The following is a 55,856-nucleotide window of genomic DNA, read 5'->3' as shown; positions in this document are numbered from 1 at the left end:
CAGCACTGGTATCGGCGCGCGGGAAAACCGTTTCCGGCCTAGATGCTTGATCGGGCACCAAGCCCGCTCCGCACGCCCTTCCTCGGGAGGCTTTGCCATTTCCCATGCCATGTCAGCCTCATTTATGAGTTCAGACCCTAAGCGGAGGAAGCGAGATGATCGAGGTCATGAAGGAGAGTGAGGGCGCTTTGCTTGGGGTGCATGTTTCGGGTCTCTTGCACGAGGCGGACTACCGGATGTTCTTGCCCACCCTCGAAGAGCGGTTTCGCGACTACGGGAAACTGCGCGTGCTGTTTTATGCCGACGAGAGCTTCGAAGGCTGGGACCTGCGCGCCGCGTGGGAGGACATGTCGCTTGGCTTGAAGCATGCGTCGGACTTCGAGCGGATGGCGGTCGTTGGGGCGCCCGAATGGGTGAACTGGTGCATGAAGCTCAGCGCCTTTCTGATGAAAGGCGAAATCAAGATCTTTGCACGAGACGAACTCGACGACGCCTGGGCCTGGGTCAAGGGTTAGAGCCGCCCGGTTCCTTCGCTTGGGATACGGCTTGCGCCCGGAGGCTTTCCTTGGGGCGCGCGTGATTGAGGCGGTTTTCCGCCCTGCGTCCTCACCCGGAACCCGTCACCCGCGCATTGGCACTCTGCATGGGTTTGAAAAGCGCATCCTTCGCTGGCATTCTAGGCGCATGTCCGAAAACAGCATTCCAGCTTTCCCCTTGCGCAAGGCGCGGGTCCATGAAGTCTGCGGTCCGGCGGCCCTGACTTTCGCCGCGATTGCCGCCGCCTCGGCAGGAGACCAGGCCTTGTGGGTGCGCAGGGCCAGGCTCGGGGGAACGGTATACCCCCTTGGTCTTGCGTCTTTTCTCGACCCCTCGCACCTTCTTCTTGCCCGGGCGGATACGCAAGCGGACGGCCTCGCCGTTGCCGAAGAGGCGCTCAGGAGCGGCGCGCTGTCCTTTGTGGTGATTGACATCACCCAACCACTGGACCTGCGCGAAGGGCGGCGGTTGCAACTGGCGGCCAAGACGGGGCAGACGACGGGGCTTTGCATCATTCCCGAAGGCATGGGGTCGAACGCGGCGGAGACGCGCTGGCACGCCGCCCCGGTTCTGGATCTGGAACGAGAGGACTCGACTCTTATGCGCTGGGAAATTATCAAGAACAAAACAGGAACATTTGGAGCCTGGGATGTTCGATGGGATCCGGAAACGCGTTGTCTCCATGTGGTTCCCCCGGTTGGCAAGCGACCGGGCTCTGAGGGTGCGCCCGGTTGACGGCCCTTTTGCACTCACGCTCAACACCAACAATGCGAACCGCATCTATTGCCTGAACGCGAAAGCCGAACGCCAGGGGCTTTCCTGCGGCATGCCCTATTCCGATGCCCGCATCTTTTGTCCCGAGCTGCAAAGCGCCCCCGCCGATCCAGCGCTCGATGCACGCTTCCTCCATGCCCTGCGCCGATGGGCCTTGCGCTACTGCCCTTGGGTCGGGATCGAGGGGCGGGACGGTCTGGTGCTCGATATCACTGGCTCTGCGCATCTCTTCTCCGGCGAGGAGCCGATGCTCGCCGACATGCGTCAGCGGCTCAGACGGGCGGGGCTGTCCGTTCGCCTCGGACTGGCCGATACCCGGGCGGCGGCCTGGGCGCTCGCCCATCACGGCGAGGGGAGCGCTGTCAGCGAGCCGGGCAATCCGCTTGCCGTGCTTGGCAGCTTGCCAGTCGCCGCCTTGCGATTGGACACGGGGACGGAGACCGCGCTCCAGCGTCTCGGTTTGCGCACCATCGAAATGCTTGAGGCCGCAAATCGCGCCTCACTCGCACGCCGCTTCGGTCCTGCTCTCTTGCGCCGCCTCGATCAGGCCATGGGGCGGCAACCAGAGCAGATTTCTGCCTTGATCGAGCCTCCCCACTATGGGCTGCGCATGACGTTCCCCGAGCCGATCGGTCTGGTTGCCGACGTCATGGAAGCGACCGCCCGGCTGCTCGACCGGCTTTGCTCCAGACTGGCCGAGAACGCAGCGGGGGCACGCATCCTCTCACTGACCCTTTATCGTGTCGACCGGGCGGCGCAGACGGTCGAACTGCGCCTGGCCCGTCCTTTGCGCGACGCCCCGCGCATTCTCCCCTTGTTCGAACGCGAGGTCGGGGATGTCGATGCCGGTTTCGGCATTGATCTGATCCGACTTGAGGCGGTCGAGGTTGCCGCCCTGCCTTCCGAACAGATCAGTGCCATTGCCACTGAGCGAACGACGCGGCTCGATGACCTCATCAACCGCATCGGCACCAGGATCGGGATCGAGAACGTTCAGCGCTTTCTTCCCGCCGACAGCCATATCCCGGAACGGGCCTTCTCCCTCTCGCCGGCGTTTGCCAATGACCCGAAAGGCGGGTGGGCCAGTCCGCGTCCGCGCCCGATTCACCTGTTCGCTCCCGAGCCGATCACTGGTTCGGGCAGTTATCCCCCGGACCGTTTCCGCTGGCGGCGCATGTCCTTCACCACCGCCCATGCCACCGGACCGGAACGGATCGCGCCGGAATGGTGGCTTGAGGACGACAACTGGCGCACCGGTCTGCGCGACTACTGGAAGGTCAGCACGCGGCAGGGCCGCCGGCTCTGGCTCTTTCATACACCGCAGCATCCCGGCTGGTTCGTGCAGGGAGAATTCCCGTGACCCTGCATTTTTGTCCGGATGCCGAAGGTTCGCCAATCGGCCCGCGTTGTTATGCCGAGCTGTGCGTGACCTCGAACTTCACCTTTCTCGCTGGTGCGTCCCATCCGGAGGAATTGGTGCTACGCGCCGCGGAGCTCGGGCTTGAGGCGATTGCCATTACCGACCGCAACACACTGGCAGGCGTGGTCAGAGCCTACTCCGCCTTGAAAACGCTGCGTGAAGAGGTGAGCGCTGCCCTGCACATCCGCTCCCAGGATCAGGTGGACCATAGCTCGCGCCAAAGCAGCAACCCAAGGCGCGAATTGCCCCGCCCGGCAATCGTCAAGCTTCCGAAGCTTATCGTTGGCGCCCGCCTCGTGCTGCGCGATTGCCCGATCGACTGGCTCGCCCTGCCGACCGATCGTCCGGCCTATCACCGTCTCGCCCGCCTTCTCACCGTTGGCAAGCAACGCACGGAGAAGGGAGATTGTCATCTCTGCCTGGCCGATCTGGAGGAGGGCTGCCAGGGGATGATCCTCATCGCGCTGCCGCCGCGCGGGTCCCTCTGCCCGCAGGCGCCCATACAAACGCTGTCGCGGCGCTTTCCCGGGAATGTCTTCCTCGGTGCGGCGCCCCGTTATGACGGTTCGGATCAGCCATGGTTCAACGTCTGTGCGGCTCTTGCATTGCGAACATCGGCGCCCATGGTGGCGGTGGGGGATGTGCTCATGCATCATGGAGGGCGGCGGCAACTCGCCGATGTGCTGACATGCATGCGGGAGAATGTCACCATCGACCGGATCGGCACCCGTGCGTTGCCCAATGCGGAGCGCCGCCTCAAGGGCGCCTCCGACATGGCGCGGCTTTATCGCAACCACCCGGCAGCCTTGCGCCGCACGCTTGAGATCGCCGTGCGCTGCAGTTTCGATCTCTCCGAGCTCAGCTACGAATATCCCGATGAAGTATCGCAAGGTGAAGCGCCTCAGGCCCGGCTCGACCGGCTTGCGCGCGCTGGGGTCGAGCGCCGGTATCCCAATGGCGCCCCGGAGCGGGTTCACACGCTGCTGGAAAAGGAGCTTCGCCTCGTCGAGGAGCTTGGTTACGCAGCTTATTTCCTGACCGTGCGCGACATCGTACAGGAGGCGCGATCCCGAGGCATTCTTTGCCAGGGGCGTGGGTCTGCCGCCAATTCCATCCTGTGTTACCTGCTTGAGATCACCGACGTATCACCGGATATGATCGGTATGGTTGTCGAGCGTTTCATCTCCCGCCATCGCAAGGAGCCGCCCGATATCGACGTGGATTTCGAGCATGAGCGCCGCGAGGAAGTGATTCAATGGATCTATGAGAAATACGGCCGCGATCGCGCGGGGCTGTGCGCCACTGTGATCCATTTCCGGACCCGTGCCGCGATCCGCGAGGTGGGGAAGGTGATGGGCCTCAGTCAAGACGTGACCGCCAACCTCTCGGGTCAGATCTGGGGGCTTTCGAACAAGGGCGCCGATCTGGATCATGCGCGCCAGCTGGGCCTCGATCTGCAAAACCGGCGCCTTGCCCAGACCTTGCGTCTTATCAGCGAGATCATCGGCTTTCCCCGTCACCTCAGCCAGCATGTGGGCGGGTTCGTCATCACCCGCGGCCGGCTCGATGAACTCTGCCCCATCGAGAACGCGGCGATGGAAGGGCGCACGGTCATCGAATGGGACAAGGACGACATCGATACGCTCGGCATTCTGAAGGTCGATATCCTGTCGCTGGGAATGCTCACCTGTTTGCGCAAGAGCTTCGAGCTTCTGGCGCAGCATGAGAAGAAACAGCTCACGCTGGCCACAGTCCCGCAGGAGGACAAGCCGACATATGACATGCTGTGCCGCGCCGATGCCGTGGGCGTGTTTCAGGTCGAAAGCCGGGCGCAGATGAACTTCCTCCCCCGGATGAAGCCGAGGACCTTCTATGATCTGGTCATTGAGGTCGCCATCGTTCGTCCCGGTCCCATCCAGGGCGGCATGGTCAAACCCTATATCCGGCGACGGCAGGGGCTGGAAAAACCGGAACCTTTCGGCCCCGCACTGGCCGAAGTCACCTACAAGACGCTCGGCGTGCCGCTGTTCCAGGAGCAGGCGATGCAGATCGCCGTGGTCGGGGCGGGCTATTCTCCCGAGGAGGCCGACCAGCTCCGCCGTTCGCTCGCCTCCTTCCGCCGTATGGGTACGATCGAGCGACACCATGTGCGCTTTGTGAACGGGATGATGAAAAATGGCTATTCGCGCGAAACGGCGGAGGCCTGCTTCTCCCAGATCGAGGGCTTTGCCGATTACGGCTTTCCCGAAAGCCACGCAGCGGCTTTCGCCATGCTCACCTATGTGTCCTCATGGCTCAAGTGCCACTACCCCGCGATCTTCGCCTGCGCGCTTTTGAACTCCCAGCCGATGGGCTTTTATGCGCCCGCGCAGATCGTGCGCGATGTGCGCGATCACGGGGTGGAGGTGCGGCCCATTTGCGTGAATGGCAGCGCCTGGGATAACACGCTCGAACGCCGGGCAGATGGAACCTGGGCCCTGCGTCTTGGCTTTCGCCAGATCAAGGGCTTCCGCAAGGAGGACGCAGACTGGATCGTGGCGGCACGCGGCAATGGGTATCCCGACCCTGAAAGCGTCTGGCTCAGGGCAGGCATCCTTCCGTCCGTGCTGGAACGGCTCGCAGAGGCGGATGCCTTTATCGGAATGGGCCTCACCCGCCGCGATGCGCTTTGGCAGGTGCGCGCCATCCGCGCGCCGAAACCCCTGCCGCTCTTCTCCGATCCCCTTGATGGCGAAGGCATCCGGGAGCCGGAGATATGCCTGCCGCCCATGCATCTCGGCGAGGAAGTGGTCGAGGATTATGTTGCCATGCGGCTGACGCTGCGCACGCATCCGATGGAGCTGCTGCGTCCTTCGATTCCGGGCCTGACGCCCCATGGCCAGTTGATTGAGGCGCCCCTCAGACGCACCAGCGTTTGCGGCCTGGTCATTACCCGCCAGCGCCCCGGAACGGCTTCCGGCGTCATCTTCCTGACGCTTGAGGACGAAACCGGGGTTGCCAATATCGTCGTCTGGCCGAAGGTCTATGAACGCTTTCGCCGCGCCGTCATGGGAGGCCGCCTCTTGCGGGTCACCGGACGGCTCGAACGTGAGGGTATCGTCGTGCACCTCATCGCCGATCATATCGAGGACCTGTCCCACCGCCTTGCGGATCTGGGCCATCCTCTCGACGATGCCATCGGGATCACCCAGCCGCAGGCCGATGAGGCCCCCCGCCCGCGACGGCATCGCCCAACCGCCCGCCACCCGCGCGAACAGGCCAAGAGGCTCTTCCCGAGCCGTGACTTCCATTGACGGAGGCGGCCGAGAGCACGCGCCAGCAGCTTGTCGGCCTACTCCGCAGCGATGGGTGGGGCATGTGGCACGGCGGGGGCGATGCGCAGTCCGAGCCGGGTCAGCAGGTTGGCGTCGCGGTTCGGCGCCGGGTTGTCGGTGGTCAGGAGCTGGTCGCCGACGAAGATCGAATTTGCCCCGGCAAGAAAGCAGAGCGCCTGTAGTTCGTCGCTCATTTCAAGCCGTCCGGCCGAGAGGCGCACCACGGAAGCCGGCATCAGGATACGGGCCAAGGCAATGGCTCGGACCAGCGAAAAGGGCTCCACGGGACGCGCCCGGGACTGGACGGGGACGCCGTCGATCTCGGTCCACAGGTTCACCGGAACGCTCTGGGGGTGGGTGGGCAGGGTGGCCAGCGTCACCAGCAGGGCGATGCGGTCGTCCTCCGCTTCCCCCATGCCGAGGATGCCGCCGCAACAGACCTTGATGCCTCCCGCGCGCGCATGCTCCAGCGTGTCGAGCCGGTCTTCCATGGTCCGGGTGCTGGCGATTTCGGAATAATAGGCAGGAGAGGTGTCAATGTTGTGATTGTAGAAGTCGAGGCCGGCGGCCTTGAGCCGCGCGACCTGGTCCGGGGTCAGCATCCCCAGCGTCATGCAGGTCTCCAGCCCCAGGTCGGCGACGCCCTTCACCATGTCGCAGAGCGCGTCCATGTCCCGGTCCTTGGGGCTGCGCCAGGCAGCACCCATGCAAAAGCGCTGGGCGCCCGCCGCCTTTGCCCGTTTCGCGGCGGCAAGGACGGTGTCGGCATCCAGCAATTTGGTTGCCTTGACGCCGGTCGCGTGATGGGCGGATTGCGAGCAATAGCCGCAATCCTCCGGGCAGCCGCCGGTCTTGATGCTGAGCAGACTGGCCGTCTCGATCGCGGTCGGATCGAAATGGGCGCGGTGGACGGCCTGGGCACGGGCCATCAGGGTGGGGAGCGGCAGGGCGTGTATTGCCCGCGCCTCCTCAAGGGTCCAGTCGGTCCGGATGACGGCCTCGGTCATTGCGCGACCCCCGTCCACCGGCGGGCGCCCGAAAGCAGCAGGCAGGCCAGCGCGATCTTGACGAGGTCGCCGAGAACGAAGGGAGTGAAGCCGGCAGCAAGAAGATCGCGGGCGGGAACGAAGTTGGCCAGCCAGGCAAGACCGGCGGCATAGACAACGGCAAGGCCCGCCAGCATGGCCAATGTCTGGCCGACCCACTTGCGCCTGTGGGCAAGGGCGCCGATCAGACCCGCGGCAAGCCAATACCCCAGTAGGTAGCCACCGGTCGGGCCAACCATGTAGGCCAATCCGATGCCGCGCTCCGGGGAGCCGGAGAAGACCGGCAGGCCCAGGGCGCCGGCCCCGAGATAGGCAGTCATGGCGGCGAGGCCGAGGCGTGGGCCCAGGGCGGCTGCTGTGAGAAAAACGGCCAATGTGTGCAGGGTCATGGGTACGGGCCAGAACGGAATCTGGATCTTGGCACCCAGCGTGATCAGGGCTGCGCCGCAGAGCGTGAGTGCCAGTCCGCGCCAGAGCGGGGTGGCAGTGACGGCGGCACCGTGAGCCAGTGAAGGCATGGCGTTTCCTTTCGCTGATAGAGAGCTTCCCTCCATGATTGCGAAACGGAAATCCGACCATCAAGGCAGATTATAGATAATTATCCAAAAAACTCATAAGTCTCTCGTTCTTCAGCATTTCTTTTTGCGGGTTTGCGTTTCCCGAGCCAGCTCACGTGGCGGGCGAGTGTTGCGCAGGCCAGGTCGGTCTGTCCTCGTCGCAGGGCCTGAAGGATGGCGCGATGGTCGTGGTCGGTGCGCGTTTCCCAGTCCTGTTGCCAGGCGGCGAACAGAAAGCGGGCGCTCGCCGTCTGCAGGTCGTCAATGGTCTTCAGCAGGCGCGGCATCTGGCAGGGGGTGAGGATCAGCCTGTGAAAGCGGCGGTTGGCGTCTTCCCAGTCCTGCACGGTGTCGGCGCGATCGCCGCGGCGTGTAACCTCTTCGGCTTCCTGCAGGATTGCGCGCGTCATATTGGGGGCGGCGTGGCGCAGGGCCAGTGCTTCCAGGCTTGCGCGCATTTCCGCGACCTCCCGCAGTTCGGCCACGTCGAATTCGGTGACCCGGACGCCGCGCCGGGGCAGGCATTCCGCCAGCCCCTGGGCTTCAAGCTGCCGGAAGGCTTCGCGCACCGGGACGTGGCTTGCGCCGAATTCGGTGGCGATGTGGTCCTGCCGAAGGCGGGCGCCAGGGGGGATGGAGCCGGAAATGATCCGCTCGCCAAGAATGCGCGCAATGCGTGCAGCCTGGGTTTCTTCTGTGCAAGATTTCATGAATTATAGATAATTTCTTGGTGCGCTTCTGTCGACCGTTGCCTTTGGGGCTGTGGATGGTCGTGGAGGCGGTTCAGGCCCGTAGGGGATGGCTGGAGCGGCGTTGCGGGGACGATGCCGAGTCCGGAACGGGCGGCCGAGGGCAAGCTTGCGACGACGCTCAGTTAATCAGTCGCCCAAATCGTTTTTTTCAAACGCGCAGCTCGCCATGTATAAGGCCGGTTGCGTCCGTCGTCCGACGAGCTGCGGCCAACAGGGGAATTTCGAGACTTGACCACACTCTATGTCGATGCCGATGCCTGTCCGGTGAAAGCCGAGGTGGAGCGTGTGGCGACCCGGTTGGATGTCCCGGTGGTGCTGGTGTGCAATGGCGGAATACGGCCGTCACGCAATCCGCTCATCTCGCTGCGGATCGTCGCCGAGGGACCGGATGTGGCCGACAAATGGATTGCCGAGCATTGCGGGCCGGGCGATGTGGTGGTCACCGCGGACATCCCGCTTGCCGACCGGTGCCTGAAGGCCGGCGCGCTGGTGGTGCAGCATGATGGTCAGATCCTGAGCCTTGCCAATATCGGCGGCCGGCTCGCAACCCGGGATCTGATGCAGGATATCCGGGCGGCGGACCCGTTTCATCAGGGCGGCGGCCGGGGCTTTTCGAACGCCGACCGCTCCCGGTTCCTGCAGGCATTGGACAGGCTCGTCCGGCAGGCCCGGAAACAGCGGTAAGAGGGCAGCGAAAAGGGCTGACGCGCCCGGGCACTCCCCGGACCCTCCCCAAATCTGACCGCATTTCAGGTGGGTCGGTGCAGAGCGACCACGTTGCCGCTGCGGCCTGCCGGCTGATGTTTCTGCAAGACCGACGGCTCGTGCCCGGCGACGATCCTGGCGCCGTCCTCCGCCTTGCGGGCGAGAAGGGCGCAGGCATCGAGAGAGGCCGGTTGCTCGTGGATGATCGGAAAGGGATTGCGCTGTTGCCAGTTGCGATCAAGGTGGCTGGCGTCGCTCGCCAGCACGACGGGTCCGGTCAAGGTGGGAACCTCGATGATCATCTGGCCGGGACTGTGTCCGCCAACACGGGTGAGGCCCAATCCCTTGAACTCAAGCTGATCCTGTTTAATCAGCCGCAGCTTGCCTGAGAAAAGCCGGTCGAGAAGCACCGTCATGTCGTTGCGGTCATAATAGCGGCTCGCGGCGGCGTCGGCCATCGCCAGACCGGTGGCCCAGGCCCATTCGCGCGCGTGAACATGTAACTGTGCCCGGGGAAAGAGGTTCAGGTTGCCGACGTGATCGTAGTGAAGATGGCTGAGGACGATATCGTCGATCTGATCCGGCGAGACACCGATCTCATCGAGCAGGCCGGTCACCGGCAGGATCGTTTCCTTTCCTCGTGCGTGTCCCTGTTCCGGTGAAAAGCCGCAGTCCACCAGCACGCAGGAGGAAGCCGACCTTGCCAGCCAGAAGTAGTAGGAGAACGGCTGGCACTCCTCTTCCGAAGTTCGGACCTGTGGGAAGACGCCGGTTTCCTCTATCGGAAGGTCGGGCTGGCGCCCATAACGCAGCGCAAAGAGATCGTAGGTCATGGCGTCATCTGTACAAGGGGTGCAGGTCTGGCCGGACGGTATGCGGCCAGGTCGGCGAACATCTGCGAAACGCAGGTGTTGGCCGCCGCGTATTGCGGCGAGGCGAGGCCGGCCCGGGGGATCGCGTGGGTGTAGAACGTGGCGCCTTCGGTCGGATAGCCCATGATCCAGATGTTGCGGGTGGGGCTGCCATTGCGGCCGACCGGCTGGAAGTCCGGGGTGACATCATAGCCGCCAGGGCGAAAGCTGCCGTTTTGCAAGGGGCGCACCAGCCCGTTCCGCAGGAGCGCGGCGGTAAGAGGATTGGCGTCGGTCTCCGGAATGAATGGGTCGAGGCGGGCGATGATGAGGACATCGGCTTCAACGCGGCTGGGGCTTCGGACAAAGTCCGTCTCGATGACATAGCGCCAGTGGGTCTTGTCGAGCTTGACCTTGTTGGCCGGGCCGGCGGCCAGATCGACCACGCCTGCGTGAAACAAGGCCAGGAGCTGGTGATTTCGAAACAGTGGCGGGCCGAAGGAGATCCGGTTCATGGTGGGCACCAGTTCCTGCCGGAACCAGCGTTCGGAGTCCGGTGTGAGCCCCCGATATTCCACGGCGGCGCAGATCGCCGCCCGGCAATCGCGAATGACGTCGGTCGCGGATTTGATCGATGATCCGAGATTGCCTTTTTCCGCTTCCGTCAGATCATCCCGCACATGGTGGAGGAAGGCATTTCGGAACTCGTCCAGCGAGCCGAACACATGCCCGCCGAACGGCTCGAACTCGCGCTGAAGCGCCGCCATTTCCTCGGCCGTGGGGGCGAAGTCGCGCGTCTCGATCGGCCGGCCAAGCTGCGTTTGCCGATAGGCAAAGGCCATTTCGCGCCAAAGCAGCGGCAGGATCTCGGTTTCGAAGTCGAGCTGGCGATTGCCCGTTCGTGCCAGTTTCTCCGCGCGAATGGCCTCGACGGCCTGAGGGGTGAAGAAACGGGCCCGGTGGCGACCGGTCAGGCCTTTCTGGTTGATCCCCCGCGCTGCGAACGGCAGCCCTTTGCGCGAGAACAGGGTGATGGACGGTTCCGACCCCGACGGCCGGTACACCACCTTGCCGCCCTGGTTCTCATACCGGCCGCCCCGGCCTTCGGTAAGCTCGGCGATGGCGTCCCATGCGGTCAGCCCGAGACCCTGGATTGCCACGCGGGCGTCTGGCGAGATCCGTTCCAACCGGGTCGTGGGATAGCACTGCGGCAGGAACATAAGGTCGGGATTATGGCGCGCGCCTGCGTCGGCGAAGGAGTCCAACACTTGCGCAAAAGGCGAGGGTTGGTTGGTGGAGTGACCGGTGGAGATGAACACATAATCTGCCGTCAGCGATCCGCCGTTGGAGAGCTGCACGGTGAACCGGGCATCGCCATCCTGTTCCACATCGAGCGCCATGGCGTGATAGGGCCGTATCGTGACCCTGGCTGGAAACGATGCGCAAAGCCGGCGGAACGCCCAGGCCAGATACTGACCGAGCAGGGACCGGGGGAGGTAGTCGAGCTCGGAGACCAGCCTGAGCGGCGCCCCATCGAGACTTTGATCGAACTGTCCGGACATGTTCTCGATGCCGGCCAGTCGCGCCCATTCGGTGAAGGAGGGGCCGGTGAGCCAGTTCGCTGCTTCCTCGCCGGCCGGGGCGGGATAGAACGCGGTGAGCTGAGACGCCAGGGTATTGGTGTAGAGGTGGTAGGGCTGGTTGGGGTCATGGCAGCCGCTGCCATGGGTGTTCGGATCGACGATGGCGATAACGAACTGCACATCGGGATCGTCGAACTCGAGAATATGCCGGCGCAAGGCATTGAGCGTTACCAAGGCTCTCGGGCCGCCGCCAATGAGGCAGATGTTGACCGGGTCCATCTTACGCTGCCCCCTTTTTCGAGCCGAACGGGAACGTGTCGACGGGGTCGAACGGCTCCAGTTGATCGATCCAGGTCGCCTCTTGCGAATATTTCGCCAGGAACGGGTCGTGGACGGTGTCCGGATTTCGGGACTGCAACATGGTCAGCGCCAGGGCTTTCTGCCCGTTCACGGTCATCGGACCGAGGATTTGCACCTTGCCGGCGCTGGTGCTCATCACCGGCCCGCGGGCCGTGCGCGCCAGCCCGCTGACGGATGAAATCGCGCCCTTGTAGATGCGGTGCGCTTCGGCAAGCGTGACGCCGAAATACTGAGTGGCTCCGGTGTCGCGTTCCACGAACATGTAATACGGCTGAATGCCGAGCTCGACCTGCCGGCTCCAGAGCCGCCGCCAGGTGTCCGCATTGTCGTTGACCCGCCGGATCAGCGGCGCCTGGGACCGGATGGTGACGCCGGCCTGCCTGAGCCTGGCAATCGCGGCTTGCACCGGTTCCGGCTCGATCTCCCGCCAATGGTTGATATGAGCCATGAAGGCGATGTGCTTGCCACCGTCGGCCAGTCTCTTGAACAGGTCGAGCAGCGCGTCCGCGTCAGGGTCGGTCAGGAAGCGATAGGGCCAATAGGTGAGCGACTTGCTGCCGATGCGGATGGTCGAAACATGCGCAAGCGACGGATCGAGAAGGGGATCGAGCAGGGCCGCCAGTCGCCGCGCGTTCATGACCATCGGATCTCCGCCGGTCAGCAGGAGGTCGGAGATGTGTGGATTGCCGCGCAGATACGCCAGCAGGCGCGCATTGTCCTTGGATTCGAATTTCGGCGCGCTTGTTTCGATGAACTGCGGCCATCTGAAACAAAACGCACAATAGGCGTGGCAGGTTTGTCCCTGTTTCGGGAAGTAGAGGACCGTTTCGCGATACTTGTGCTGAATGCCCTCGATCTGCATCCCATCGAGGATGGGAATGTTGCTCGTCTGGTCGGCGGGGTGCGGGTTCATTGTGTCCCGGATCTCGACCAAGCGGGCGGCGGCGTCTTCGGCAGCAAGCGCGCCCGTTTCCAGCGCCGTCAAGGCGTGGTCCGCTTCTTCGGTGAGCATGTCCTGATGCGGGAAGACAAGCCGGTAGATCGGGTCGTCGGGCGCGGCATCCCAATCGATCAGGTTCTCCAGGACATAGGAATTGACCTTCAGCGGAAAGATCTTCGATGCCCGCAGCAGGCCGCTGCGCGTGCGGTCGTCCAGCAAATCCAGTTGGGGAATGAGATGTATCCGCCGATTGTCATAGGACATGAAGCGGGGACTCGCCGGCTTGGCAATGTGAAGGCCCGCTTTTTCCGGAACTGCGAAATCTTCGAAATTTCTATTATTTATATTATTTTCTTCTTTTTCAGACACAGGCTTGATGGTCAGAGACATGTCTGCACCCGATTTTGAAATTAACAAGGAAATACATGGATATAATCTATTGATATGGTTTCGTTTCTATAATTTCGAATTTTGTTCGAGGATTTGAAATCAAGAGTTGCGGTTTGGAGGTGAACTATCATGGCGGGCGCTGACCTCCGCACTGGTGCGGCATGTCATTTTTGGTTGTGCCCGATTGACCTTCGCTGACCTTTATTTGGGAGAATTTTGCATGTCTCTTGCTCAATCGAATGATCTGCCGGCAACCGAGCCTGTCTATGTGCAGGGTGGTATCAAGCGCACACTCCTGCAGGAGGTGCCGCTGTCGGACGAGTTCATGCTCAATGTCAGCATCATCGAGGTGCCGGCCGGTACGCACGCGTCTCCGCATACCCATCCCGGCATCGAGACCGGCTACGTTCTCGATGGGGAGTTCGACCTCGCCGTCGAGGGGCGTCCGGATCAGCGCGTGAAGGTCGGCGGCTCCTATGCGGTGCCGGTCGATGCGGTTCACTTCGCAAAGGTGCGTGGCGACAAGACGCTGAAGGTCCTCTGTTTCTTCGCGGTCAACAAGAGCGAGCCCCTGGCCACCGTCGACGAAAAATCGGCTTGAGGCTCTCTGCAAGGGGCGTGGCCACGAGTCGTATCGTGGTCGCATCCTCGCTTCGGTGGCGGTGTCGGAGGCATCTGCGGTGCTGCCGGCGCTCGCGCCAAATTCTTGAAATGCAATAAGGGTCTTGCTGCGATGCTGAACGAGGCTGTCACCACCACCCGGACTGAGGACTACGTCGATCATCGCTCGTTCTCCGAGTATCTCGATGAGATTTCGGAAAGGCATCGCGACCTCCACGATCTTCTGGATCTCGAAAACCTGACCGATGACCGGATCCTGCCCTATGTCGCGGAAATGAATGCGGCATCATGGGTCTTTGAAGGCAATGACCGTGGCGGCCGGGGGCCGGCCTGGAGCGGCGTGCAAAAGAACGCGGACAATCGCAGTGTCGGCATGACATCGCTGCTCAAGTGTTTCTCGCCGCACTACGATGAGATTCCCGGGCGGGATTACAAGATTCTCGATGTTCTCGGCGGCAGCGGGGCGGTGGCGCATTTTGCCTCCACGCTCGGGCCGGACACGCCGACCGTGTTCACCGCCGATTTGTCCAACCATATGATGACCATTTGCCGGGCAAGGCATCTTCCTTATGTGCGGCAGTCAGCGGGCCGGAGCCTGTTTCGCGACAACGTCCTTGATGGCGTCTTGATCGCCTACGGCAGTCAGTTGCTTCCCAATGACGTGCGGCGAGCTGCGGTTTGCGAAGCCTGGCGGACGCTCAAGCCAAATGGCCGTCTGGTCTTCCATGCCTTCGAGGTCGGTAGTGGGATCGCCCGTTTCTTCGACGAGGTCATCCACCCCTATTCACGCACCGGCCATCCGCATGCGCATTACACGCGCGCTGAAATCCTGGATCTGTTCACGTCTGCCGGTTTCCGCGATCTGCGCTTCTTCGAGATTTCCGATCCCTTCACACTGCGCGGCGGGTCCCCGGAGGAGGCGAGAACACATGCGATCCTGCATCTCTTCAAGTCCTACGACCTGATCAAGCTCGTGACCGACGAGGGTGAGATCGAAGAGGTGCTTGGACCTCTCGCCGAGCGGATTCTGGGGCCCATATCGGTGGCGCGTGAGTGGGACGATCATGTCGCGACGGTTCCGCGGACGGCCCTGGTGGCGGTCGGGATCAAGGCCTGAGCCGTATCTGAGATACTGCCATGGCCAAGCCGGAGGAGCACGGCATGCTTCGAGCTATCCTGCATGGGGCTTTCGCCTCATGCCTGACAGGCTGGCGAAAACTCGGCGACGCATGTGCCAGTGAGGATGCCTTTTCCGAAGAGCATCTTCGGGCGCTGCATCTGGGCTGCACTCCGGAAATCGGCGGCAACTCTTGCGATGGTTCCCGGGAGCGCGAAGACAGCCTCGCGTCAGATGCGAAGAAGCCCGCTAGCGCGAAGTCGGGTCTGGACCCTAAGGCTCCTTGAAGGACAAAATGGCCTCGGCTTTCAGGAAGGAGAGGATTTGTTTCTCCTCCCTGTTCAGGCTTCTACCTTGCGGGCGGGTGCACCAGATAAAGGCGGGCTTTTTCTGCTGGCGATTGCCGAATGGGGACAGGACTTGCGTATCCAGGGCCTCACGGGCCACGGAAAGCCGGGTAATTGCGACCCCCAGCCCCTGGCACGCCGCTTCCAGCGCCGCATTTTCATCGGCAATGAAGATTTTCGAGGTTTTCTGGGATTGCAGGCTTGGAATGAGCTGAAACCAATCGTCCCAATCCGTCATGTCCGGATGCGTGCAGATGAGAGGGATCTCCGACTCCGGCCCGACTGCCAGCCGGTTTGGATTGGAAACCGGCAGGATCTCATCTGGCAGAAAGACCTCACTGTTCTCGGATGTGGATTCGAGTGAGAACAATATATGAGAACACCTTTCTTCGGATGCGTCGTGGGTAAAGAGCCTCACGGATTCCAGTCGGTTCTTGTTCAGGAATGCCCTTATTCTCGGAATTATCCATCTGAACATGAATATGGAGCTGGAGTAAATCTTGATGGATCCGCTCTTGTTATGCTGCGTGATGTAGTCGGTTGCCTCAAGGATGCCGCTGAGAGAGGAGGAGATGGATCTGTAGAAGAAATACCCCTCCTCTGTCAGTCTCAAACTCCTGTTTATGTTCTCGAAGAGTTCGACATGGAGATATTCGCTTATCAGTCTGTTGTGGCGGCTGATTGAACTGACCGTCGTGTTGATCTCTTCGGCGGCCAGCGTCATGCTTCCCAGGCGGGCTGTTGCTTCAAAGGCTCTGAGATGGCCAAGGATTGGCGCGATGTTGCCGAAATTATTCTTCTTGTAGCTGGCTTCTACTGCTTCAACGCGGTTTCTCTGCTGTTCCATGGTGTGTCACGCACCTGACGTTCTGGTAGCCATTGATATGGCTTTGCCCCTCGATTCACGTATAGGTTGTGTTCTTATTGTGTCGCATTCCTATGATTGATTCCTTAGGGGCAAAAAGATGGCTTGGATACCCGCCGGTTTTTGGGAGGGGGAGCTGCGGCGACCGGTCGATGACTGCGGGCCGTCTCGCAGCCTGGGTCCGGGGTTGGGGCGGTCGCGGGGGCGTCGACGTCCCGCTTTCAGGGGATCGCTGTCGGGCGATCACGCCGTAGGCAGTAGCCATTGCCGGGCAGAGGGGCGTCACGGAGGCGCGTGGCGCGTCAAGCTGTGCCCTTGGGGGGCGGGACGCGATGCCGTCAACCTCATGCGCCGCCGGTGCGCGTCACGCGGCCGAGAGGACGGATGCCCCGACCCGGCGAGGAGGCCCCCCGGGCGATGCAACGAGGGGGGGACGATGACCTTGGTCAGTCCTTGCCGGCTTGCCGGACCAGGACGCGGATGAGCGAGGCCGAGATATCGCGCAATTGCGCCTCGTCGTGATAGACGCGCTCCATCACAGCAAGGCCACGTGTGAACGTCACGAGAAGCCGCGCCGCTTCCTCAGGGGGGAGGGTGAGCTGGTCCGCGAGGCATCGCCGCCGGAGGCCGATCTCGATGGTTTCCTGCAGCTCGTCCAGCCAGCGCCTGATGCGATCCTGTACGGCCGGTGGGGTCTCGTCGACCTCCGTCGCGGTTCGCGTCGAAAGGCAGCCGCGTGCTGGCGACCCGGCGGTCATGCTCGTCAGGACCGTCTCCACGAAGGCGGCGAGCGCCGCCCGTGCGTCCGTTTGGTCAAGGGCGGTGCGGATCCCGCGCATATAGTCATCCGCATATGTTTCGAACGCCGACAGGAAGATCGCTTCCTTGCCGCCATAGGCATTGTAGAGGGATCCGCGATGCACGCCCGTGGCCTGCGCTAGATCGATCATCGACGTGGCCGCAAGTCCCTTTTGGCGAAACACGTTCAACGCGCGCTGCATCACCGCGGTTTCGTCGAATTGTCTGGTTCCGACCATGGGTCGCATATCCCTGCTGGCAGCATTCTTGACAGTCATGTCATGTTTGACATTATAGTCAAAGATGGTCCGCCAAACAATGCCGCCGCTTCCTGGCGGCTCGGCGCGAAGGCCGTTCATGTCAACTGAACTGGGGCCGTTCTCGGGTCCCTGCGAGGTGCAGGATGGATACCACCGGGGCAGTCGACGATGTCAGGGCAGGGGCCGGGATCGAATTCGCGATCGCGGTTGCGTTGTCCACCGGCGCGGCGCTGGCCCTTGGCCTGTCCCGCTTTGCCTATGCGCTGCTGCTCCCGGCGATGCAGGCCGATCTGGCCTTGAGCTATGCCGAGGCGGGGGCGCTGAATACCGCAAATGGCTTTGGCTACATCGCCGGTGCGCTGACCGCGCCATGGGTCGCAAGCCGCTGGGGCGCGAAACGCGCCTTTCTCGCCGGTTTCCTGCTCAGCGCGCTGGCGTTGTTGGCCACGGGCGTCTTCCCGGACTTCACCATGCTGTTCCTGGTGCGCACCTTCGGCGGCGTGACCACTGCCTATACCTTCATCATCGGTGCAGCGCTGGCGGCGGCGATCTGCCGGGAGCCGAACCCACGGCGCAGAGGGACGATGGTGGGGATCTATGTGGCTGGCGTCGGCGTCGGCATCCTGCTGGCGGGCATTGCCGTCCCGATGGCCATGAACGGGGGCGTGGCGCAGTGGACCGGCGGATGGATCGCGCTCGGTGTTCTCGGGTTGGCGGGGCTGCCGATTGCCGCCTGGGCGGTGCGCGGTATTCAGGAGCCCCTGGGCGGCAGCACGCCCTTGCTCAAGCTCCGCGAATTTCGGCGGATCGCCCCGACCTTCTTCGGCTACGGCCTCTTCGGCGCCGGCTATGTCGGCTACATGACCTTCGTCATCGCCCTTCTGAGGAGCCAGGGCGCGAACGATGATCGCATGATCCTGTTCTGGATGGTCCTTGGTCTGGTGTCGGCGATCTCCACCCTGGTTTGGGGACGGGTGCTGGGGGCGCTCAAGGGCGGGCTCGGCCCAAGCATCGTGTTTATGACGGCAATGGTCGGGACGCTCGCGGTTCTGGTCTGGTCCGGTCCGGTGGCCATGTTCGTGTCGGCGATCATCTTCGGCGGCAGCTTTCTCGCCGGACCGACGGCGATCACGATTGTCGCCCAGCGTCAATTGTCGCCGACCTATTGGACCGCGGCGATCTCTCTCCTGACCCTCAGTTTCGCGCTCGGCCAGACGGTCGGTCCGCTTCTGGCGGGCGCCATCTCCGATGCAACGGGGGGCATTTCGGCGGGGTTCTGGGTCTCGCCGCTCTTTCTGGGGCTTGCGGCCTTCGTCAACGCCCTGCAGCGCCCATCCGACGACGCTGCCCCGGCCCGGGCGGGAGCATGAGCCATATGGTGTCACCGGCCGGATGAAGCGGCACGTGCGACAGAGGGATCAACCCCCAGCGAGGAGAGCGCGGAATGACGGAACGGAGCGGGAAATGTCTGTGCGGGGCCATCCGCTACACCCTGAAAGGTGCGCCCCGGGCGATTACGGCCTGTCACTGCAGCCATTGCCAGAAGCAAAGCGGCAGCGTGTTTTCCCTCAATCTCGTCATGAGGGATACCGACTTCGAGGTAACGGGCGAAACCCGGGTCTTTGTCGATACGGGCGACAGCGGCGATCCGGTCATGCGTCACTTCTGCGGAACCTGCGGCGCGCCGATCTATGCGACCATCGCGGCGGCTCCGGGCAAAATCGTGCTCAAGGCAGGCACTCTGGACGATCTTGCGGGGCTGAGGCCCCAGACGGAGATCTATACCGAGCATGCGGTGGCCTGGCTGGAGCCGATTGCCGGGACGAAGCGCTATCCCCGGCATATCTAGGGTGACTCTGCCCTCCGCGTGCGCCGTGCGCACCTGGCGCGTCGCCCTCCCATCAAGGTGATCTTCCCAACCGGCCTCGCCGCTAGGGAGCGGTGCCAAGGGGGGGCGCCCGATCTTGCGGCCCTGTCAGGGGCGAGCTTGCCCTCTCACTTTCGGAACTGAGGCGAGGGGTACTCCCAAAATTTCGGCAATTGCTGACGCATTCCTGGGCGAATGCGCAAAGATTCCGCACTGCAACAAATAATTGCATAGTGCAATTGACAAGCAATTATATGGTTATTACGCCTTTGTTCGAGGGGTTGAAGGAAAGGCCTTCCACACCCAATGGCGCGATCTTGTCGCCGCGCATCCGTGTCTCTGGCGAGGCGGAAAGGCGGTCTTCTGGAAGGCGTCTCACCCGATGAAACGCCCCCTGACAGGCCGGGGACGGCGGATCGCGAGACAAGGGACATCCGCCGGCCGCGCGTCGGGCGCGTCAGCCCACACCGATTGAAGGGGCATGAGGGCGCTGGGCAGGTGCAGTTGATGCATGGTCACGATCAAAAGGAGCCAAGCGATGTATGTCGATGCAAACACAGCGGGCAAGTCTCTGGAGTTCATGGGAGAGCGTTCCTCGAACTACCGCGATGCCCTGTCGCTTTATGCGGATGCATGGCGCCCTGACATTGCCTGCATGACGCGGTTCCTAGCCCCGGCGCCGGGCGAGCGCATCCTGGAGGTCGGCGCTGGAAACGGGTATTTTAGCAAGGCGATTGCCGCGTGTGTCGGCGCTAATGGGCTTCTGGTCGCCAGCGATCCGTCCGTCGACCAGTTGGTAGGTCTGGAGCGAGGCGGCGCGTTCGGCAATATCCGGGTGGTTCCGGCGTCGGCCGATGTTCTGGACATCAACTTCAAGGACTTCGATGCGGTCTGGAGCCGCGGCGCGCTGCATCACGTCACCGACAAGACCGCTGCCTTTAACCGTTTTGCGGATCTGGTGCGGCCCGGAGGTCGCCTGGTGATCGCCGACGTGTTCGCCGGAACGCCGCTGGCCCGGTATTTCGACAGTTTCATCGCGCGCAGTTGCACTACGGGGCATGAGGTTGCCTTCCTGTCGCAGGAATTCGCCGAAAGCCTGTGTGTGTTATCGGGCTGGGAGACGCCGGAGTTTCACGATGTGATCACCCCTTGGGAGTTCGCGCGGCGGGAGGATATCGGCCGCTTTCTGCAGCTTTTGTTTTCCGCAAAGCCCGGCTACACGGCCGGCGACTGCCTTGAGGCAGCGGATCGCCATCTGAGTGTCAGCGAGACCGCTTCCGGATGGGCTCTGCTCTGGCCGATGACGGTGATGACCGCACAGCGGCCCTCACAAGGGTGAGGCCTGATGATGGTGTCGTTTCTGTCACTTCGTGCCCGGGCTTCGAAACGTGGTGGCGGCCGTTCGCCGGGCGAGGGCCACACGCGCGGCAGCGATACGGGGCGGACCCGTCCGGCACTGCGCGTCGTGGGGCGGGGAGGCGGCGATGCGGCCCTGCGCTCGGTGCGCGCGGGCCGAAGCCTGGTCACCCGCCAGGAGCCGGGACGAACCAGTTCCCGGATGCGGTTCGATCCGGACGTCATAGTCTATCATGGAAGTCCGGGAGCATTCGCCCATGTCGCCTGCCAGGCCGCGTTCCCGCGTGCGCGGTGCAGTGGCTGCGACAGCCTGTTTCAGGTGATTGACCTGGTGCGCAAGGGCAAGGCCTCCGCCGCCATGCTGCCGTGCGAGAACATCCTTGCCGGGCGCGTCCCGGATACGCACCTTCTGCTGCCAGATATGGGTCTGGCCATCGTTGGTGAGGTCTTCCAGCGCATCGAACTCCATCTGATGGCGCCGGAGGGCTGTACGTTTGACCGGATCGAGCGGGTGCATTCGCATCCCGTCGCGCTGGCGCAGATCCAGAGGTTTCTCTCGAGGCATGCGCTGGTGCCCGTGGAGGCGAGCAACACAGCCACCGCTGCGGCACGTCTCCGGCAGGATCCGTCGGGGCGGGATGCGGCGGTTGCCTCGCAGCAGGCCGCGCGCATCCATGGCCTGAAGGTATTGAAGCGCAATATTGAAGACGTCCCTTTCAATATGACCCGGTCTTATGTGCTGGCGGCCAAGCCCGAGCTGCCCTGCGCGGAGACGCCGGGCGTTCTCACCTGTCTGCTGTTCGATCTCCGCAACACGCCGGGGGCCTTGTCGCAGGCCGTCAAGGGCTTTGCCGACAACGGCGTCAATCTGACCCGGCTGGAAAGCTATCTGGTCGACGGCCAGTTTGTCGCAACCCGGTTTCTCTGCGAGATCGAGGGACATCCGCACCAGCCGCCGGTTGCCCGGGCGCTCGACCGTCTCAAACGCCACACCTCCCGCCTCACCATCCTGGGCGTGTTTCCCATGCAGGGCACCGGTGTGCACGCTCGGGCGGGTGCCATCCCGGCGTCGGGGCGGGCCTGCGTACTGTAGCCAAGCGCCGGGGAGGTTGGGCAGGTCGTTCCGGGAGGGAGCCGCGCTTCGGTGATCCAGGTCGGGCCACCGAGCCAGTTTCGTTTGTTTGCCAGGGAGGACAAAAGGGCCATGACCCATCACCCGCAGTCGATTGCCGAGTTCCGCGAGTGTGCGCGCCGCCGCTTGCCGCGTTTCGTGTTCGACTTCATCGATGGTGGCAGTGGCGGCGAAAATACGTTGGCGGAAAACCGGGCCGCGCTTGATCGCGTCCGGCTGCTCGGTCGCGCGCCGGTCGACGTTAGTCAGTGTTCCCAGTCGGTTAACCTGTTTGGGCGTGATCATGCCATGCCGGTGATCATCGGTCCGACCGGCCTTGCTGGTGCCGCCTGGCCGCAAGGCGATCTCGATCTGGCCCGCGCCGCCGCCGACACGGGCATTCCCTTCGTCATGAGCACGGCGGCAACGGTCAGCATGGAAGATCTTGCAAGGGCGGGCGCGGGGGACAAGTGGTTCCAGCTCTATCTGTTCAGGGACCGGGCGGTGAGCCGAAGGCTGCTGGCCAGAGCGCGAACCCTCGGATTCAGCGCGTTGGAAGTCACCGTTGACAACGCCATTCCCGGCCGCCGCCTGCGCGATGTCCGCAACGGCTTTTCGCTGCCGTTCCGCTGGAGCCCGGGAAAGCTGGCCAGCCTGCTCGCCCATCCGGCCTGGACCTTGCGGATGGCGCGTTCGGGCCCTCCGACACTGGAGGTCATGGCCGCGGAATTGGGATTGCGACAGACCGACACAATTGCGGAGTTGATGCAGTCGCAGCTCGACCCTTCGGTCGGTTGGGAAGATCTTAAATGGGTGCGCGAAACCTGGACTGGCCCTTTGATCGTCAAGGGGCTGCTGGACCCCGGACAGGTACCCAAGGCGCTTGAGATCGGAGTCGACGGTATTGTCGTCAGCAACCACGGCGGGCGGCAACTCGATGGCGCGGTTGCTACCATTGACATCCTGCCCGAATTCCGTTCGGCCGCCGGTTCGCAGCTCACCCTTCTGGTCGACAGCGGGTTTCGCACCGGATCGGATATTGCGCGCGCCCTGGCGCTGGGGGCCGATGCGGTGCAGATCGGCCGGGCGACCCTCTATGCCCTGGCGAGCGGCGGCGAGGAAGGCGTCCGGCAGGCGCTCGGCGTTCTGAAGAGCGAACTTGCCGTCGCGCAGATGTTGATGGGCGCGCGTTCCGTGAAGGATTTCGACTTGTCCATGCTGCGCCGTCACCGTCCGCCGGAACGGCCCGAGCTGATGTTCCAGCCGCTGTTTCCTGAGCCTGTGGCGGTGGTCCCGGCCAAACCGCAAAGCCTGCTGTCCTGACAGCGAGAGACAAAAACTTCCAGACAAAAAAATGTAAGACCCAGAAAGGAACAGCCAAGATGTTTCATTGGAAACTGGCCTCAGTCGCGACGGCGCTCCTGCTCGTCGCCGCCGGCTCGGCGGCGACCCGTGCGGACACGCCGCAGGTTGCCATCACCTATATCATCGATCACCCGGCCATTGATGCGACGCGCAAGGGCATCATCGATGAGCTTGCCGAGAGCGGCTACAAGGAGGAGGAGACTCTCAAGCTCCATGTCCAGAGTGCCCAGGGCAACATGCCGACCCAACTCCAGATCGCCCGGGAATTCGCCGGCTTGGGGGCCGATCTGCTTGTCGGCATCAGCACGCCGTCGGCACAGGCTCTGCAGAGCGCCGCGGGTGACATTCCGGTGTTGTTTTCGGCGGTGACCGACCCGGTCGGGGCGAAACTCGTGGCCAGTCTGGAAGCTCCGGGTGGCAGCATCACCGGGGTCAGTGACCGGCAACCGTTCGGGCCGACCCTGAAGCTGATCAAGGCGCTGGTTCCGGACGTGAAGACGGTTGGCGTCATCTATAACGCTGGGGAGGCCAATTCCGTCTCCCAGGTCGAGGCTCTGACGAAGGAGCTGGCGACGCATGGCCTTGAGATTGCGGAGAGCACCGCTGCGCAGACGGCCATGGTGGCGGATGCGGCGTTGAGCCTGGCGGACCGGGCCGATGTAATCCTCATCCCGACCGACAGCACGGTGGTCGCCGCCGTCGAAAGCGTCGTCAATGTTGGCAGGAAGGCAAAAGTTCCTGTGTTTGCCAGCGATACGGATTCGGTTGAGCGGGGGGCTCTGGCCGCACTTGGGTTCGATTACTACAAGCTCGGGCGCCTCACCGGACAGATGGCCGTGCGGGTGCTTCAGGGCGAAAGCCCGGCGTCGATCCCGGTGGCAACGCTCAAGACCCAGGACCTTTATCTCAACAGATCTGCCGCTGCGGCGATGGGGGTTCGCCTGTCCGAAGAGCTGCTGGCATCGGCAACGAAGGTGGTGGATTAGCATGAGTGCCCTCGCCGTTTCCGGAGCCATCGAAGCCGGCTTGCTCTTTTCCCTCGTGGCGCTGGCGGTCTATCTCTCCTTCCGTGTCCTCAATTTCCCGGACCTGACGGTCGACGGCAGCTTCCCTCTGGGCGCTGCCGCGACAGCGGTCGCCATCGTGAACGGGATTGACCCGTTTGTCGCCACCGCAATCGGAACCGTGGCCGGCGCTGCCGCCGGCTATGTCGCAGGCTTTCTCAATGTGCGGTTTCGGATCCTGAACCTGCTTGCAGGCATCCTGACGATGGTCGCGCTTTATTCGATCAATCTGCGCGTGATGGGGCGGCCGAATATCTCGCTCTACGATCACTCGACGATCTTCACGCCCTTCGAGGGTGTGCTCGATCTTGGTGTGTGGACCAACAGTGCGATCCTCCTTGTCATCGCTCTTGCCATGAAGTTCCTGGTCGACTGGTTCCTGGCCACCCAAGTCGGACTGGCGCTGCGGGCCAGCGGTGAAAACCCGACGATGGCGCGGGCCCAGTCGGTCGACAACAACCGGATGACGCTGGTCGGCATGACCCTGAGCAATGGCCTGGTCGGCCTGGCGGGATCGCTGTTTGCCCAAAGCCAGGGCGTTGCCGATGTTTCCATGGGCATCGGCACCATCGTGATCGGTCTGGCGGCTCTGATCATCGGCGAAACCCTGCTCGGTCCGGTCAGGGTGGTCTGGGCAACTCTGGGCTGCCTGATCGGGGCGGTCCTCTACCGCTTCTTCATAGCGGCCGCGCTCAGCGCCGGGTTTCTCGGCATTCAGGCGCAGGATCTCAATCTCGTGACGGCGGTGGTTGTCGCGGTCGCCGTCATCTTGTCCCAGGCCCGACGCCGTCTGCGGCTTCGGCTGTGGCCCAAGCTCTTGGGCCTTCTGCCACGTCGGCAGACCCAGGAAGGATAAGTGAATGCTCAACATCTGCGATGCCCATGTCACCTTCAACCCGGGTACGCCGCTGGCGGTTCCGGCCCTGCGCGGTGTGAATCTCGACATCGAGAAGGGGGAATTCGTCACCGTGATCGGCACCAACGGCGCGGGGAAGTCAACGCTGCTGTCGGCGGTGTCCGGGGATGTCCGGCTGGACCGGGGCGGGGTCTACATCGACGGTCACGATGTGACGGGCTGGCCGACAGAGCGGCGCGCGGGGCTGCTCGGCCGGGTGTTTCAGGAGCCGCGGGCGGGGACCTGCAGTTCTCTCACGGTGGAGGAGAATCTAGCACTTGCCGCCAGCCGCGGGGGACGTCGCGGCCTGCGCAGGGCACTGGGCCGGGGCGTAGAACGTCGCCATCTTACCGAACAGCTAGCCCGATTGGGCATGGGGCTGGAGGACCGGCTCGGGGCGATGGTCGGCACGTTGTCGGGAGGGCAGAGGCAGGCGCTCAGCCTGCTGATGGCAACTCTGTTGCCGATGAAGATCCTAATCCTGGACGAACACACAGCGGCGCTCGATCCGGGCGCTGCGGCAACGGTGCTGGAGCTGTCGGCGGAAATCACCGGGGAGCAGAAACTCACCGCCCTGATGGTGACCCACAGTATGCGCAACTCACTGGACTATGGCAGCCGGACCATCATGATGAACGCTGGGCGCGTGTTGCTCGACATTCGCGGCGAAGACCGGAAGCGCTACACCGTTGCGGATTTGCTCGACCTTTTCAAGAAGACGACCGGAGGCGAGGTGGAGGACGATCAACTGCTTCTGGGGTGAGCGCAAGCGGCGACAACGGGGATGCGAACGGGCGGGGCGGATGCGCTCCGCCCGTTCGCGTCCCTTGCTGGCGGGCAAGGGCCTATGCGCCGGTGCGCTGGCGCTCCAGTTCCCGCCGCAACAGGCCGGGCGGATTTTCCGGCACCATCTGGCGCAGCCGGCAGATCTTCACTTCCGCAAACAGGCCCGTGCAGGTGTAGGGCTCCGCTGCCAGGAAGGCATCGACCGCCTCGCGCGTCTCATAGATCAGCACCATGAGGCTGCCGATCACCCTGGATCCGTCGTCGCTCTGCAACGGTCCTCCGAACGCGATGCACTCTTCATGGGCAATCATGTATTCAAGATGTTCGGTCCGCGTCCGCTGGCGCAGGCCGCCGGCATTCGGCCGGTCGATGCAATGAACGACGAAGGGCATGGTCCGGAAACTCCCCGGTTCGGTGTCTCGGGACCCTTCTGTCGGCGTTTCCTTCCCCAAGGTGTTGAGCGTGATGGCAAAGGCCATTGCCATTGCGGATTAAACGAGATACAATTGCACTATGCAAGCAATAAGCAATCAAAAATCGAATTCGGGCAATGCCGATCCTTCGCGGCGCCAGCGCGAGGGAGCGCTGCAGCTGGAAACCTGGCTGCCGTATCGCCTGTTTCTGATCTCGACCCGCGTCGCCGATGTTCTCGGCGCCTTCTATGGTCCCAAGTTTGGCCTGTCGCGTTCGTCCTGGCGGGTAATGGCCATTGTTGCGAACAGGCCCGGCACCAGTGCCAAGGAAATCTGCCAGGCGGGGGGGCTGGATCAGTTTTCGGTCTCCCGGGCTATCAAGCAGCTGGTGGAGCTTGGTTTTGCCCAGCGTCAGGCGGGCCGGTCGGACCGACGCTATGCGGCGATCGAGCTGTCCGAGAACGGCTGGGACGCCTTTCGCGAGATTTCGGATCTTGCGCAGCGCCTGGACGGGGAACTGATCGGCTCGATTTCGAAGGAAGACATGGACCGACTCGGCGACATCCTTGCCAAACTCGACAATGCAAGCGCGGGGATCCTGGCGCGCGGCTGGCACGGTCTGAAGGAGGCTGAGGGCGGCGGCAAGAGGTTGCCGGACGAGCCGACCGGGACTCCATAGGCATGTCTGCAAGGGCATGAACCAACGTGTTCGAAGGTAAGGCGAAGAGCGGACGGAAGTCTTAGTGTTTTCATTTATTTGAAAGGTGAGGGCCGGCCGGACCCTCGCTTCTGATGCCTTCCTGGCAACGCCTCGCCGGGGGGCATTCGCAGCCCATCTGATCAATGTGCGGCCTGGACCAAGTCGGGGCCGGTTGCACGCCTTGCCGGGCCGGAAATGCGGAGGGAAGAGATGAGAGCGCTTCTATTCGCCGCCACCGCCATCTTGTGGGGCAGCAGCGCCATCGTCACCGGCCAGCAGGCGATCTCGGGCGCGCCCGAAGTGTCGGTTGGCTACCGGATGGCGCTGGTCAGTCTGGTGATGTTCGGCTGGAGTTTCGCGACAGGTCGGAAGGTCGGTTTGCGCTGGAAAGACGGGCCTTGGGTGGTGCTTCAGGGCGTTCTGTTCTTCGGGCTTGCCTTCATCACCTTTTACCATTCGACGCGGCTGATCTCCTCCGGTATCGCGGCGCTGATCCTGTCGACCTCGTCGCTGTTCGCGGCCCTTGTCGGCTGGCTGTTCCTCTCCATGCCGGTGACGGCACGCATGGTGGCCGGAATTGTGTGCGGCGTCGCCGGCCTCGCCGTGATCGCGTTGCCCCAGCTTGCCGTGCTGACCTCGAACGCACTGACGCTTGCCGGGGTTGCCCTTGCGCTGGCGGCGGCCGCCTGCACCGGATGCGGCACCGTGGTGGCGATGCGCAACCAGCGCGCCGGCATTCCGATCGTTGTCCTGATCGGCTGGGCGGCGCTGTTCGGCGCGCTGTTCGCCTTTGCGCTCGCCCTTTTCGGGGGCATGAGTTTTCGTGTGGACATGTCCGCCGCCTATCTGGCCGGGCTCGCCTATCTCGCGCTGATCGCCTCCTGCGTCACCTTCTTCATGTACTTCAGCCTCGTCCAACGTATCGGTGCGGCCAGCGCCTCCTATACGCTGGCGCTGCTTCCGGTGGTGGCGCTGTTGTTGTCGGCGGCGTTCGAAAATCTGATCATCGACAGCTATGTGTTGTCAGGGGCGGCGGCGGTCCTTCTGGGCAATGTGCTCGTATTGAGCGACCAGCAACAGCGGCGCGTTTCAGCGCCGGCGCCAGTGAAGGAGATCGCTTCATGACCAGGCAGGTGTTCGGCACGCACCCTCGGGTTCCGCTGTCTTCCGCCGTCAGGGCGGGGGACTTCCTCTTCCTGTCCGGGCAAGTGCCCTTCGGACCGGATGGAGAGCTTGTTGGCGGGGATATCTCGATCCAGACCCGCCGGGTCCTCGATAATCTGGCTGCTGCGCTGCAAGAGGCCGGGGCCACCCTGTCCGACGTGGTCAAGACCACGATCTGGCTTATGGACCCGGAGGATTTCGCGGCGTTTAACGCAGTCTTTCGGGAGTATTTCCCCAAAGCGCCGCCGGCCCGTTCCTGTGTGGCCTCCGCTCTGATGGTCGATGCCAGGGTGGAAGTGGAGGCGATCGCCTACAGACCGGTTTCGTGAGTTGGTCTGTTGCAAGGTCGGGCGGGCGCCTGGGCGGTGCATCTGCCCGGCCTTGACGGCGCCTGACGCTGGCGCCTCGACCTATCGAGGCGCCCCGAGCGTTGCCGAGATGTCCTGCGCCGCCTGTCTCAGCCGGGCGCCGAGCTCGGCAACTTTGTCCGGCACCGCCTCGGTGCGTGTCAGGGAGATCGCCAACCCGGCAACCGCCTGCCCGGTATGGTCCCGCACGGTGGTTCCCAGGCAGGTCATGCCTTCTCGCGTTTCGCCGTCGTCGATGGAATAGCCGCGCTGGGCGAGCTGCGGCAGCTCCTGTTTCAGGTGAGCCAGATCGGTCACGCTATGGCGGGTCAGGGGGGCGGGAAAGTCACCGCCCAGCCGCTGCTCCAACTCTTCCTCGCTCAGCGCGCCGAGCAGGGCCTTGCCGGTCGCGGTGAAGGGGGCGGGCAGGCGCATGCCGATGCGAAAGGTCACCCCAAGCGGCTGATTGGCATGGGAACAGGCGATGTAGACCACCTCCGCCCCCTCAAGAACCGTCATGGTCACCGTGTAGCCCGCAAGCGGATGTGGGCCGTGGAAATATTGCTTGAATACGGAAACCAGATCCGAGCCGGCGATGAAATCATTGGCCCAGCGCAGCGACCGCGGCCCGGTGCGCAGGCGGCCGTCGGATTCGCGAATCAGCAGACCGAGCTCCTCCATTGCAACCAACAGTCCATGAGCGGTGCTTTTGGGAACATTCAGGTCGCGGGCAATGTCTGTGGCGGACGCGCCTCCGCAACGCTCTGATAAATAATCAAGAATAGCGACGGCGCGGCGAAGGGCCGGCACATTCGAGCCCGCCGCACGGGCGGATTTTGTGGTCAATTTTCCTTACCTCTCTTGACGCGCACCGGTTTTTTCGCCTCCCTGATCACCATCTTGAATTGAGTTCAATATATTGAACGTTGGGAGGAGCCATGATGAATTTGAACGATCAGTCGCTCTTGCGCGAGGAGTGTTTCATCGACGGTGCCTGGCATCCCGCGAAGGGGCGCAAGATTTCCGTCACCGACCCGGCGGACGGGCGGGAGATCGCCACTGTTCCCGATTTCGGAGCGGCGGAAACCGAGGCTGCAATCCAGGCGGCGAATGCGGCGCTGGGCCCCTGGTCCGCGTTGGCGGCCAAGGAGCGGTCCGCGATCCTGCGGCGGTGGTTTGATCTGATCGTCGAACATGCGGACGATTTGGCCACGTTGATGACCGCCGAGCAAGGCAAACCGCTGGCCGAGGCCCGGGGCGAGGCGCTTTATGCCGCCTCGTTCGTCGAATGGTTCGCCGAAGAGGGCAAACGGATCTATGGCGACGTGATCCCGTCGCCGACCACCGACAAGCGCCTGGTCGTGCTGCGGCAGCCCATTGGCGTTTGCGCCGCCATCACCCCGTGGAACTTTCCCGCCGCGATGATCACCCGCAAGGCAGCGCCCGCGCTGGCCGCCGGCTGCACGATGATCCTCAAGCCCGCCGAGCAGACGCCGCTGACCGCGCTTGCCCTGGCCCGTCTGGCGGAGCTCGCCGGCGTGCCCGCTGGCGTGTTCCAGGTGGTGACCGGCGATGCCCGGGAAATCGGCGGCGTGCTGACCCGCTCCGATGTGGTGCGCAAGCTCTCCTTCACCGGCTCGACCGAGGTCGGGCGCATCCTGATGGAGCAATGCGCGCCCACCATTAAGAAGCTCAGCCTCGAACTGGGCGGGAACGCGCCCTTCATCGTGTTCGACGATGCGGATCTCGATGCCGCCGTCGAGGGCGCGCTGGCGTCGAAGTACCGGAACGCGGGCCAGACCTGCGTCTGTGCCAACCGCCTCTACGTCCAGGCCGGGATCTACGACGAATTCGCCGCCCGCCTTGCCGAACGGGTCAAGCAGATGCCGGTGGGTCGGGGAACCGACAATGGCGTTCTGATCGGGCCGCTGATCGACGCGGATGCGATTGCCAAGGTCGAAAGCCATGTGGCCGACGCCCTGGACAAGGGCGCCAGCGTTCTGACCGGCGGCCAGCGGTCGCAGGCCGGCGCCACCTTCTATGAGCCGACCATCCTGACCGGCGTCACCCAAGCGATGCGCGTTGCCCGGGAGGAGACCTTCGGTCCCGTCGCTCCGCTCTTCCGCTTCGAGACCGAGGAAGAGGTCATCGCCATGGCCAATGACACGGAATTCGGCCTGGCGGCGTATTTCTACAGCGAGAACGTGCGGCGCAGCTGGCGCGTGGCCGAGGCGCTCGAATACGGCATCGTTGGCCACAACACCGGGATCATCTCCAACGAGGTGGCGCCGTTCGGCGGGGTCAAGCAATCCGGTCTCGGGCGCGAGGGATCGCGCTACGGCATCGAGGACTACCTCGAGATCAAATACCTGTGCTCGGCCATCGGCTGAGGCATGGACACGATCCAACGATTTGGGAGGACGACATGACCGTCACACCGTTCAGCTTCACCACCGTTCCGGAGCTTCATCTGGAATGGGGCGGAGCGTCTCGTCTCGGCGAGCTGCTGGCCGAGCGTTTCGAGGCGCGCAACCTGCTGCTGGTCACCGATCGTGGCCTGATCGACGCCGGGCTGATCGCCCCGGTGGAACAGGCGCTGGGCGCCGCCGGGTTCAAGGTTTCGATCTTCGATGAGGTGGTGGCCGATCCGCCCGAGGCGGTGGTGCGCAGCTGCTCCGAGGCGGCGCGGGCCAAGCAGATCGACATCGTTGTCGGCCTGGGCGGCGGGTCGTCCCTCGACATCGCCAAGCTGGTGGCCATCACCATCAATTCGGCGCAGGACCTGTCGGAGATGTATGGCATCGGCAACGTCAAGGGCGACCGGCTGCCGCTGGTGCTGGTGCCGACAACCGCCGGCACCGGTTCGGAAGTCACCAACATCTCGATCATCACCACCGGCGAAACGACGAAGATGGGGGTGGTGTCGCGCCAGCTCTACGCCGATTTCGTGCTGCTCGATGCCGAGCTGACGGTGGGGTTGCCGCAGATCCACACCGCTGCGACCGGGATCGACGCGATGGTTCATGCCATCGAGGCCTATACCTCGAAGCACAAGAAGAACCCGATCTCCGATGCGCTGGCGCGTGAGGCGCTGCGTCTGCTCGGCGAGAACCTCCTTCCGGCCTGCAAGGATGGCACCAATCGCGAAGCCCGCGAGAAGATGCTGCTCGGCGCAATGCTCGCCGGTCAGGCCTTCTCCAATTCGCCGGTTGCCGCCGTCCATGCGCTCGCCTACCCGCTCGGCGGCCACTATCACCTGCCGCATGGGCTCACCAACGCGCTGATGCTCGGGCCGGTGCTGCGCTTCAACGCCAAGGTCGCCGCCCCGCTTTATGCGGAGCTTGCCGATGTGATGGGCGTTGCCGGGAGCGGGGACCAGCAGGCCCGTTCCGCCGCCTTCGTCGACCACATGCTCAAGCTGATGGACGAAAGCGGTGCGCCCCGGCGTCTGCGGGACGTCAACGTCACCGACAACAGCCTTTCCATGCTGGCCAAGGACGCCATGAAGCAGACCCGGCTTCTGGTGAACAACCCTGTCGAAGTGACAGAGGCAGATGCGTTCGAGCTCTACCGGGAGGCTTTCTGAGGCCCGAGCCGCGCATCGATTTGAGTTTGATTTTCTGGGAGAAAACACATGACTGATATTCGCCTCTACATGTTTCAGAGCGGAACGCTCAAGTGCAAGGTGCACAACATCAAGATGAATGAAGGAGCGGGCGCCGATTACGAGATCCCGGTTCCCTTCTTTCTGATCACCCATCCCAAGGGGCATACGATCATCGATGGCGGTTGTGCGGTGGAGACGGCCACCGATGCGCGCGGGCACTGGGGCGGCATCTGCGACGTCTATTGGCCGGAAATGACCGAAGCCCAGGGCTGCGTCGCGCAGCTCGAACAGCTCGGGATCAAGCCTGAAGACGTCAAATACGTGGTGCAGTCGCATCTGCATCTGGACCACACCGGCGCCATTGGCCGGTTCCCGAACGCGACCCATATCGTCCAGCGGTCGGAACATGAATACGCCTATACCCCGGACTGGTTTGCCGCCGGCGGCTATATCCGCAAGGACTTCGACAAGCCCGGCCTGAAGTGGCAGTTCCTAGAAGGGGCGGCGGATGACTATTACGACATCTATGGCGATGGCACGCTGACCACGGTGTTCACCCCCGGCCATGCGCCCGGCCACATGTCCTTCCTGGTCAACCTGCCCAACACCGGCCCGATGCTGCTGACCATCGATGCGGCCTATACCACCGACCACTGGGAAGAAAAGTCCCTGCCCGGGTTCCTGGCTTCGACCGTGGATACCGTGCGTTCGGTGCAGAAGTTGCGCACGCTGGCCGACCGGACCGGGGCCACGGTGGTGACCGGACATGATCCGGATGCCTGGAAAGGCTTCAAGCAGGCGCCGGAGTTCTACGGCTGATCATAGCAATAGCCCGACCCGCCAGCTGGCGGGTCGGGTCCGTCATCCGGCGTTGCGGCGCGGATGCTTGCGTTTCGCCTGGTGACAGATCCAGGCAAGGCGCCGACAAAAGGGGGGATTGTTCCGTGAAAACCAGAATTACGCTGCTGCGAGAGATGGGGGCGGCGCGCCCCTATACCGAGAGCAAGCCGCTGGAGGTTGTCGAGGCCGATCTGGACGCTCCGGGCGCCGGTCAGGTTCTCGTCAAGATGGCGGCGGCGGGCCTGTGCCATTCCGATCTATCGGTGATCAACGGCGATCGCCCGCGTGACACGCCGCTGGCGCTCGGCCACGAGGCGTCCGGCGTGATCGAGGCGGTCGGTCCCGGTGTCACCCGGTTTGTCCCCGGGGACCATGTGGTGATGGTGTTCATCGCGTCCTGCGGGCACTGCGTGCCTTGCGCGGAAGGACGTCCGGCGCTCTGCGAGCCTGGTGCGGTGGCCGGGGCGAACGGGACCTTGCTGAACGGTGACCGAAAGATCAGCTGCGATGGTCAGACCGTCAACCACCATGTTGGAGTGTCGGCCTTCTCGACCCATGCGGTGATGTCCGAGAACTCCTGCGTCAAGATTCCGAAGGACATTCCGCTCGACAAGGCGGCGCTGCTGGGATGCGCGGTGCTGACCGGTGTCGGAGCGGTGCTGAATTCCGGCAACCTGAAAATGGGCCAGGATTGCGCCATCGTCGGCCTTGGCGGTGTCGGGCTTGCCGCGCTCCTGGGGGCGGTGGCCGCCGGTGCGCGCACCATCGTCGCGGTCGACCTCGCCGAGGACAAGCGCGCCCACGCCCTTGAGCTGGGGGCGACCCATGCCATCGATCCGCGCGACGCGGATGCGGTGGCGAAGGTCAAGGCCTGGACCGATGGCGGCGTCGAACTGGCCGTCGAACTGGCGGGCGCCGTTCCGGCGCTGGAGTTTGCCTATGCGATCACCCGCCGGGGCGGAACGACCGTGACCGCCGGCCTGCCGCATCCGGATGCAAAGATGAGCTTCCCGGCGGTGACGCTGACCGCCGAAGAGCGGAACCTCAAGGGCTCCTACGTCGGCTCTTGCGTGCCGGTGCGCGATATTCCCCGATTCGCCCAGATGATGGAGCAGGGACAGTTGCCGATCGAAAAGCTGATGACGCATCGGCTGCGGCTTGACGAAATCAACGAAGGTTTCGAGCGGCTGGCTGCCGGCGAGGCCATTCGCCAGGTCGTCGTGTTCGATTGACGTCGGGGCGAGGCGGCTGTTTCCGGTCGCCTCGCCCATTGTACTTCTGGGCCCCAATGGCTTCGCGGGGCCCGCTTGCGTGCATGCGTCGAGATGGCGACTGGACCGGGTGGCCCAACTCGGTGTACCTCCTGACACGTATTGCGAAAAAAAGTGCGTGCCACTTCTGAAATGATCGGTTTTCCAGACCCTTGCGGCAAATGCGCGAGGTGGCTGGTCACGAACGGCGGTCGGGGTGCGCGCGCTTCGCGATGCAGGTGATTGGCGGGGGCATGCCCGCAGCGATCGGGCGGCGGTGTGGGTGTGAGCGGCGCAAGCGGCCCTGCGCCGCGCGCGACAACGCAGCCCCTTCGTGTCTTGGACCTGTGAAAACGAAGAGAAATTATTTGCCAAATATCGATGAGAGACTGGAACCCATCCTTTCGGAAGTTTTGAGCCGCAACGCCGGCGAACCCGAATTCCATCAGGCCGTGCGGGAAGTGTTCGAGAGCATCGGGCGCGTTGTCGCCAAGCATCCGGCCTACGCAGATGATGCCCTGATCGAGCGTATCTGCGAACCCGAGCGCCAGATCATCTTCCGGGTGCCATGGGTCGATGACAGCGGGAAAACGCGGGTCAATCGCGGCTTCCGGGTACAGTACAATTCGGCGCTCGGCCCCTATAAGGGCGGTATCCGCTTCCACCCCTCGGTCAACCTGAGCATCATCAAGTTCCTCGGGTTCGAGCAGATCTTCAAGAATGCGCTGACCGGCCTGCCGATCGGCGGCGGCAAGGGCGGTGCGGATTTCGACCCGCGCGGTCGCTCGGATGGCGAAATCATGCGGTTTTGCCAGTCCTTCATGACCGAGCTCTACTGCCACATCGGCGACAAGACCGACGTGCCCGCTGGCGATATCGGCGTGGGCGGCCGCGAGATCGGCTACATGTTCGGCCAGTACAAGCGTCTCGCCAATCGGTTCGAGGCCGGCGTTCTCACCGGCAAGGGCATGCTTTATGGCGGCTCGCGCGCCCGCACCGAGGCGACCGGCTACGGCAACACCTATTTCGTCCAGAGCATGCTCGGCACCAAGGGGGAGAGCTTCGACGGCAAGAAGGTCGTGGTGTCCGGCTCGGGCAATGTGGCGATCTACACCATGGAAAAGATCCTGTCCTTCGGCGGCCGGATCATGGCTTGTTCGGATTCGGGCGGCTATATCGTCGACGAGCAGGGGATCGATCTCGATCTCGTCAAGGAAATCAAGCTTTTGCGGCGCGGGCGGATCAGCGAATATGCTCGTCTGAAGGGAACCGGCGCGCACTACATCGAAGGCAGCGGGATCTGGGATGTCCCTTGCGATGTCGCCATGCCTTCGGCGACCCAGAACGAGCTGACCGGACGCGATGCGCTTGCCCTTGTCAAGAACGGGGTGATCGCTGTGGGCGAGGGCGCCAACATGCCGTCCACGCCCGAAGCGGTGCGCGTCTTCCAGGAGGCCGGGGTGCTGTTCGCTCCGGGCAAGGCGGCCAATGCCGGCGGTGTCGCGACTTCGGCGCTGGAGATGCAGCAGAACGCCTCGCGCGATAGCTGGACCTTCGAACGCACGGAAGAGCGATTGGCGGAAATCATGCGCAATATCCATGATACCTGCGCCGCCACCGCCGATGAATACGGTGCGCCGGGCGACTATGTGCTGGGCGCCAATATTGCCGGCTTCGTCCGGGTGGCCGAAGCCATGAAGGCGCAAGGGGTGATCTGATCTTCTCGGTTTCGCCCGTATGAGGGCGGAGCGCGCTGAACAGAAAAGGCCTGCCCCTTGCAAAAGGGGCAGGCCGAAACGTTTAGGGGCTTGAGCGTGGCCCGTGGGTGCCTTTCGAAAGGCACATGCCCCCCAGGCGGCCCACCTGATGGCGATTAATCACCTCGCCATGATGAAGGCGGTGTCGGGCGATCCCGATCGCGTCAAGCGTATCGTGAAAATGGTTGGCGATGCGAATTCCGTGCCGGGCCATCCGGTCCAGCGCCGTCTCTGTCACCTGCTCCGGCGCTAGCGATCCTCCGCAAAAGCAGGCGCCGAGGCAAGAGATATCGGCGAAATCCTCCATCTCAGCCGGTCACGTTCACGAGGTTTCCATCAGGCCGCGCGTTTCAGCGGTGGCCACGCCCCAGATCGCCTGCATTTCCTCATCCGGTCGCTGATAGTCGCCACCGAAATTCCCGTCTCCGGCGCGTTCCACCGGTTGTGGAAGCGGACCGCACAGTCCGAATTGTCGGTCATCCACTCGATGGCAAGTCTGCCGCCATGGCCGTTGACGATGAGGGTGCGGCGGAACCCCCTGACCGCGCAAGGACATCAAGGATGTCGCGAACCATGCGGGTGTAGGTCTCCACGCGCAGGCTGATTTCCGGTCGAGCCTCATGGCGGCAGGGTTTTCCAGCCCTGCCAGTCATGGATGACCGCGCCGGACAGCGGGCCGACCGGCGCGAGTTCCGCCGCGATGGCGGCGATGTCACTGAGTACGGTCTTGCGCGACGCTTTTGACGGCAGGTCCGCATAGCTGACCGCTGGTCTCGGCCCCGCATGGGTCTCGACCCCGAAGAGAATGCGCGGCGGCTGCGGCAAGCTGCGGGCAAACGTCAGTTCACCGTGCAGGCGGGCAGCGGTTCTGGCCGGCCGGGTGCTGTAGGCCATGATCACGGCCTCATCGACGCGGGCCAGGATTTGCCCGAGCACCGAGCGCCTGTCGCCTTCCACACGCATGGTCACCGGCTCGCCGTAGTAGTCGTCGAGCCAGCTTGGCAGGGCGGCGCCATAGGCGAGACCGGCCTCCTCGGTCCGTTGGTGCAAGGTGTCGTGCAGGGCCACCCAGTCGGCCATCAGCCGGTCGCGATCGGCGCGTTGCGCGGGGGTGAGTTGGCTGGCCGAAAGACCATTGTGGAAGAGCGAACGCCCGGCGCCCTGACCGTCCTGCGGTTCCAGATCGGAATGGAAACCGGCAAAACCCGCGTCGGGATGGCGGGCGTTGAAGGCGATCAGACTGTCCAACGCCGCCATCAGTCCTGACGGTCCATCGCCGTCATGGAAATAGCCGCGCCATCCGTCCATGCCCCAGACCCGTGTTCCTTGCGTCTTGAGCCGGGCGATCAGTGCCCGCAAGGCGGTATCATGGATCCGGTAGTTTTCGGGGGTGAGGTAGAGATAGAGGTCGCTGAGGTGGAGAGGGCCGATGGTGGCAAGAAACCGCTCGGTCTCGCGCTGCGCGGACAGCAGGTCGGCCGTCCGCCAGACCCACATGGCAAGCGGCGGGTGGCGGGGGCTCTCCCCGTCCTGTGCAGACACTGCGGACGCACAGAGCAGGGCGAGAAGGAGGGCGCCGACGAGTTTCGCCTGCCGTCTCACCTGACGACGGTCGGTTTCGATGCCTGGGCGGTCTTGGCGGTGGTCGGCGTGGGGCGGAACCACGCCACCAGGGTGGAGGCGGCACCGGAGATCGCCGAGACGATCCGGCTGGTAGTAATCGTGTCGTTGCCCGGTATGAGTTTTTCTCCGGACACGCGGATGTCGGCCGAATGGGGGAAGGCGGCGGGCGTGTCGAGGGAGATCCGGACAACTTGTCCCCGTGCGGTCGGCCGGAAGGTTTTCTGGAACTCGGACGGCAGCGGAACGGTCAGCGGCAGGATCTCGGTGATGGTGCCGCTTGAACTGGCGAAACCGCCGGAGACGGTGACGCGCTCGCCGGGGTGGACCGAATAGAGCGTTCCGGTTTCCAGATAGGCGAGCACGAATTTCTCGCCGACGAACATTTCGGCGATGGGCTCGCCCGGCCGGACCACATCCCCCTGCTGCGCCACGGCGCTGGTGATCACCCCATTGGCCGGAGCGACGATGTTTCCGTCATTGTAGCGCAAGCGGATATCGTTCATCGCCGCCATGGCTTCCGCCTGTGCGTCCTCCAGCTTTGCCAGTTGTGCCAGCGAGGTCCGCCGCTCGACCTCGCGCATGGCGTGTTCCTGAACGGCGGCGTAATGCTCTTGGACGGCGTTGCTGTAGGAGGTGCCGGTGACGAGGGCGCGGGCGCCGTTCATCTTGCGCAGACTGTCCTCCGCCTCGGCCAGGCGCGCTTTCGCCGTGGTCATGACCGTGTCGGCGATGTCGACCTTGATCGACAGCTCCGCTTGATGCGCGATTGTCGCCGCGTTCTGCGAGGCGAGATTGGCGAGCACGCTGGCGACCTGCGGCGAATGCACGACGCCAAGAAGCTGGCCCTTGCGCACCACTTGTCCCGGCTGCACGGCCATGCGGATCACCTGGGTTTCGTAAGGAGAGGCGATGACGAACTTGTCTGCAGTGACCAGCCCCTCGGCCTGCAGCCAGATCATCGGTCCGACCAGAAGATTGGCGAGATAGACGAAGAAGCCGAGGACACCGGCAAGATAGATGTAGCGGCCCCATTTCGGCTTGCTGGCACGCACGTCGTTTTCGAAACGGTCGGCCTTGGTACGGGTCTTAATCTGTCGGATCATGACATGGCCTCAATAGATTGCGGCGATGCGCTGGACGCGGCTTGGCGAATAGCGATCGTCCTTCGAGGTGCGGAACACCCATTCCTCGAAATAGGCGTAGAGCCGGACCAGCCGCATCACACCGCCGTTGAAGAGGCCGCTGGTCAGGAGGAAGGGGAGCAGTTCGAGCACCGTCCTTGCCGGGAAGCGGCCAGAGATGAAGACCGCGAGCAGGAAGGCGCAAAGTTCCAGGAAAATGTAGACGAGCGCCACGGCGCCGATGATGAAAAACAGGCCGGAGCCGAGGAAGAGCAACATGCCGCCGAGATAAAGCGGGAAGACGAGCGTCGGCAGCAGGGTCATGATGATGAACTCGAGCTGCTCGACGGTCTCCAGCGATCTCCAACTCCCCTTGGTTGGCAGGAAGGAACTGCGGAACTTGCGCAGGCGGATGCGTACCGTGTCGCGGTCCCAGCGCCGGCGTTGCCGCACGAGGCCGCCGAACGTGGGAAGGGCGTCGGTAAAACACCAGGCGTCGGCGACGAAGCGCACGGACCAGCCGGCCCGGCGAATGCGCATGGTCATGTCGAAGTCTTCGCCGGACGCCGGTTCGTTGCCGCCGATCTGGTGGAAGCATTCGCGGCGAAACGCGCCAAAGGCGCCGGATGCGCAGGTGACGATGTTGAGAAACTCCTGCACCCGTTTCCCAAGGCCGATGCTGATGATGTACTCGATTGCCTGGTAGGAGGCGACGACCGAGGCAGTATGGTTGCGAATGCCGATGCTGCCGCAGGTCGCCCCGACGTTCGGATCGACAAAGGGCGCGATCAAGAGCTCGATGGCATCGCGGTCATAGGAGCAATCCGCGTCCAGATTGACGATGATGTCGCCGGAGGCGAGCATCATGCCCAGGTTCGCGCCAGCGACCTTGCCGCAGCGGTCCTGATTGCAAAGGGCGATGTCGATCAGCCCCTCGGCGCGGAGCTGCGCCAGAACCTCTCGCATGCCGTCCGTCGATCCGTCGTCGACGCAGATGATTTCGTCGATCCGCCGGGTCTGCTCGCGCAGCGAGCGGATGCAGGCACGCATGGCATGGGCTTCGTTGTGACCGGCGACGACGATGCTCACCTTCAGGCTTTCAAGCAGCAATTCATCCGCCATGGATTGTCCGGAACCAGGGCGCAGCGCCTGCGCCAGCTTCTGCCCGGCGACCACAAGGAAGGCGAAGGTGAAGCGGGGAATTTCCAGGAGCACCATGAACCAGAACATCGCCAGGCTGGTGTGCCAGTCCAGGGCGCCAAGGACATCGGCGGGACCGTGGAGCGCGTCCATCACAACTCCTCCAGCAATTGTTCCGCTTCGCGCCGGGAGAGAATGTCGAGGCGCAGGCCGGGATCGGTGCGCACCACTTCGGACATGCGCTGTTCGATTTCGGCGATGACCGGTTCGATGCCCTCCCTGTCCATATGCGGCAGCAGGATGAGAACGCCATTGTCGTGGCGGGTCACGGTGTCGACCGGCCGCAGAGCGCTGCGCAGAACGTCCATGACCAGGTCTTCGGTCCGGCTGGCAAGGCGCAGATTGTGGGTCTGGGTCGCGGCATCGCCGGCGAACACGCCTCTCAAGACCTGAAAGGGGGTTTGGAAGGCGGTTTCGTGCTGAAGGGCCTGCTGCAGGATCAGCTTGAACGTGTCGGACCGGTCGGGCGGTGCGAGTTCGCCGACGCCGCCGGCGAGAAGGGTCCGTGTTCCGGCCGGGGTCATCTTGTAGGAAAACCAATCGCGCACCGGCATTTGCGCCGCGTCGTGCCACGCCCGGCAACCCATGCAGACGAAGCCGATGGCGGGCGTGTCGTTGATGCTGTTGCAGGACTGGCATTCGATCGCCGAGCCCGGCTTGTCGTAGTCGAGGCCGATGTGACGCAGCATGTCGTTGCATTGGGGGCATTGCAGGCCGCCGTCGCTGCGCTTGAAGGTCTTTTCGAGGCCTTCGTACCCACAGCGGAAATGATGGACGATCGCCTGCTCGTCGATCTGCGGGGAGCGGCAGGCATGACATTCCTCCCGCACGTTCAACGCCGAACCGCGACACTGGGGACAGATGTGCAGGCGATCGAAGAAACTGCGGCTGAGGCAGTCGCGCTGGACCAGCTTGTTGGCGGCTTCGGCCGGGGCGTCGAGACGTCCGCCAAGCGCGGCATAGCTGACCATGCCAGGCTGGGTGGTATTGTAGCTCGCCGTCATGTCGGCATCGCGCGAATGCAGCCGGGCCAGGATAATGTCTTCCGGATTGGCCGAATTGCGGATCTGCTCGGGTAGCTTCTCCAACCGTTCGGTGATCGCAAGGGCCTGTTCCCAGCAGCCCGGGCCGGAGGCATCGAACCAGTCGCGATCGTCCGGCAGGAGGCTGATCAACGGGACCAGTGGATCGTTGACCCGTTTGAGGAGCCGGTCGATCAGCGGGTCGGCCAGCGGCGTCGTCATGACAATGGTAAAGGGCCAGTCGCCGCTATCGATGCCACTCTTGGTCCATCCGTCCGGAATGGTGATGTTGTCATCGCGTGGAAAAAGCACGCAACGGAATTTCTCGGTCGGGCGCAGACGCAAAACTGTGTTCATAGGACGCTGCCTGATGTCACGCGGTTACAGTCAATCACCGAGCGTCCAGATCGCCGGAACGGCGTCTGCGCTTCGAGACGTGCCCGCTTTCCCTCTCTGCAGATGAGACACGAGGAAAGCATGCGGAAATTTCTTGGGGTCGTTGGCTCCAATTATTTCCGCATGAATTGGAATTTATCGCAATAATTTTTGTTTACATTTTGTTAATTAATTCAATTATTTCGGAGATTGTTATTCTATAGTTGCGGTTTTATGTCTTGAGGTATCTATGGTTTTTATTATATTTTTCTTATTTTTGGCGCAAGTGATGGGTTGACTGCGCCTTTTGTTATTTTCTGATTTCGTGAATACATTTTGGCTTAGTTCGAATGGCGTAGGCTCCTAGCCTTTGGAGGTAGGAGCTTCTCCTTCCGGATGGTGTTACATCCCGCAGGCAATAGCGCCGCCAGGGCCGAGCCGACAGATTAGGGTCTGGACCCCAGCGCTGCGAGGCTCCTACCGCAGCCCTGCGGAGAGGCGGAGACGGCGCTACTGCGCCGGCGCGACGGAAACGACGTGGCTGACGCGCCCGGTTCCCTCCTGCCAGAGGTGCATCATGTATTGCGCCGGCTCGGCGCTGAACCGATAGGGTTCCTCGACCGCGCCATGGCCGGCCACGAGATCGGCCAGTGCCTCGCGCCCAACCATCACCCTGGCCGCCTATGCCTTCGTCCGGCTGGAGTTTTTGCTGGAACGGCTGCTGTTCAGCCTGTTCCTGCTGCGGGTGATGTTCCCGATCTATACGATCTTCCACCACCTGTTTTCTCGCTCGCGAGCTGGTGCACCGGGAGCCGATGACGATCCTGACGATCTCGCTGGAGATCGCGCAGATCTTCCTGGCCGCCAACAGCCGGCACCGTCTGATCCTGCCGGCAGGGGAACTGCGCGCCGAGGACCGGACGATCACCGGTGCCGGCACCATCGAATTCCTGTCGCAGTTCACTCCGAGTTATTTCGTTACCTCGGTGGTGGTCGGCGCTGCGCGCGGCTGTCTCGATTTCGATCTGTTCGAGGCGGAGTTCAAGCGGGCGATGATCCCGCTTGCCGATCAGACCATCCTGTTGATGGATGCGACCAAGTTCGGAAAATCCGGCCTGATCCATGTTTGCGACTGGTCGGCGATTGATGTGCTGGTGTCCGATGGAGTTCCGTCGGACATCGCGGCGGAATTCGAACATGGGCATCTGCTGCTGGCGGACGGAAACCACGCAGGGGGCGCGTGAGGGGAAGCCCTCTCACGCCTCCCCCGACGGGTCTCGCTGTTTTCCGGTCGGCGCGCTGCCGGCTTACGCAGCGGCGAAGCTTTCCACCGTGCGCATCGCGCCGTCGAGCGCCTTGCCCTCCTCATCGAGCAGGGCGGCCTCGCGCAGGCGCCGCAGCCAGTCGGCGGCATCCTCGCGCCCCTGAAGCGCCGGCAACATCGCCAGCACCCGGTCGAACTTGGACAGACCCCGCGTGTGCGTGTCCGAGTAGCCCTTGACCAGCCGCCGGGTGCGCACGACCTCGACGCCGAGCTGGTAGTCCTTTTCGCTGGTGCGCAGGACCAAGGTGAGCCAGTCGTCCAGATGGGCCTGTTCCAGCGCGTGCCGATGGGTGCGCCGGCGCCAGCCGCGCAAGCCCCCGATCAGGTAGAGCATCAGGAAGCCGCGCATGGTGTCGGTGCGAATGCGCCGTCCCTTGGAGAACCAGCGATCAAGCCGGGCCATCCATTTCGGGCTCGCCTCGACTTTGGCACCAAGGCGGGCGGGCAACAGGCCGGCGATTTCCTCCGCGCGCGGGTGCAGAAATTCGGTGAGCTGCATCACCTTGTCGTCCTTGACGAACATTTCCCGGCGGATGCGCTCGAAGCGCGCCGCCCGGGTCTTGCGGTCCGCCACGCGGACCACATCGTCATAGGCCATGGCATTGGCGATGTATTTTGCCGCCTCGCGGGACAGGGCAAAGCCGTGCGTCCCGTCATCGGTGACAACGACCCGCTCAAGCCGGTCGAGATACTCGCGCCCATAGGCCAAATCCTGGAAATCGACCACCTTGCGCAGGCCGGGAAGGGCAAGCTCGGCAACCGCGCCCGGCAGGTTGCGGAGCTGGGCTTCCAGCGCCTCCCAGTCCTTTTGCAGCCGCTGAGGTCCGACCAGCGCCGCGACCGGTGCGGCGGGGGCTGCGGGGGCAGCCGGCTGTTCGCCGTCCCTGGCGGCAGCGGCTGCGGCGCGGAAGGCGCGCAAGGAGGCCTCCACCCCCTTGCCGCCGGCGCGAATGGCGTCCTCGAAGGCGGTCTCGGCGAACGGTAGCGCACCGGAGCCGGCGAGCCCGCCGAACAGCGAGGCGGAAATCACCGAGCCCTTGTCCACCGCCAGCCGCTCCATGTCGAGCAGGACGGCGCGCTGGGCCGCCGTTTCGGCGGCAGCGATCACCTCATCGGCATCGGCGATGCCGTCGCCCGGGATCATCTTTTCGCTGACGGCGAGAACACGATGGGTCGAGGCGATCAGCGTGGTGCGGTCCGGGGTGACGAAGCCGCGCATGATCGCCCGTCCGGCCTCCATGATCTCGGCAGCAATCAGGATATCGACATCGCCGGAGGCCGGGGCCAGCGAGAAGACCGGCGTTTCGCCGGCAGCCACCGGCGCCATCTCGATATAGTAAATGGTGGCGCCGGTCCGCTGCGCGACACCGGCCACGGATGTGGTCTGGCAGGCGTAGCCTTGGGCGCGCGCCAGCTTCTCGATCCAGCCGCTGAGCACGCCGCCGCCCTGGCCGCCAACGGCGAGGACTGCAAGCTTGATGACCTGGCCCATGCGGGCATCGGCAACGCGCGGGGCGAGGGCGGTTTCGACACTCATCACGCAGTCTCCACAAAAGTCAGGCGGCGGTTCGCGCGCCGGGTCTGAAGCCAGTCGATCAGGCGGGTGCGCAGCCGGGCGAACCAGCGTTCGGTACCCGTCGGATTGTGCACCACATCGGCGCGGTAGAAGCTGGGGCACAGAACCGCCGCCTCGGCGACCTCGCCGCAGTTGCCGCAGCCGACACAGGTGTGGTCGATGGCGACCACCGGGTCGTCGCGCAAGGGATCGTCCAGCCGCTTGAGCGACAGCGACGGGCAGCCCGACAGGCGGATGCAGGCATGATCGCCGGTACACACATCCTCATCGACGCCGAAACGCGGGGCCTCGATCCGGCGGCCGTCCTTGATCGCCTTGGCGCGTTGCGGCTTCTCCCGGCGCTGCCGGTTGAGCATGCACTCGGAGGAGGCGACGATGACCTTTGGCCCCGTCTCCTCGGTGGTCAGCGCATCGCGGATCACCTGACGCATCCGGGCCACGTCATAGGTGCGGTCGACCTGCCGCACCCATTTCACGCCAATGCCCTTCACCGCGTCGGTGATCGGGTTGTTGGTCGCTTTGGTCGGATTGTCGGCGCGGGAACTGGGGATGTCCTGACCGCCGGTCGCCGCCGAATAGTAGTTGTCGACGACGATGGCGAGGCTGTCGGACTTGTTGAACACCATGTTGCCGATGGAGGTGGACAGGCCGTTGTGCCAGAACCCGCCATCGCCAATGATCGAGATGGCGCGCTTCTCGCCGCCGCCGTCGAAGGCCGCGTTCGAGGCCGGGCCGAGGCCATAGCCCATGGTCTGGCCGCCGATTTCGAAGGGGGGAAGGGCGGCGAACAGGTGGCAGCCGATGTCGGCACTGATCTGATGCCGGCCCAGTTCCTTCTCCACCAGCTTCATCGCCGCGAAGATCGGCCGCTCCGGACAGCCGGTGCAGAAGCCGGGCGGGCGGATCGGCACGGTGGAGGAAAGATCGGGCGTTGCCGGCGCGGGCTTATTCGGCGCCCGCACCTGGCCGGGCAGCATGTCCGGTGCATGGGCGCGCAGGAAGGCGGTGACCCCGTCCAGCATCACCTGGCCGGTGTATTCGCCGGCCATCGGCAGCATGTCCTTGCCGTGCAACCGCACATTCGAGCCGGCTCGGTAGAGCATGGTCGACAGGGCCTGCTCGATGAACTCGGGCTGGCCCTCCTCGATCACCAGCACCGCGTCCTTGCCCTGGCAGAATTCCATGAACTCCGATTCCACCAGCGGATAGGTGGCGTTGAGCACATAGAGCGGCACGTCGGTCTGGCCGAGGATATCGGCAAGGCCGAGCCGTTGCAGGGCGCGGATCACGCCATTGTACATGCCACCCTGGCAGACGATGCCGACCCGCGCGTCTTTCGGCCCGAACCGCTCGTTGATGCCATTCTCGATGATGAATTTCTCCGCCGCCGGCCAGCGGTTGTTCACCTTGTCCTGTTCATGGGCAAACGACATGGGCGGCAGCACCACTCGGTTGAAGTCGCGCCTGGGCTCTGACAGGGCCTCGCGCACGGTCAACGGCGGGCGCTGGTTGTCCCTGGTTTCGAAGCTGCCGGTCACATGGCAGGAGCGGATGCGCACCATCAGCATCACGGGGGTGTTCGAGGCTTCCGACAGTTCGAACCCCTGCTTCACCGCCTTGACGATGGAGGGAAGGTTGGGGCGCGGGTCGAGCAGCCAGAACTGGGATTTCATCGCGAAGGCGTGGCTGCGCTCCTGCATGATGGAGGAGCCTTCGCCGTAATCCTCGCCGACGATCACCAGCGCGCCACCGGTAACGCCGGACGAGGCCAGGTTGGCCAGCGCGTCGGAGGCGACATTGACGCCGACCGAGCCCTTGAAGGTCACCGCGCCGCGGATCGGGTAATGGACGGAGGCGGCGAGCATGGCAGCGGCGGCGGCTTCCGAGGCATTGGCCTCGAAGCGCACGCCCAGTTCGGTCAAGAGCTCTTCGGCATCGGCGAGAACATCCATCAGGTGGCTGATGGGCGCGCCCTGATAGCCGCCGACATAGCCGACGCCGTTTTCCAGAAGGGCCTTGGTGATCGCCAGGATGCCCTCGCCGGTAAAGGTTTCGCCTGCGCCAAGCCGCAGATGTTCGACTTCCGCCTTGAAGGAACGTTCGGCCATGGGAAACCTCAGATTTCGTGTTTGCGAATGTTGGTGAGCATTTTCTGCAAGGTCCCGACGAAGGCGCGCCGTTCGTCGTCGGCAATGCCCTGGAACATGCGTTCATGCGCCGCCGCCATATGCGGCCACATGATCTCGAAGGCAGCGCGCCCGCCGGCGGTCAGAAAGACCCGGGTGGCTCGGCTGTCGGCCGCATCGGTCTCGCGGCGGATCAGGTCCTCGGCGGCAAGCTGGTCGAGCGCCCGGCTCAGCGTCGATTGCTCGACCACCGCGTGGACTGCAAGCTCGCGGATCAGCAGCCCGTCCATCACGGCGAGCACCGCCAGGGTGCGCATCTTCGGGGTGGTCAGTCCGAGCTCGGCGACATCCTCGCGCAAGGAGGCATTGTAGCGCGCCATGATGCGGTTCATCAGGTAGGGGGCGAAGCTGCCAAGGCCGATTTCGCCAAGGCGCGGCGTCTCGCCCCGGGGACCGCCGGCATCATCCGTCGGGTCTGTCATGCGCCCAGTCCTTTCGCGGCCAGATAGCCCGATCCGCCGCCAAGTCCAGGTCCGGGATGGGTGGAGGCGCCAATGTGAATGAGGTTCTTCACGCCGGTCTTGCCGTTCACCGAATGGGCGAAGGGGCGCCAGATGAAGAACTGGTCGATGGAACAGGCGCCGCCATAAGGGTCGCCGCCGACAAGATTGATGTTGAGCGCCGCCAGATCGGCGGGCGAATAGGCTTTGCGGGCGCGCTTGATCTGGTCGAAGTTGCGGATATGCCGGCGCAGGATCTCCTCAAGCCGGTCGGCGAAGGCCTCGCGCGTCGCCTCGTCCCACTCCCGCCCAGTGATCTTGCCGGCGGCATCGCCCTTTATGACGCGCGGCGCATCGGGCACCTGCAGCCACAGCACCGCCTTGCCCTCGGGGCAGCGGCTCGGGTCCAGCCGGTGCGGCTGGCCGACACAGATCGTCGGCGTTTCGGGCAAGAGGCCGCGTTCCGCCTCGTTGCTGGCCTTGGAGACCGAATCGATGCCGTCGGCCAGGTGAATGAGGGCGACATCGTCCAGCCCCTCGGCGCACCAGTCGGGCGCGGCATCAAGGGCGTAGTGAAGTTGGAAATTGCCCCGGCCGTGTCGGAAGCGGCGGCTGGCTTCCCGGTCGGGCGCCAGGGAGGACGCCAGATCGGGGGACGGGGACGTATCCGTGGGATCCGGCGGCAGCAGCCGGCCATAGAGCTGATCGGGAGCGACCGAGGCCAGCACGGTTTTTGCCTCCAGCCGTTCGCCGCTGGCGGTCTCGACGCCGCAGGCACGTCCGTTTTCCACCAGGATGCGGCTGACATCGACGCCGCAGCGGACCTCGCCGCCATGGGCTTCGATCAACCGGACGAAGGCCTGTGCGGCCGCGCCGGCGCCGCCCTTGACGACCGGTGCGCCGGCGGCCTCCAGGGCGAAGGCGATGACCTTGGCCATCTGGCTGGAATAGGTGCTCTCCGGCGTCAGCCCGGTGTGCAGCACCCAGGGCGCCCACAGGGCCTGAATTTCGGCGCTGGCAAAGTCGCTTTCCAGCCATCCGCGCGCCGGCGCCAGAGCGGTACCGAACCAGGTGGCCAGCCCGCGCAGGCCGCGCTTGCGGATCTGCCCGAACAACAGCTTCAGCGTTGGCCAACTCCACAGGCGACCGCCCAAAAGGGCAAAGAGGAACGGGGCATCCGCCTCGATCTGGCCGACAACCGCGCCGTGGCGGTCGCCGTCGCCGGCCGCGCGGGCGTTGAAGGCGGCGATGTTGGCCTGCCGGTCGGTGGTCAGCACCAACGCCGACCCATCGGGGCGCAGAACCGCGGTGGGGTGGGCGCTGTGGCAGTAGGTAAGCCCGTGCCGTTCCAGATCCTCGGCCAGTTCGGCACCGGCCGGGGAGGTGAGGAACAAGACGAAGGTTGCCGCCATGATGTCATGGTGGAACCCGGGCAGGGTGATTTCCCCGGTGCGCAGGCAGCCACCTGGCACTTCGGCGCGTTCGAGCACCACCACCTTGTCGCCCTTGCGCGCAAGCAGCGCGCCGGCGACAAGGCCGTTGATGCCGGAACCGATAATGACGTGGTCCGCCTTCACCGGGATTTACCCTTGCGGCACGAGCGCCAGGGCGCGGATCGGGCTGCCGGTGCCATGGGCGATCTTCAGCGGCGCGGCGATCAGGATCGCCCCCTTGGCGGGCAGCTGGTCGAGATTGGCCAGCGAGGCGAGCCCGAAGCAATTGTCGCGGTGCAGGAGATTGTGGGCCGGGAAGGGCGGGGTCATGCCGCCGGCCTGGCCGGCGTCGGTGCCAATGCACTGGGAGCCCCAGCCGACGATCCCCTTCGACAGAAGATATTCGATACAGTCGGGCGTCGGTCCGGGGCTGTGCGGGCCGGTCTCGTCGGCGTTGAGGAACTTGGCCTCGTCATCGGCGCGCTTGTCCCAGTCGGTGCGCATCACCACCCATTCGCCCTTGCCAATCTCGCCGTGTTCGGCTTCCCAGGCCTTGACCAGATCGGCGGTCAGCAGGAAATCTTCGTTCTCCGCGCTTTCCTTCGAGCAATCGATCACGTTGACCGGTGCGATCAGCCGCTGCACGTCCAGCGTGTCGGTGAAGCCGTCCTGATAGTCCTTGCCGGTCACCCAGTGATGCGGGGCGTCGAAATGGGTGCCCGAATGCTCGCCCAGAACCATCCAGTTCCATGCGAAGAACGGGCCATCCTCGTCATATTCGCTGATCTTGTGGATCTCGACCTTTGGCGTGTTCTTGGCGAAGTCTTCCGGCAATTGCAGGATCGGCGTGTCGGGGCCGAGCGTGCCCGAGCAATCCACCACCTTCACCGTTCCAGCCAGAAGCTGCGCGCCAAGATTGGCGACGATCGAATTCGCGTCCATTCCAGATTCCTCCCAAGGTCAAACCGTCTGGCCGCCTCCAACGGCCGTACGTGTGAGCACGCTAGACAATTATATATGCATTTGCAACTATCAGCATCGACGGGAGGATCTGATGGACGGAAAATTCGACGCCATACTGGTGGGAGCGGGGCACAATGCGCTGGCCTGCGCGCTGCATCTTTGCGCCCGGGGCTGGCGGGTCGGCGTGTTCGAGCAGGCGCCCGAACCGGGCGGGGCAGTGCGCAGCGGTGCCTATACCCTGCCGGGCTTCCGCCATGATTTCGCGGCGATGAACCTCTCCCTGTTCGCCGGGTCGAAGTTTCACGGGGATTATGCGGAAGAGCTGGCACGAAACGGGCTTGAATTCGTTCCGGTTGACCGGCCCTTCGCCTCGGTGTTCGAGGATGGTGGCTGGCTGGGCGTGGAGACGGATGCGGCGGCGACACGGGCACGGATCGCCGAGCTGTCGGAGGCTGACGCGCAGACCTGGGACAGGCTTAGCGATGCCTTTCCCGGGGAGGCCGAGCATATCCTGCGGCTCCTCGGTGCGCCGATGAAGATAAATGCGTTTGCATCTTTTCTCGTAAAGGTTTTACGGGCGAAGGGTCTGCGCGGCAGTCTGGAGTTCGGGCGCTTCCTGGCGTCCTCGCCGCGTGCCTGGCTGGAGGAGACCTTCGAGCATCCGAAGGTGCGGGCGCTGCTCGGCGCCTGGGGGATGCATCTCGATTATGCGCCGGATATTTCCGGCGGTGCGGTCTTCCCCTATCTGGAAGGCATGGCCGGGCAGGCCTTTGGCATGGTGATCGGCAAGGGCGGTGCGGACACGGTGACCCGTGCGTTGGTCTCGGCGATCCGCGCCCGTGGCGGCGTTGTCGAATGCAGCGCGCCGGTTGCGCGGATCCTGCATTCGGGCGGCAAGGCATCCGGGGTGGAACTTGCGGACGGACGGCGCTTTGCGGCGGGGCGGGCGGTGATCGCCGGCGTTGCGCCGGGCGCCCTGGTGCGGCTGACCGGCGGCACGGGCAAGCCCGCCTTCGATGGCAAGATGACGCGGTTTTCCCATGCGCCGGGGACGATGATGCTGCATCTGGCCTTGTCCGATTTGCCGGACTGGCGGGCCGGGGAGGCGTTGCGGCGCTTCGCCTATGTGCATCTTGCTCCGTCGCTCGACCAGATGGCGCGCACTTATCAGCAGGCCCGCGCCGGCCTGTTGCCCGACGAGCCGGTGATCGTTGCCGGCCAGCCGACGGTGTTCGACGACAGCCGCGCGCCGGCGGGACAGCATGTGCTCTGGCTGCAGGTGCGCATGGTGCCGGGAGAGATCCAGGGCGATGCCGCCGGCCGGATTGCCGCGCGCGACTGGGAGACGGCCGCCGAGCCGATGGCCGAGCGTGTTCTCGATATTCTCGACGGGTATGCGCCGGGGATCCGCGACAGGATCCTTGCCCGGCATGTGGTCACCCCGCCGATGTTCGAGGCTGCGAACCCGAATCTCGTCGGCGGCGACCAGATCTGCGGCAGTCATCACCTGTCGCAGCATTTCGTCCTCCGCCCGGCGGTCGGCGCGGCGGATGGATCGACCCCCATCCGCAACCTGCACATGACCGGGGCGGCGGTCTGGCCGGGGGCGGGCACCGGCGCGGGATCGGGCTACCTGCTGGCGCGCAAACTGGGCGGCAAATGATCCATGGGGGCCGGTCCCTCGTCTGCGCGGGACCGGCCTTTTCCATCTGAGTTTGGCCTAATGCATGGTGGCCATGGTCTTGCGGAACCGCTGCAGGGCGATCAGGAAGAAAACCCCGCTCAGCCCCGCCATCACCAGCATGTCCGGCCACACCGTGTTCCACCCGGCGCCGCGATAGAGGATCGCCTGAGCGAAGGAGACGAAATGGGTGGAGGGCGCGGCCTGCATCAGAAACTGCAGCCAGTCCGGAATGCTTTCCATCGGCGTGGTGCTGCCGGACAAAAGGTTCATCACCACCAGCACCGGCAGGGCCAGAAGTCCGAATTGCGGCATGGAGCTGGTGAAGGTCGCCAGCAGGATGCCGAGCCCGGTCACGGAGACGAGGTAGAGCGCCGCGCCGAAGATGAACAGCGGGATCGATCCGGCGATTGGCACCTGAAGCAGGGTTTGCACCACCAGCCAGAGCGAGAAAATGGCGGCAATGATGATCGCCAGTCCGTTGGCCCAGATCTTGGCGACCATGATTTCCGACGGCGTCACCGGCATCACCAGCAAATGCTCGATGGTGCCGTGCTCGCGCTCGCGGATCAGCGCCGCGCCGGTCAGCAGAACCGACAGGATGGTGATGTTGTTGATCACCTGCATCACCGAGGAGAACCAGACCGAATTGAGGTTCGGATTGTAGCGGGTGGTGACCACCAGATCGATGGGGAGCTCTGGTGTTTCATCGAGGCGGGAGACGAATTTCGCGACCTCGGCACGGATGATCTGTTGCAGGAAGACCGCGCCGTTGCCCGCCTGGGCCATTGCCGTGGCATCCACGTTCAATTGCAGTTGCGGCTTGCGGCCGGCCAGCACATCGGCTTCGAAGCTCGGCGGGAAGGAGAGCACGAACACATACCGGCCGTTGTCCATCGCCTGTTCGACTTCATCGGCGGCGATTTCCTCGGCGGCCTTGAATTGCGGTGGCAGGATCGCGCCGAGAATCCGCCCGGTCAGGGCGGAGCGGTCCTGGTCCACATAGGCGACCGCCGCGTTGGTGACCTCAAGCTTGGCACCGGTCGCGACCGAATAGACCGCGATGCTGAACACATAGACGATCAACAGGATCAGAACCGGATCGGCCCACAGGCTGCGCAGTTCCTTCAGGCCCAGGCGGAAGACATTGGAGAGCCATCGGGTCATGTCATGCCTCCTGCTTCTTGAGGGCCAGGATGGAGATGACGATGAACAGCACCGCAAAGCCGACCAGGGCAAGGTGGTCCCGCCAAAGCTCCGCGAAGCCGAGGCTCTTGGTGAAGGTGCCGACGCTGATCTGCTGATACCAGACCGCCGGGAAAGCCAGCCCGAAGACCCGAGCGCCGCCTTCCAGCGAGGAAACCGGCACCAGCAGGCCGGAGAAGTTGACCGCCGGGATGATCGCTACCACGGCGGTGGCGAAGGTGGCGGCCACCTGGGTTCGGGTAAAGGTGGAGATCAGGACGCCGAACCCGGTGGTGGCGAGCACGTAGAACAGAGTGCCGACAAGCAGGGCGGCGACCGATCCCTTGATCGGCACGCCGAACACCGCATAGGAGACCAGCACCAGCGAGGCGAAGCTGATCAGCGCGATCACCACGTAAGGGAGTTGCTTGCCCAGCAGGAATTCCGCGCGGGTCACCGGGGTTGACCGGAAATTGGCGATCGAACCGGTTTCCTTTTCCCGCACCACGCCCATGGCCGCCATCATCGAGGGGATCAGAACCAGCATCAGCATGATGACCGAAGGCACCATGGAAAAGACGCTCTTGAAGGACTGGTTGTAGCGAAAACGCGTCTCGACGCTGGCGGCGGAAAGGTCGACCGTCCGTCCGTAGCGGCGTTCGATCTGGTCGTTCAGATAGGCGCCCGCCACCCCTTGCAGATAGCCGCGCGTCGTCTCCGCGCGAAAGGGCATGGCGCCATCCACCGCGACCCGCACTTCCGGCCGGTCGCCGCTGACCAGCGCCTTGCCGAAGCCGGGCGGGATCTCCACCGCGAACACCAGCTCGGAATTGCGCATGCGGGCATCCAGCTCGGTGACGCTGCTAGCCGCCGGTTTTTCGGAGAAGTAGCGGGAGCCGGAAAAGCTTTCCAGAAGCTCCCGGCTTTCCGCTGTCCGGTCCCGGTCATAGACCGCATAGGACAGATCCTGCACGTCGAAGGAGATACCGTAGCCGAAAGTCAGCATCAGGATGATCGGCCCGAGAAGGGCGAAGGCAAGGCGCATCCGGTCGCGCAGGATCTCGGTGGTCTCGCGCCGGGCGAAGGCCCACAGGCGGGCAGGATCGAACCGCCGTTCCGCCGCCGGGGCGGCGGCTGCGGCAGCTGCGGCGGGCTGCGCCGGGGCGGCGGGTGCGGTGCCGGCGGCGCTGTCCTCGTCGGCGGCCGCACGCAGATAGTCGACGAAGGCCTCGCCAAGGGTCGCCGCGCCCTTGCTCTCGGTCAGCTCTTGCGGGGCGCCCATGGCCAGAACCTTGCCGGCGTGCATCAGGGAGATGCGGTCGCAGCGTTCCGCTTCGCTCATGAAATGGGTGGAGACGAAGATCGTCACCCCATCCTCGCGCGACAGCTTGATCAGGTGTTGCCAGAAGCCGTCGCGTGCGACCGGATCGACACCCGATGTCGGCTCGTCGAGAATCAGCACCTCCGGCGCATGCAGCACGGCGACAGCCAGTTGCAGGCGCTGGCGGATGCCAAGCGGCAGGCCTTCAGGCCGCAGATCGGCTTCCTCGGTGAGGTCGAAGCTGGTCAGAACCTCGGCGATCCGCGTTTCGCGGTGCTCCGGCGGCAGATGATAAAGCTGGGCGTGCAGCTCCAGGTTCTGGCGGACGGTCAATTCACTGTAAAGCGAGAAGGATTGCGACATGTAGCCGACCCGCTGGCGGGTCTGCATGTCTCTTGCGTCGAGTTTTTCGCCAAACAGCAGCGCCTCGCCCTCGCTGGCCGGCAGCAAGCCGGTCAACATCTTCATGGTCGTGGTCTTGCCGCAGCCATTCGAGCCGAGGAAGCCGAAGATCTCGCCGCGTCCGATCTGGAAATCGACGTGATCGACCGCGACGAAATCGCCGAAACGGCAGGTCAGGCCGCGTGCCTCGATCGCCGGCGGGCCGTCGGAGGCGATGCGTGGCGGCACCACCACCTCCCGGTGGCCCTGGCGTTCGCTCTCGGGCAGCAGGGCGATGAAGGCCTTTTCCAGCGTCGGCTGGTGCGCCGCGTCGCGGATCTCTTGCGGGGTACCGGTGGCGATGACCTTGCCGGCGGACATGGCCGCCAGCCAGTCGAACCGCTCCGCCTCTTCCATATAGGCGGTGGCGACGATCACGCTCATGGCCGGGCGCTCCGCGCGGATCCGGTCGATCAGGTCCCAGAACTGCTGGCGCGACAGGGGATCGACGCCGGTGGTGGGTTCATCGAGGATGACCAGGTCCGGGTCGTGGATCAGCGCCGAGCACAGGGACAGTTTCTGCTTCATGCCGCCGGAGAGCTTGCCGGCCGGCCGGTCCGGGAACGGGTCGAGCCCGGTGGCCCGCAGCAACCCATCGATGCGGGCGCGGCGCTCGGCCTCCGGCTGGCCGAACAACCGGCCGAAGAAATCGAGATTCTCGTAGACCGAAAGTGTCGGGTAGAGGTTTCGGCCGAGCCCCTGCGGCATATAGGCAATCCGGTGATTGCAGGACCGCCGATGGGCGCGGGTGGTGATGTCGCCGCCCAGAACGGTGGCCGTACCGGTTTGCAGCCGGCGCACCCCGGCCGCCAGCGCCAGCAGGGTCGATTTGCCGACACCGTCCGGGCCGATCAGCCCCGCCATGCAGCCCGCCGGGATCTCCAGTGTCACGTCATCGAGCGCGCAGGTCGCACCATAGCGGTGGCTCACCGATGACAGGCGGACGATCGGCGCGAGGGTCATTGCGGCAGCTTCACCTGAAGCCAATCCGGCCAGCGGGCCGTGTCATCGAGCCGGACATAGCCAACCCCGGCGACCCCGGCCTTTGCCTGCTCCTGATATTTCGCCAAAAGGGACGGCGGGATGCTCAGCTTGACCCGAAACATCAGTTGATCGCGTTCGTCGGCGGTTTCCACCGACTTGGGGGTGAACTGGGCGGTGCTTGCGACGAAGCTCACCTGTGCCGGCACCACGTAGTCCGGGATCGGGTCGAGGATCAGCCGGGCTTCGGCGCCGACCGCCAGCAGCCCGGCGTTTCGTGCGGGCAGGAAGATGGTCATGTAGATGTCGGTGAGGTCGGTCAGCGTCACCACCTTGCCGCCGGCCCCGACCACTTCACCGGCTTTCGCCAGGATATATTGAACCCGCCCATCGCGGGGGGCGAACAGCGAGGCGTCGTCCTTGATGCTTTGCAGGCGCTCCACCGAGGCCTTGGCTGAGGCGATGGTGGCGACGCCGAGATCGATGCCCGCCTGAGCCGCGGCAACGCCTGCGGCCGCGCTGGCCTGGGCGGTCTTGAGCTGATCAAGCTGCTGCTGGGTGGCATGGCCCTTGGCGGCGAGCTGTTCGGTCCGCGTGACCTCCAGCTTGACGAACTCCAGTTCGGCCTCGCGCTGTTTCAGAAGGGCGTCGGACTGGAGCTTTTGCTGTTCGGCCTGTTTGACCATGGCTTCGGCCTGATGCAACTGAGCGTCGATTTCTAGCGTGTCGAGCCGCGCGACCAGCGTGCCGGCGGTCACCCATTGACCTTCCGAGACGAGGACCTCGGACACGCGACCCGGAAGCTTGGCGGAAACGTCGATGCGCTCCGCCTCGATCCGCCCGTTGGACGAGACGATCCCCTCGGGGAGTGCCGGCGCCGCGTAATGCTGCCAGGCAAAGAAGCCCGCCAGGCCAAGCGCGGCCGACAGGACAAGCAATATAAGCCAGTGGGTCTTGGACATTCTTCTCTCGCTGAAAAACCGGGCGCCGATCAGCGGTGCTGGGGCCCATCCCTCGACAGGGGAATAGCGAACAAACCTCGGTCATGTGTTGACCTGGGTCAACGGGGCACCGCGGGGTGGTCGTGACGCGGACCGTCTGTCGCGGATCTCTCGGGAGGGATCTATAATCCTGGCGGTGTCCGATGACGTTTGTTTGACGGATTTCGGCGGTCGCGGGTGTGACCGCGGTGGGTTTGCGGGGCTGTGGCTGTGGCGTCTGGCTG

The 55,856-nt window shown here is 64.1% G+C and carries 50 protein-coding genes; 27 read left to right on the top strand and 23 right to left on the bottom strand.

Annotated elements, in window-relative coordinates:
- Positions 1 to 155 precede the first annotated feature (155 nt).
- The 4 genes from IEV83_RS18375 (at position 156) to IEV83_RS18360 (ending at position 6,024) form a co-directional block, all read left to right on the top strand.
- Positions 156 to 515 carry a SpoIIAA family protein gene (locus tag IEV83_RS18375; RefSeq protein WP_181760670.1) on the top strand — a complete coding sequence of 120 codons (360 nt, stop codon included), beginning with the start codon at positions 156 to 158 and terminating at the stop codon, positions 513 to 515.
- Positions 516 to 684: 169 nt separating this feature from the next.
- The gene (locus IEV83_RS18370) at positions 685 to 1,272 is read left to right on the top strand and encodes an ImuA family protein (protein ID WP_181760669.1); all 588 of its coding nucleotides are present in this window, start codon (positions 685 to 687) and stop codon (positions 1,270 to 1,272) included.
- Complete coding sequence (locus IEV83_RS18365; RefSeq protein WP_181760668.1) at positions 1,187 to 2,671, top strand: Y-family DNA polymerase; 1,485 nt, start codon at positions 1,187 to 1,189, stop codon at positions 2,669 to 2,671. Before IEV83_RS18370 ends, IEV83_RS18365 begins: the two co-directional genes overlap by 86 nt.
- Positions 2,668 to 6,024: an error-prone DNA polymerase gene (locus IEV83_RS18360; RefSeq protein ID WP_244628242.1), complete on the top strand. Its 3,357-nt coding sequence runs from the start codon at positions 2,668 to 2,670 to the stop codon at positions 6,022 to 6,024. Before IEV83_RS18365 ends, IEV83_RS18360 begins: the two co-directional genes overlap by 4 nt.
- A gap of 38 nt (positions 6,025 to 6,062) precedes the next feature.
- Here the strand turns inward: IEV83_RS18360 and bioB are convergent, their stop codons facing one another.
- From bioB to IEV83_RS18345, 3 genes are all read right to left on the bottom strand, one after another.
- A complete protein-coding gene (gene bioB, locus IEV83_RS18355; protein WP_181760667.1) occupies positions 6,063 to 7,052 on the bottom strand; it encodes a biotin synthase BioB in 990 nt (329 codons plus the stop codon).
- The gene (locus IEV83_RS18350) at positions 7,049 to 7,609 is read right to left on the bottom strand and encodes a biotin transporter BioY (RefSeq protein ID WP_181760666.1); all 561 of its coding nucleotides are present in this window, start codon (positions 7,607 to 7,609) and stop codon (positions 7,049 to 7,051) included. The genes bioB and IEV83_RS18350 overlap by 4 nt, the downstream gene beginning before the upstream one ends.
- 80 nt (positions 7,610 to 7,689) lie before the next feature.
- Entirely contained in the window at positions 7,690 to 8,358 is a 669-nt protein-coding gene (locus IEV83_RS18345; protein ID WP_181760665.1) for a GntR family transcriptional regulator, read from the bottom strand.
- Between the two features lie 270 nt (positions 8,359 to 8,628).
- Here IEV83_RS18345 and IEV83_RS18340 point away from each other — a divergent pair, with 270 nt between their 5' ends.
- Entirely contained in the window at positions 8,629 to 9,084 is a 456-nt protein-coding gene (locus tag IEV83_RS18340; protein ID WP_181760664.1) for a YaiI/YqxD family protein, read from the top strand.
- Between the two features lie 65 nt (positions 9,085 to 9,149).
- On the opposite strand, the gene IEV83_RS18335 is transcribed toward IEV83_RS18340, so the two are convergent.
- The 3 genes from IEV83_RS18335 to IEV83_RS18325 are packed head-to-tail and all read right to left on the bottom strand — an operon-like array spanning position 9,150 to position 13,229.
- Positions 9,150 to 9,938, bottom strand: coding sequence for an N-acyl homoserine lactonase family protein (locus tag IEV83_RS18335; RefSeq protein ID WP_181760663.1), 789 nt, complete (start codon positions 9,936 to 9,938; stop codon positions 9,150 to 9,152).
- Positions 9,935 to 11,818, bottom strand: coding sequence for an FAD/NAD(P)-binding protein (locus IEV83_RS18330; protein WP_181760662.1), 1,884 nt, complete (start codon positions 11,816 to 11,818; stop codon positions 9,935 to 9,937). Before IEV83_RS18330 ends, IEV83_RS18335 begins: the two co-directional genes overlap by 4 nt.
- Position 11,819: 1 nt before the next feature.
- Positions 11,820 to 13,229 (bottom strand): KamA family radical SAM protein, encoded by a 1,410-nt coding sequence (locus IEV83_RS18325; RefSeq protein ID WP_188478629.1) that lies wholly within the window; start codon positions 13,227 to 13,229, stop codon positions 11,820 to 11,822.
- Between the two features lie 220 nt (positions 13,230 to 13,449).
- On the opposite strand from IEV83_RS18325, the gene IEV83_RS18320 reads away from it, so the two are divergent.
- The 3 genes from IEV83_RS18320 (at position 13,450) to IEV83_RS18310 (ending at position 15,254) form a co-directional block, all read left to right on the top strand.
- Positions 13,450 to 13,830, top strand: a complete 381-nt coding sequence (locus IEV83_RS18320) for a cupin domain-containing protein (protein ID WP_181760660.1) — start codon at positions 13,450 to 13,452, stop codon at positions 13,828 to 13,830.
- Positions 13,831 to 13,962: 132 nt separating this feature from the next.
- The gene (locus IEV83_RS18315) at positions 13,963 to 14,967 is read left to right on the top strand and encodes a methyltransferase domain-containing protein (protein ID WP_181760659.1); all 1,005 of its coding nucleotides are present in this window, start codon (positions 13,963 to 13,965) and stop codon (positions 14,965 to 14,967) included.
- Positions 14,968 to 14,987: 20 nt separating this feature from the next.
- Positions 14,988 to 15,254 carry a hypothetical protein gene (locus IEV83_RS18310; RefSeq protein WP_181760658.1) on the top strand — a complete coding sequence of 89 codons (267 nt, stop codon included), beginning with the start codon at positions 14,988 to 14,990 and terminating at the stop codon, positions 15,252 to 15,254.
- Here IEV83_RS18310 and IEV83_RS18305 read toward each other — a convergent pair.
- Together IEV83_RS18305 and IEV83_RS18300 are read right to left on the bottom strand one after the other, a co-directional pair.
- Positions 15,241 to 16,161: a LysR family transcriptional regulator gene (locus tag IEV83_RS18305; RefSeq protein ID WP_181760657.1), complete on the bottom strand. Its 921-nt coding sequence runs from the start codon at positions 16,159 to 16,161 to the stop codon at positions 15,241 to 15,243. The genes IEV83_RS18310 and IEV83_RS18305 overlap by 14 nt on opposite strands.
- Positions 16,162 to 16,625: 464 nt before the next feature.
- The gene (locus IEV83_RS18300; protein ID WP_181760656.1) at positions 16,626 to 17,216 is read right to left on the bottom strand and encodes a TetR/AcrR family transcriptional regulator; all 591 of its coding nucleotides are present in this window, start codon (positions 17,214 to 17,216) and stop codon (positions 16,626 to 16,628) included.
- Positions 17,217 to 17,380: 164 nt separating this feature from the next.
- Between IEV83_RS18300 and IEV83_RS18295 the strand changes: the two genes are divergently transcribed.
- From IEV83_RS18295 to IEV83_RS18260, 8 genes are all read left to right on the top strand, one after another.
- Positions 17,381 to 18,607 carry a YbfB/YjiJ family MFS transporter gene (locus tag IEV83_RS18295; RefSeq protein ID WP_181760655.1) on the top strand — a complete coding sequence of 409 codons (1,227 nt, stop codon included), beginning with the start codon at positions 17,381 to 17,383 and terminating at the stop codon, positions 18,605 to 18,607.
- 74 nt (positions 18,608 to 18,681) lie between these two features.
- Positions 18,682 to 19,086 (top strand): GFA family protein, encoded by a 405-nt coding sequence (locus tag IEV83_RS18290; RefSeq protein ID WP_181760654.1) that lies wholly within the window; start codon positions 18,682 to 18,684, stop codon positions 19,084 to 19,086.
- Between the two features lie 556 nt (positions 19,087 to 19,642).
- Positions 19,643 to 20,443, top strand: a complete 801-nt coding sequence (locus IEV83_RS18285; protein ID WP_181760653.1) for a class I SAM-dependent methyltransferase — start codon at positions 19,643 to 19,645, stop codon at positions 20,441 to 20,443.
- A 6-nt stretch (positions 20,444 to 20,449) separates the two neighbouring features.
- Entirely contained in the window at positions 20,450 to 21,553 is a 1,104-nt protein-coding gene (locus IEV83_RS18280) for a prephenate dehydratase domain-containing protein (RefSeq protein WP_188478626.1), read from the top strand.
- 111 nt (positions 21,554 to 21,664) lie between these two features.
- Positions 21,665 to 22,894: an alpha-hydroxy acid oxidase gene (locus IEV83_RS18275; RefSeq protein WP_181760651.1), complete on the top strand. Its 1,230-nt coding sequence runs from the start codon at positions 21,665 to 21,667 to the stop codon at positions 22,892 to 22,894.
- A gap of 59 nt (positions 22,895 to 22,953) precedes the next feature.
- The gene (locus IEV83_RS18270) at positions 22,954 to 23,922 is read left to right on the top strand and encodes an ABC transporter substrate-binding protein (RefSeq protein WP_181760650.1); all 969 of its coding nucleotides are present in this window, start codon (positions 22,954 to 22,956) and stop codon (positions 23,920 to 23,922) included.
- A 1-nt stretch (position 23,923) separates the two neighbouring features.
- A complete protein-coding gene (locus IEV83_RS18265) occupies positions 23,924 to 24,856 on the top strand; it encodes an ABC transporter permease (protein WP_181760649.1) in 933 nt (310 codons plus the stop codon).
- Between the two features lie 4 nt (positions 24,857 to 24,860).
- On the top strand, positions 24,861 to 25,658 hold the full coding sequence (locus IEV83_RS18260; protein ID WP_181760648.1) for an ABC transporter ATP-binding protein: 798 nt from the start codon (positions 24,861 to 24,863) through the stop codon (positions 25,656 to 25,658).
- A gap of 82 nt (positions 25,659 to 25,740) precedes the next feature.
- Here the strand turns inward: IEV83_RS18260 and IEV83_RS18255 are convergent, their stop codons facing one another.
- Positions 25,741 to 26,073 (bottom strand): YciI family protein, encoded by a 333-nt coding sequence (locus tag IEV83_RS18255; RefSeq protein WP_181760647.1) that lies wholly within the window; start codon positions 26,071 to 26,073, stop codon positions 25,741 to 25,743.
- Positions 26,074 to 26,194: 121 nt separating this feature from the next.
- Between IEV83_RS18255 and IEV83_RS18250 the strand changes: the two genes are divergently transcribed.
- The 3 genes from IEV83_RS18250 to IEV83_RS18240 all read left to right on the top strand — a co-directional run bounded on the left by IEV83_RS18250 (position 26,195) and on the right by IEV83_RS18240 (position 28,287).
- Positions 26,195 to 26,773 carry a MarR family winged helix-turn-helix transcriptional regulator gene (locus tag IEV83_RS18250; protein ID WP_181760646.1) on the top strand — a complete coding sequence of 193 codons (579 nt, stop codon included), beginning with the start codon at positions 26,195 to 26,197 and terminating at the stop codon, positions 26,771 to 26,773.
- A 231-nt stretch (positions 26,774 to 27,004) separates the two neighbouring features.
- Positions 27,005 to 27,919 carry a DMT family transporter gene (locus tag IEV83_RS18245; protein WP_181760645.1) on the top strand — a complete coding sequence of 305 codons (915 nt, stop codon included), beginning with the start codon at positions 27,005 to 27,007 and terminating at the stop codon, positions 27,917 to 27,919.
- A complete protein-coding gene (locus IEV83_RS18240; protein ID WP_181760644.1) occupies positions 27,916 to 28,287 on the top strand; it encodes a RidA family protein in 372 nt (123 codons plus the stop codon). The genes IEV83_RS18245 and IEV83_RS18240 overlap by 4 nt, the downstream gene beginning before the upstream one ends.
- 81 nt (positions 28,288 to 28,368) lie before the next feature.
- On the opposite strand, the gene IEV83_RS18235 is transcribed toward IEV83_RS18240, so the two are convergent.
- A complete protein-coding gene (locus IEV83_RS18235; protein WP_181760643.1) occupies positions 28,369 to 29,115 on the bottom strand; it encodes an IclR family transcriptional regulator in 747 nt (248 codons plus the stop codon).
- A 128-nt stretch (positions 29,116 to 29,243) separates the two neighbouring features.
- Between IEV83_RS18235 and IEV83_RS18230 the strand changes: the two genes are divergently transcribed.
- The 6 genes from IEV83_RS18230 (at position 29,244) to IEV83_RS18205 (ending at position 36,012) form a co-directional block, all read left to right on the top strand.
- Complete coding sequence (locus IEV83_RS18230; protein WP_181760642.1) at positions 29,244 to 30,695, top strand: NAD-dependent succinate-semialdehyde dehydrogenase; 1,452 nt, start codon at positions 29,244 to 29,246, stop codon at positions 30,693 to 30,695.
- 35 nt (positions 30,696 to 30,730) lie between these two features.
- Positions 30,731 to 31,891, top strand: coding sequence for an iron-containing alcohol dehydrogenase (locus IEV83_RS18225; RefSeq protein ID WP_181760641.1), 1,161 nt, complete (start codon positions 30,731 to 30,733; stop codon positions 31,889 to 31,891).
- Positions 31,892 to 31,939: 48 nt separating this feature from the next.
- Entirely contained in the window at positions 31,940 to 32,731 is a 792-nt protein-coding gene (gene attM / locus IEV83_RS18220; protein ID WP_181760640.1) for an AttM family quorum-quenching N-acyl homoserine lactonase, read from the top strand.
- A 125-nt stretch (positions 32,732 to 32,856) separates the two neighbouring features.
- Entirely contained in the window at positions 32,857 to 33,984 is a 1,128-nt protein-coding gene (locus IEV83_RS18215; protein WP_181760639.1) for a zinc-dependent alcohol dehydrogenase family protein, read from the top strand.
- A gap of 386 nt (positions 33,985 to 34,370) precedes the next feature.
- Positions 34,371 to 35,720, top strand: coding sequence for an NADP-specific glutamate dehydrogenase (gdhA, locus tag IEV83_RS18210; protein WP_244628241.1), 1,350 nt, complete (start codon positions 34,371 to 34,373; stop codon positions 35,718 to 35,720).
- A gap of 148 nt (positions 35,721 to 35,868) precedes the next feature.
- Positions 35,869 to 36,012: a RidA family protein gene (locus IEV83_RS18205; RefSeq protein WP_181760637.1), complete on the top strand. Its 144-nt coding sequence runs from the start codon at positions 35,869 to 35,871 to the stop codon at positions 36,010 to 36,012.
- A gap of 365 nt (positions 36,013 to 36,377) precedes the next feature.
- Here the strand turns inward: IEV83_RS18205 and IEV83_RS18200 are convergent, their stop codons facing one another.
- The 5 genes from IEV83_RS18200 to IEV83_RS18180 form a co-directional block, all read right to left on the bottom strand.
- Positions 36,378 to 37,301, bottom strand: a complete 924-nt coding sequence (locus IEV83_RS18200; RefSeq protein WP_181760636.1) for a hypothetical protein — start codon at positions 37,299 to 37,301, stop codon at positions 36,378 to 36,380.
- Between the two features lie 56 nt (positions 37,302 to 37,357).
- Positions 37,358 to 38,485, bottom strand: coding sequence for an HlyD family secretion protein (locus IEV83_RS18195; protein ID WP_181760635.1), 1,128 nt, complete (start codon positions 38,483 to 38,485; stop codon positions 37,358 to 37,360).
- A gap of 9 nt (positions 38,486 to 38,494) precedes the next feature.
- Positions 38,495 to 39,796 (bottom strand): glycosyltransferase family 2 protein, encoded by a 1,302-nt coding sequence (locus tag IEV83_RS18190; RefSeq protein ID WP_181760634.1) that lies wholly within the window; start codon positions 39,794 to 39,796, stop codon positions 38,495 to 38,497.
- Positions 39,796 to 41,037 carry a TackOD1 domain-containing metal-binding protein gene (locus IEV83_RS18185; RefSeq protein WP_181760633.1) on the bottom strand — a complete coding sequence of 414 codons (1,242 nt, stop codon included), beginning with the start codon at positions 41,035 to 41,037 and terminating at the stop codon, positions 39,796 to 39,798. Before IEV83_RS18185 ends, IEV83_RS18190 begins: the two co-directional genes overlap by 1 nt.
- A 573-nt stretch (positions 41,038 to 41,610) precedes the next feature.
- A complete protein-coding gene (locus IEV83_RS18180) occupies positions 41,611 to 41,772 on the bottom strand; it encodes a hypothetical protein (protein ID WP_181760632.1) in 162 nt (53 codons plus the stop codon).
- A gap of 89 nt (positions 41,773 to 41,861) precedes the next feature.
- On the opposite strand from IEV83_RS18180, the gene IEV83_RS18175 reads away from it, so the two are divergent.
- Positions 41,862 to 42,344, top strand: a complete 483-nt coding sequence (locus IEV83_RS18175) for a DeoR/GlpR family DNA-binding transcription regulator (RefSeq protein ID WP_280514008.1) — start codon at positions 41,862 to 41,864, stop codon at positions 42,342 to 42,344.
- Positions 42,345 to 42,407: 63 nt separating this feature from the next.
- Here IEV83_RS18175 and IEV83_RS18170 read toward each other — a convergent pair whose 3' ends face one another.
- The 5 genes from IEV83_RS18170 to IEV83_RS18150 are packed head-to-tail and all read right to left on the bottom strand — an operon-like array spanning position 42,408 to position 49,001.
- On the bottom strand, positions 42,408 to 43,961 hold the full coding sequence (locus IEV83_RS18170; RefSeq protein ID WP_181760630.1) for an indolepyruvate oxidoreductase subunit beta family protein: 1,554 nt from the start codon (positions 43,959 to 43,961) through the stop codon (positions 42,408 to 42,410).
- Positions 43,961 to 46,108, bottom strand: coding sequence for a thiamine pyrophosphate-dependent enzyme (locus IEV83_RS18165; RefSeq protein ID WP_181760629.1), 2,148 nt, complete (start codon positions 46,106 to 46,108; stop codon positions 43,961 to 43,963). Before IEV83_RS18165 ends, IEV83_RS18170 begins: the two co-directional genes overlap by 1 nt.
- Positions 46,109 to 46,116: 8 nt before the next feature.
- Positions 46,117 to 46,608, bottom strand: coding sequence for a MarR family winged helix-turn-helix transcriptional regulator (locus IEV83_RS18160; RefSeq protein WP_181760628.1), 492 nt, complete (start codon positions 46,606 to 46,608; stop codon positions 46,117 to 46,119).
- Positions 46,605 to 48,203, bottom strand: coding sequence for a phytoene desaturase family protein (locus tag IEV83_RS18155; RefSeq protein WP_181760627.1), 1,599 nt, complete (start codon positions 48,201 to 48,203; stop codon positions 46,605 to 46,607). The genes IEV83_RS18160 and IEV83_RS18155 overlap by 4 nt, the downstream gene beginning before the upstream one ends.
- 6 nt (positions 48,204 to 48,209) lie before the next feature.
- Positions 48,210 to 49,001 (bottom strand): cyclase family protein, encoded by a 792-nt coding sequence (locus IEV83_RS18150; RefSeq protein ID WP_181760626.1) that lies wholly within the window; start codon positions 48,999 to 49,001, stop codon positions 48,210 to 48,212.
- A gap of 112 nt (positions 49,002 to 49,113) precedes the next feature.
- Here IEV83_RS18150 and IEV83_RS18145 point away from each other — a divergent pair, with 112 nt between their 5' ends.
- Positions 49,114 to 50,685, top strand: a complete 1,572-nt coding sequence (locus tag IEV83_RS18145) for a phytoene desaturase family protein (protein WP_181760625.1) — start codon at positions 49,114 to 49,116, stop codon at positions 50,683 to 50,685.
- A 57-nt stretch (positions 50,686 to 50,742) separates the two neighbouring features.
- On the opposite strand, the gene IEV83_RS18140 is transcribed toward IEV83_RS18145, so the two are convergent.
- From IEV83_RS18140 to IEV83_RS18130, 3 genes are read right to left on the bottom strand one after another with little or no spacing between them, the layout of a single operon-like run.
- Positions 50,743 to 51,870, bottom strand: a complete 1,128-nt coding sequence (locus IEV83_RS18140; RefSeq protein WP_181760624.1) for an ABC transporter permease — start codon at positions 51,868 to 51,870, stop codon at positions 50,743 to 50,745.
- 1 nt (position 51,871) lies between these two features.
- Complete coding sequence (rbbA, locus tag IEV83_RS18135) at positions 51,872 to 54,613, bottom strand: ribosome-associated ATPase/putative transporter RbbA (protein WP_181760623.1); 2,742 nt, start codon at positions 54,611 to 54,613, stop codon at positions 51,872 to 51,874.
- Entirely contained in the window at positions 54,610 to 55,593 is a 984-nt protein-coding gene (locus IEV83_RS18130) for an HlyD family secretion protein (RefSeq protein ID WP_181760622.1), read from the bottom strand. Before IEV83_RS18130 ends, rbbA begins: the two co-directional genes overlap by 4 nt.
- Positions 55,594 to 55,856 lie beyond the last annotated feature (263 nt).

Origin of the sequence: Stappia taiwanensis (assembly GCF_014635285.1) — a bacterium.
GTDB lineage: Bacteria > Pseudomonadota > Alphaproteobacteria > Rhizobiales > Stappiaceae > Stappia > Stappia taiwanensis.
This window is presented reverse-complemented; position numbering and strand designations above follow the sequence as displayed.

What these genes read in the sequence shown, in the direction of transcription:
- IEV83_RS18140 (WP_181760624.1), bottom strand. Translation starts at nt 51,870, where the DNA reads ATGACCCGATGGCTCTCCAATGTCTTCCGCCTGGGCCTGAAGGAACTG.
- bioB (WP_181760667.1), bottom strand. Translation starts at nt 7,052, where the DNA reads ATGACCGAGGCCGTCATCCGGACCGACTGGACCCTTGAGGAGGCGCGG.
- IEV83_RS18320 (WP_181760660.1), top strand. Translation starts at nt 13,450, where the DNA reads ATGTCTCTTGCTCAATCGAATGATCTGCCGGCAACCGAGCCTGTCTAT.
- IEV83_RS18275 (WP_181760651.1), top strand. Translation starts at nt 21,665, where the DNA reads ATGACCCATCACCCGCAGTCGATTGCCGAGTTCCGCGAGTGTGCGCGC.
- IEV83_RS18265 (WP_181760649.1), top strand. Translation starts at nt 23,924, where the DNA reads ATGAGTGCCCTCGCCGTTTCCGGAGCCATCGAAGCCGGCTTGCTCTTT.
- IEV83_RS18300 (WP_181760656.1), bottom strand. Translation starts at nt 17,216, where the DNA reads ATGGTCGGAACCAGACAATTCGACGAAACCGCGGTGATGCAGCGCGCG.
- IEV83_RS18240 (WP_181760644.1), top strand. Translation starts at nt 27,916, where the DNA reads ATGACCAGGCAGGTGTTCGGCACGCACCCTCGGGTTCCGCTGTCTTCC.
- IEV83_RS18145 (WP_181760625.1), top strand. Translation starts at nt 49,114, where the DNA reads ATGGACGGAAAATTCGACGCCATACTGGTGGGAGCGGGGCACAATGCG.
- IEV83_RS18290 (WP_181760654.1), top strand. Translation starts at nt 18,682, where the DNA reads ATGACGGAACGGAGCGGGAAATGTCTGTGCGGGGCCATCCGCTACACC.
- IEV83_RS18160 (WP_181760628.1), bottom strand. Translation starts at nt 46,608, where the DNA reads ATGACAGACCCGACGGATGATGCCGGCGGTCCCCGGGGCGAGACGCCG.
- IEV83_RS18270 (WP_181760650.1), top strand. Translation starts at nt 22,954, where the DNA reads ATGTTTCATTGGAAACTGGCCTCAGTCGCGACGGCGCTCCTGCTCGTC.
- IEV83_RS18250 (WP_181760646.1), top strand. Translation starts at nt 26,195, where the DNA reads ATGCAAGCAATAAGCAATCAAAAATCGAATTCGGGCAATGCCGATCCT.
- IEV83_RS18130 (WP_181760622.1), bottom strand. Translation starts at nt 55,593, where the DNA reads ATGTCCAAGACCCACTGGCTTATATTGCTTGTCCTGTCGGCCGCGCTT.
- IEV83_RS18310 (WP_181760658.1), top strand. Translation starts at nt 14,988, where the DNA reads ATGGCCAAGCCGGAGGAGCACGGCATGCTTCGAGCTATCCTGCATGGG.
- IEV83_RS18245 (WP_181760645.1), top strand. Translation starts at nt 27,005, where the DNA reads ATGAGAGCGCTTCTATTCGCCGCCACCGCCATCTTGTGGGGCAGCAGC.
- IEV83_RS18330 (WP_181760662.1), bottom strand. Translation starts at nt 11,818, where the DNA reads ATGGACCCGGTCAACATCTGCCTCATTGGCGGCGGCCCGAGAGCCTTG.
- attM (WP_181760640.1), top strand. Translation starts at nt 31,940, where the DNA reads ATGACTGATATTCGCCTCTACATGTTTCAGAGCGGAACGCTCAAGTGC.
- IEV83_RS18170 (WP_181760630.1), bottom strand. Translation starts at nt 43,961, where the DNA reads ATGAGTGTCGAAACCGCCCTCGCCCCGCGCGTTGCCGATGCCCGCATG.
- IEV83_RS18335 (WP_181760663.1), bottom strand. Translation starts at nt 9,938, where the DNA reads ATGACCTACGATCTCTTTGCGCTGCGTTATGGGCGCCAGCCCGACCTT.
- IEV83_RS18315 (WP_181760659.1), top strand. Translation starts at nt 13,963, where the DNA reads ATGCTGAACGAGGCTGTCACCACCACCCGGACTGAGGACTACGTCGAT.
- IEV83_RS18195 (WP_181760635.1), bottom strand. Translation starts at nt 38,485, where the DNA reads ATGATCCGACAGATTAAGACCCGTACCAAGGCCGACCGTTTCGAAAAC.
- IEV83_RS18205 (WP_181760637.1), top strand. Translation starts at nt 35,869, where the DNA reads ATGGCGATTAATCACCTCGCCATGATGAAGGCGGTGTCGGGCGATCCC.
- IEV83_RS18365 (WP_181760668.1), top strand. Translation starts at nt 1,187, where the DNA reads ATGTTCGATGGGATCCGGAAACGCGTTGTCTCCATGTGGTTCCCCCGG.
- IEV83_RS18260 (WP_181760648.1), top strand. Translation starts at nt 24,861, where the DNA reads ATGCTCAACATCTGCGATGCCCATGTCACCTTCAACCCGGGTACGCCG.
- IEV83_RS18230 (WP_181760642.1), top strand. Translation starts at nt 29,244, where the DNA reads ATGATGAATTTGAACGATCAGTCGCTCTTGCGCGAGGAGTGTTTCATC.
- IEV83_RS18370 (WP_181760669.1), top strand. Translation starts at nt 685, where the DNA reads ATGTCCGAAAACAGCATTCCAGCTTTCCCCTTGCGCAAGGCGCGGGTC.
- IEV83_RS18325 (WP_188478629.1), bottom strand. Translation starts at nt 13,229, where the DNA reads ATGTCTCTGACCATCAAGCCTGTGTCTGAAAAAGAAGAAAATAATATA.
- IEV83_RS18345 (WP_181760665.1), bottom strand. Translation starts at nt 8,358, where the DNA reads ATGAAATCTTGCACAGAAGAAACCCAGGCTGCACGCATTGCGCGCATT.
- IEV83_RS18255 (WP_181760647.1), bottom strand. Translation starts at nt 26,073, where the DNA reads ATGCCCTTCGTCGTTCATTGCATCGACCGGCCGAATGCCGGCGGCCTG.
- IEV83_RS18190 (WP_181760634.1), bottom strand. Translation starts at nt 39,796, where the DNA reads ATGGACGCGCTCCACGGTCCCGCCGATGTCCTTGGCGCCCTGGACTGG.
- IEV83_RS18280 (WP_188478626.1), top strand. Translation starts at nt 20,450, where the DNA reads ATGATGGTGTCGTTTCTGTCACTTCGTGCCCGGGCTTCGAAACGTGGT.
- IEV83_RS18225 (WP_181760641.1), top strand. Translation starts at nt 30,731, where the DNA reads ATGACCGTCACACCGTTCAGCTTCACCACCGTTCCGGAGCTTCATCTG.
- IEV83_RS18350 (WP_181760666.1), bottom strand. Translation starts at nt 7,609, where the DNA reads ATGCCTTCACTGGCTCACGGTGCCGCCGTCACTGCCACCCCGCTCTGG.
- IEV83_RS18165 (WP_181760629.1), bottom strand. Translation starts at nt 46,108, where the DNA reads ATGGCCGAACGTTCCTTCAAGGCGGAAGTCGAACATCTGCGGCTTGGC.
- IEV83_RS18295 (WP_181760655.1), top strand. Translation starts at nt 17,381, where the DNA reads ATGGATACCACCGGGGCAGTCGACGATGTCAGGGCAGGGGCCGGGATC.
- rbbA (WP_181760623.1), bottom strand. Translation starts at nt 54,613, where the DNA reads ATGACCCTCGCGCCGATCGTCCGCCTGTCATCGGTGAGCCACCGCTAT.
- IEV83_RS18375 (WP_181760670.1), top strand. Translation starts at nt 156, where the DNA reads ATGATCGAGGTCATGAAGGAGAGTGAGGGCGCTTTGCTTGGGGTGCAT.
- IEV83_RS18285 (WP_181760653.1), top strand. Translation starts at nt 19,643, where the DNA reads ATGTATGTCGATGCAAACACAGCGGGCAAGTCTCTGGAGTTCATGGGA.
- IEV83_RS18305 (WP_181760657.1), bottom strand. Translation starts at nt 16,161, where the DNA reads ATGGAACAGCAGAGAAACCGCGTTGAAGCAGTAGAAGCCAGCTACAAG.
- IEV83_RS18150 (WP_181760626.1), bottom strand. Translation starts at nt 49,001, where the DNA reads ATGGACGCGAATTCGATCGTCGCCAATCTTGGCGCGCAGCTTCTGGCT.